Genomic DNA, 57,671 nt, shown 5'->3' on the forward strand with positions numbered 1-57,671 from the left:
AGAGAATTGTGCCTAACTCTCGGGTCACACATGCTGGTGCTGGGGGGAGTCAGCCGGGACACTGCCGGCGCCAGGGCGCGCCTGAAGGACTTGCTCAATCAAGGTAAGGCTTTGCAAAAATTTAAGCAGCTTATTGAAGCACAAGGTGGTAACGCTTCTGTTATTGACAGTCCGGAAAAACTGCCGGCGGCGAGGTATCAAAGCTCTGTTGCCGCCCCTGAAGGGGGCTATGTTGCCGACATTGATACAATGCAGGTGGGCAGGGCAGCCATGCTGCTGGGAGCCGGCCGGGCGTCCAAGGACGACCTTATTGATCATGCGGCCGGTCTGGTTTTAACAAAAAAGACGGGTGACTTTGTTAAAAAAGGTGAGGAACTGGCGGTTTTGCACACCAACCGGAAAGACGCGCTGGATGCGATAACCAAACTTACAGCATCTGCTTTTACAATTACTGTGAATAGTCCGGAAAAGGCTCAACTAATTTGGGAAACTATTGAGTAATATAAGCATCCGGCCAAATTTATGGCCGGAACTAAGGATAAAAGTATAAAAATCGCGCGCTAAGGGAACTGATTGAGCGCGATTTTTTATTTGCCGTATAACTTTCATTATCCTCCACATAATATTTTGAGCGATAAAAACAGGGAGGGATGTCTATGAAGCGCAGATACATCTTGTTAATTAATATTATGCTGTTGTTCCTTATTCTGGCTGTGGCGGGAACGGCGCTGGCAGCGACTGAGGAAAAGCCCTCCGGGGCCGGCCTGGAGACCACGGCGGAGGCTGCAGTGCTGATGGATGCCTACAGTGGCAAGATACTCTGGTCAAAAGAACCGGACAAGGAACTGCCAATGGCCAGTGTGACCAAATTAATGACCATGCTGCTGGCGTGTGAAGCCCTGGAGCAGGGAAAAATCAGCCTTGAAGACCGGGTTACCGTTTCGGAAAACGCGTGGAAAATGGGCGGTTCGCAAGTCTATCTCGAGCCGGGTGAGGAAATGAGCATGAAAGAAATGTTCATCTCAGTAGCAGTGGGGTCGGCCAATGACGCTAGCGTCGCTGTGGCCGAGCATATTGCCGGCTCGGTTGAAGCCTTTGTGGAAATGATGAACGCTAAAGCTAAAGAACTGGGCTGCAACCATACCAAGTTTGCTAATCCAACCGGCTTACCGGCTGAAGGACACTATACCTCCGCCGGCGATATGGCAGTAATACTGCGTGAAGCATTGAAGTATTCCGAATTTAGAAAAACCTCTTCCATATATCGCTATGACCTTCGGGGCGGCGATTTTGTCCTGTGGAATACCAACAAGCTTTTAAAATGGTATCGCGGGGTCGATGCAGGCAAAACCGGCTGGACCAACGAAGCCAAATATTGCCTGGCCACAACGGCAAAAAGGGACGGTTTAAGGTTAATTTCAGTTGTATTGGGTACACCGGAGCCCAGAAGCCATTTCAGAGAAACGATAAAAATCTTTAATTATGGCTTTGCCCGTTACGAATCCGTTAATTTCGCCGAAAAAGGTGATAAGCTGGATACCGTAAAAGTCGATAAAGGTGTTATGGAACAGGTCGGCGTTGTCGCAGCTGAAGAAATTGCCGTTGCTGTCCCTAAAGGACAAAAGAAAAATATCCGCAGCGAGAAAGTCATTAAAGACGGGCTCGAAGCCCCTGTGAAAAAGGGACAAAAAATTGGTGAGTTTGTAGTAAAGCTTGATGGCCGGGAGCTTCAAAGGTTCCCGCTGTTGGCCCAGTCCAACGTCGGTAAAGCATCTGTTTTCCAACAAATGTATAAAGTCATGAACAAGGTTTTTGGAGTTAAATGATTTGTGGTTAAAAGGGACAATGCACTTAGCGGTAAATTGTCCCTTTTTATATTTAGCAATTGTTTGCATCGAAATGGTTTGTATGGTAAAATCTAACAAATATATCAAGAGGTGAGACGCAAGTGAACTATGCTATTAAAAAAGAAAAAAACTGCCTGCTGGTAGCTGTTTTTGGAGAGATTGATATAAGCATAACGGATTCATTGCGTGAGGATGTAGACCGGGCACTGGATAATTACGGGTCGGGGCAACTTGTGATTGATCTAAGCGGAGTTGATTTTATCGATAGTTCAGGCCTTGGCGTTATTTTGGGAAGATATAAAAAAGTTGCCGGTAAAGGCGGAAAAGTTTTCCTGGCCGGAGCCAAACCCCAGGTTAAAAAGGTGCTGGAATTGTCCGGCTTGTTAAACCTGATGGAAGAATATAATACTGCTGCCGAGGTAATTGATAAGATATCTTAACTCGTTTTTTAATTATTTACGGTAAAATAATGTGTAACTAGTAAGGAGTCAGGAGGCAGAAGACAGGAGTCAGGAGTACTAAAGAAAGAACAGAAAAGTTTATTGTTTAGTATATTATTCTGACTGCTGAATTCTGACTCTTTGAGATTTAAGGGGGCGGACAGATATGAATAAGGCGGTAATTGAATTTTCAAGCCGGGCGGAGAACGTTGCCTTTGCCAGGGTGGCGGTGACGGCGTTTGTTTCCCAGCTGGATTTTACTTTATCTGAATTAGAGGAGTTAAAAGTGGCGGTATCTGAGGCGGTTTCCAACGCAATTGTACATGGTTACGCCAGTGATCCCGATCAAAACGTCAGGCTTGAAATCCGAGTAGCGGATAACTACCTGGAAATAGAGACAATCGATACAGGTAGAGGGATAGATGATATCGCCAAAGCGCTTGAGCCGGCCTATTCCACTGACCCCGAAAGAATGGGGCTGGGCTTTGCCTTTATGCAATCATTTATGGACAAGCTGGATGTAAAATCGGAACCGGGGCGGGGGACCAGAGTAAAAATGGTTAGGAAAGTGAGGGCTCCCGGCCGGGCAGCGGTGCGAGAGCACTAGGAGGGCGTCCATGAGCAGTAGATTAATTGAAATGAATTTGCCCCGTTTTCCATTGCTAAAAGATGAGGAAATGAAACAATTATTGGCCAGAGCCCAGGCGGGGGACGCCCAGGCCAGGGAGAGGCTGGTGAATTGCAACTTGAAGCTGGTATTCAACCTGGTCAAAAGGTTTCAGAACCGGGGCTATGAGCTGGAAGATCTTTTTCAAATCGGTTGTATTGGCTTAATGAAAGCAATTGATAAATTTGATTTATCATATAATGTGCGTTTTTCAACCTATGCCGTACCGATGATTGTCGGTGAAATCAGGCGATTTTTAAGGGACGATAATCCAATAAAGGTAAGCCGCTCGATTAAAGAAACAGCTTATAAAATTCAGCAGTCCCGGGAGTCGCTGGTATCCAAACTGGGTAGAGAGCCAACCATTTCTGAAATAGCCGACGAATTGGACGTATCTCGCGAAGAGGTTATAACTGCCCTGGAAGCAGTTCAGGCACCTGCTTCAATTTACGAAACTCTGCATCAGGATGACGGAGACCCGATTTATTTGCTGGACCAGTTGAGCGAAAGTGATGGTAATGACCTTAACTGGCTTGACAACATTGCTATAAAAGAAGTACTCAAGCAACTTCCGGACAGGGACAGATTAATTTTGCTTTGGCGGTTTTTTGGTGATAAAACGCAGGGGGAAATTGCAGATAAACTTGGGCTTTCGCAGGTACAGGTTTCACGCCTGGAACGCCAGGCGCTGAAAAAGCTGCACGAGATGATGGAAAATGTCAATTAGAATGGGGTTTAACCGATAACGAATAAAAAAACGTATATGACAAATAATACAATTGCCGTAAGAATCATAGTAACTAAAGGAGGAAATGATTATGCAGATTAGAGTTATGGAAATGGTCGGGGAATCCAAGGAAGGGTGGCGCAGTGCGGTGCAGTCAGCTGTTTCCGAGGCGTCAAGAAACGTTCATAATATAGTTGGTGTGGAAGTGGTAAACTTTACAGCCAATGTGGACAATGGAAGAGTTGTAGACTATAGAGCCAACGTAAAAATTGCCCATACCAGTTAAAGACACCGCGAGGTGTCTTTACTTTTCTAATCGACAAACGAACGACAAATAATAAAGAAGACTTGGTTCAGGTGGGGTTTTGACCCATACGTTGGGGACATACCTCGACCCAAAAGTTTGACCCATAAGTAGAGGTGTGTCCCCTTTCCTTATGCGAGGCGGGAGTCTTAGCGGCGGTTAACGAGATCAACTTAATCAATCCAAGGAGTCTTTGATGGTGAATAAGCCTGTAAATGTCATAGTCGTAACCGATGGTGATATGGTTGCCAAGAAAACCGTAGAAACTGCAGCTCGTAATATAGGAGCCAGGTGTATATCAGCCTCCGCCGGTAATCCTACTGTTTTAAACGGTGAAGAACTTGTTAAACTAATCAAAAAGGCGGCTCATGATCCGGTGGTGGTAATGCTGGATGACAAAGGCTACCACGGCCAGGGCCGTGGTGAATCGGCGCTGGCTTATATTGCCGGCCATCCCGATATTAACATTTTAGGCGCTCTGGCAGTTGCTTCCAACACGGTGGAGACTGAAGGCGCACATGTGGATATATCGGTGGATTGTAACGGAAATCTAATTGACGGTCCCGTGGACAAACTGGGCCGGGTGAACGATTTTAAGGAGCAAACCATTAATGGCGATACCGTTGAGGTTTTAGATGATCTAAAATTGCCGGTAGTCATCGGCATTGGTGATGTAGGCAAAATGGACGGGGCTGATGATTATGCTTTTGGTGCGCCCTTAACTACTAAAGCGCTGCGGGAAATTCTTAAAAGGAGTGGATATGATGGCGCCCGCTGCAATTGAAGATAAAACCAGTCTGAGTAAAGATCTTAAGGTTAACCAGGACCTGCTGGATGAAAAACTTGCTTTTGATAAAAATTTTGACCTAGTCAGGCGGGAAATGGAAATAGGCGGCAAAAAGGTGCTTATGGTTTTCGTGGACGCCTTCGCCAATGCCGACCTAATGGTGGAAATCCTGCAAAAATTAACGGCACTGGACCGGCAGGACCTGTCGGTGGATGCTTTTAAAAAGCTCTTTTACCAGCACATTAATTACGTTGAAGTTGATCAAACCGAGTATTTGGAAGACCTGATCGAAAAAATGTTATCCGGTCCCCTGGTGCTGCTGGTTGACGGCATTGACCATGGCATCATACTGGACGTGCGCACATACCCTGCACGCAGTCCCCAGGAGCCGGACCTGGAAAAGGTGGTGCGAGGTTCAAGAGACGGGTTTACGGAAACCCTTGTTTTCAACACAGCGCTGATCAGAAGGCGTATTCGCGATCCCAAACTGCGCATGGAGTATATCCAGGCAGGGAACCGTTCTAAAACGGATATTGTTATCTCCTATATTGAAGATGTCGCCAATGAAGACCTGGTGCAAACCATCAGGGAGAAAATATCAAGCATCAATATCGATGGCCTTCCCATGGCTGAGAAAGCTGTGGAAGAATTAATTTTGCCGGGCAGTTACTGGAACCCTTTGCCCCGTGTAAGGTACACGGAAAGACCCGATGTGGCGGCCATACACCTGCTGGAGGGGCATGTGCTGGTTATGGTTGATACTTCACCCAGTATAATGATAGCGCCGGTTACTTATTTCCATCATTTGCAGCATGCAGAAGAATACCGCCAGAGCCCTTCGATTGGAATATACTTGCGGTGGATCAGATTTATCGGAGTGGCTGCTTCCATTATTTTAACGCCCCTGTGGCTGCTGGCAGTTTTGCAGCCGCAAATATTACCCAATTGGCTGTCCTTCATCGGTCCGGATAAAGTCGGGAAAGTACCGATATTTCTCCAGTTTCTGATTGCAGAAATAGCAGTGGATATGGTTAGAATGGCAACAATCCACACACCGACGGCGCTGGCCACGGCAGTCGGTATCATTGCCGCCTTGTTGATAGGGGATATGGCCGTTGGCGTAGGGCTGTTTAACGCGGAAGTAATTATGTACACCGCCGCTGTGGTGGTAGGCAATTATCTTACTCCCAGTTATGAACTTAGCCTGGTGAACCGCCTGTTTCGCCTGTTCCTGCTGGTAATGGTGGGTTTGTTCAAATTACCCGGGATGATCATCGGCTTGGCCTTGATTATGGCGCTGTTGGTGTTCAGCAAATCCTTCGGTATCCCGTACTTCTGGCCGGTGATTCCATTTAACGCCAAAGCATTATTGAACATACTGATTCGCAAACCGGTCCCCACAAGCAATATCCGGCCCAAAATAGTACACCCGCGTGATTCCGACCGTCAGGGTGTGCCTGTCCCGGCCCGCAAGGTCGGCAAAGAACAGGGCAAGAATGGCAATAGCAACCCAAAAGATAAAAACGATAAACAGAAGTAATAAAAGGTTATTTAAGAAACCTAATAAATTTCCAAGTGCAGCCTACGGGCTGCTTTATCTCTTTATAAGATAACATCTATGCGCCAGTAACAAGTAGCGTGAGAATTTTTCAGGGTAGTATACGCAGCTAAATTTTAGTCCATAATAATCTAATGTATTGGTTACTATGCAGATTGTCACCAAGTACTACTTCGAATTTAGTAGTCAGCAGCCGGCAGTCAAATAATTATTCTGACTCCTGAATTCTGACTCCTGATTTAAGACTTTCCGGAGGTTAAAAATGTCAATAAAAGTTGGTATACCCAGGGCTCTGCTCTACTACTACTTCTATCCCCAGTGGCTGTCCTTTTTTCAGCACCTTGGCGTTGAACCGGTTGTTTCTCACAAGACCACCCGCGGGCTGCTGGAGAAGGGATTGCGCTCTACCGTCGACGAGGCCTGTCTGCCGGTTAAACTGGCTGTAGGACATGTTCTCGATCTAAAGGATCGGGTAGATTATCTATTTTTACCACGCATGGTCAGCATGGCCAGGCGCGAGTATATTTGTCCCAAGTTTTTGGGATTTCCCGACATGGTTCGCAACACAATTGATAATTTGCCGCCGGTTATTGATATTAACCTGGACTTATACCGCAGGGGAAGCAATACCTATACGTTCTATCAAGCACTGGGGAAAATCTTTACCAAAAATCCCGCCCGTATCTACCTGGCCTACCGGGCTTCGTGTCAGGCACTTGGAGAATATTGTAAACAGCTGGAGTCGGGATTGCTGCCGGGCGAGTTAAAAACATTGTGCAGCAATGGAAACAACGGGATGGCTGATGTAACTATAGCCGTAATCGGACACCCCTATAACATTTACGATCGTTTTATTAGTATGGATATGATTAAACGGCTGTCTGAAAGCGGTGTCAACGTGGTAACTGCTGATCACCTGGCCGAGAGCGTGATCAGGAGGGAGGCCGGCAAACTTCCCAAACAGTTGTTTTGGACATTAAATCAGCGCATGATCGGTGCCGCTTATCGCTATTTCAACGAACCGGAAATACACGGGCTGATTCACGTGGCCTCTTTCGGGTGCGGGCCGGATTCTATGACCGGCGAGCTGATAGAGAGATTTGCCCGCAGCAGGTCTACCAAACCCCTGCTGGTGCTGACCCTGGATGAACACACCGGGGAGGCTGGGATGGTTACCCGTTTAGAAGCATTTTTGGATATGGTGCGCTGGCGCCGCAACCTGGCGGATGTGGCCGTCACTTTATAACGTTGTAACAAGTCGGAGGCGAGGTGCAATAATTTGATAGTGACCTATCCCCACATGGGTTATATGTGGATATGTGTTAAAGCTATGCTTGAATACCTGGGAGTGGAAGTTGCCCTTCCGCCGCCCACCACTAAAAAAACACTTCTGCTGGGGGTTAAACACGGGCCCGAGTTTGCCTGTATGCCGTTAAAACTGAATTTGGGCAATTTTATGGAAGCAGCGGAATTGGGTGCCGATACCATGGTGATGGCCGGGGGCTGCGGTCCCTGCAGATTTGGCTATTACGCGCAGGTGGAGCACGCAATTTTGCAGGATCTGGGCTACCGGTATGATTTAGTGGTCCTTGAACCGCCTGAAAAGCACATTGGCGAACTGCTGGGCAAGATCAGGCATATTACCGGCAACAGCTCCTGGCGGCAAGTCGTTAAAGGAATCAATTTTGGTTATAAGAAAGCCCAGGCAGTGGATGAGTTGGAGCAAATGGCCCACTATGCCAGGCCGCGCGAAATCTTACGGGGCGCAACCGACCGTGCTTTTAAAACCGCACTGGCGGAAATTGTCGCGGTACGGCAGCCGGAAGAACTGCCGGTAGCCGCAGAGCGGGCTATGGCAATAATGCAAAGTATTAAGCTTGATGAACACAGACAGGTTGTCCGGATAGGCATTGTTGGTGAAATATATACTTTGCTGGAGCCGTTTGCCAATATGGATATAGAGAAAAAACTCGGGGAAATGGGTGTGGAGGTCGACCGGTCCATTTTTTTAAGCGAATGGATTAATGATCACCTGTTTATGGGCTTTGGCCGCAATGTTCGTTCCAGCAAGGAGGCCCTGCAAAAAGCGGTTGCTTATCTGGGCCATTTTGTCGGCGGGCACGGCCTGGAAACAGTGGGCAATACAATTTTATACGCTGAAAAAGGTTATGACGGGGTGTTGCAGGTGCTTCCGTTTACTTGTATGCCAGAAATTGTAGCTCAAAGCATCCTGCCCCGGATAAGTGATGATATGGGTATACCGGTGATGACGCTCATTGTTGATGAACAGTCCGGTGAGGCGGGATTGGTGACAAGATTGGAAGCATTTGTGGATTTGCTGACGAGAAAAAAACAACTTAGGGAGGGCCTGGCCTGATCATGTACGGATATCTTGGAATTGATGTCGGTTCGGTTAGCACAAATCTTGTGATGATGGGAGAAGACGGCACAGTCAAACACAGTATCTACCTGCGCACCAGGGGCAAGCCGATTGAAGCTGTGCAGACAGGTCTGAAAATGATGAAAATTGCCCTGCCGTCTAAAATTAAAGTGGCCGGAGTAGGCACGACCGGCAGCGGCAGGCACCTGGCCGGGGTAATAACCGGCGCGGATATTGTTAAAAATGAAATTACAACCCATGCCATCGCTGCCTCCAATGTAGTCCCGGGAGTTCAAACCATTCTGGAAATCGGGGGCCAGGATTCCAAAATCATTGTTTTACGCAATGGTGTTGTCGCCGATTTCGCCATGAATACCGTTTGTGCCGCGGGAACCGGATCTTTTCTGGACCAGCAGGCCTCCCGGTTGAATATCGACATAGAGGAGTTTGGCCCGCTGGCGCTGCAAGCCAAGGTGCCGGTGCGGATTGCCGGACGCTGCGCCGTCTTTGCCGAGAGCGATATGATCCATAAGCAGCAGATGGGTTATAATGTGGAGGATATACTGGCCGGGCTGTGTGAGGCGCTGGTGCGCAATTATCTAAATAATGTGGGTAAAGGCAAGGAAATCCTTGCCCCGGTAGTATTTCAAGGCGGAGTGGCGGCTAACTCCGGTATGAAGTGGGCCTTTGAAAAGTCGCTGGAAACGGAAGTCATTATCCCGCCGTATTTCAATGTTATGGGAGCCCTGGGGGCGGCGCTGCTGGCACGTGAGGCAACTTCCCGCAAAAATACTGATTTTTACGGGTTTGAAGTCGCCGATAAAGATTTTAAGGCTGGCGGCTTTGCCTGCGACGGTTGTCCCAATGTTTGTGAAGTCGTGGAAATAACCGAATCAGAAAAAGTTATTGCCCGCTGGGGTGACCGCTGCGGCCGGTGGAGTAATGTGCTGGAACAAAGTGAAAAAATTAGTTAGCGCGCTATTGCATAAAGATTTGACCTAGTCTACAATGGTTTTATATTTTTTAAACCTGAGTAGAGAGGAGTCTGAGTAAAGATGAGTAGTGATGTAAAAATTCTACTTTCTGAAAAAGAAATGCCCGAAAAATGGTATAATATCATGGCGGACATGCCTAATTTGCCGAAACCGCCGCTAAATCCTGCAACGAAGGAACCGGTGGGACCGGAGGATCTTTCGGCGATATTTCCCATGGAGTTGATTAAGCAGGAGGTCAGCCAGGAACGCTGGATTGAAATACCCGACGAAGTGCGCGAAATATACAAGCTGTGGCGTCCTTCACCCCTGTACAGGGCCAGGCGTCTGGAAAAAGCGCTGGATACTCCGGCTAAAATTTACTATAAATATGAGGGCGCCAGCCCTCCGGGCAGCCACAAGTTGAATACAGCTCTACCCCAAGCCTATTATAATAAGCAAGAAGGAATTACCAAGCTAACCACAGAAACCGGTGCAGGTCAGTGGGGCATGGCTTTAAGTCAGGCCTGTAATTTTTTCAATATGGAATGCAAGGTTTTCATGGTTAAGGTAAGTTACCAGCAAAAACCATATCGCCGTTCAGTAATGCAAATTTTTGGATCGTCTGTTTTCCCCAGTCCCAGTACTGAAACTGAATCAGGGCGTAAACTGCTGGCAGCCGATCCCGATTCACCGGGCAGCCTGGGTATTGCTATCAGTGAGGCAGTGGAGATTGCCGCTCAGCGTGACGATACCAACTATGCCCTGGGCAGCGTGTTAAACCATGTTTTGATTCACCAGTCTGTTATTGGTCTTGAAGCCAAGGAGCAAATGGCCAAGGCCGGGGATTATCCTGACATTGTAATTGCCTGCTGCGGCGGAGGCAGCAACTTTGGCGGCATGGCTTTCCCCTTCATTCATGATAAAATTGTAAATGGTGCCAAGACAAGGTTTATAGCGGTAGAGCCTTCGGCCTGTCCAACCCTGACCAGGGGCGTGCTTGGCTACGATTATGGCGATGTGGCCGGGCTGACGCCGCTTTTATACATGTATACTCTGGGAGCTGAGTTTATGCCTCCGGGAATCCACTCCGGCGGTTTGCGCTACCATGGTGATTCACCGCTGGTAAGCCAGCTGCTGAAAGACGGCATAATTGAAGCCACTTCACTGGGACAGACAGCTATTTTTGAAGGCGCGATTTTGTTTGCCAGGAATGAAGGGATTGTACCCGCACCGGAATCATCCCATGCCATTCAATGTGCCATAAATGAAGCGCTGGCAGCCCGGGAAGCCGGAGAAGCCAAAACCATACTGTTTAATTTAAGCGGGCACGGGCTGCTTGACCTTCCTTCTTACGATGCCTTTATGGCCGGAAAACTTGAGGATTATCCACTTCCCGAGGGTATTTTAAACAAGGCTTTAGGCAACTTGCCCAAGATTTAATTAAGGTATTCAGGAGTCGGGAGTCGGAATTCAGAATGTCCCGCACAGGTTCTCTAGTTCTTGCTACTGACTTCTAAGTTATACATATACTGGATAATAGCTTGCAGAGTAATACGCTTGCAGAAACTCCGGGGGTGGTATATTTACCACCCCCTCTTTATGTTATTGCGAGGAAGCGACGGTGGCCATTTCTTTTATAAATTGACTAATATAAATTGTTTATGTTAAAATGTGCAAAATATAATACCTCATCTCCAACAGGGGGTGAGTAGAGGTGCGGTTTGCATAAGTAATTACGGTGAGGACCGGGAATGCGATGATCCGTAATGAAAGGGTAAACTGCCGAAGTCCGGCTAAAACCCCGTAAATGCCGGGCTGGGCCGGCGTCAAACAGGCGTCGGACTGTCACCCGGGCTCTATTTCCGGGTGGAGGGCTATTCACCGAGGAGAGCAAGGATTGCGTTAAAGAACAGTGGCCTTTCGCTCTTATTGGGACGGAGGCTTTTTTGTTTGCTGGAGCATAAAATAGTGTAATTGAATGGGGGCATGAAACTGATGAAATTGCAGGGAACAATGAAAATTAATGATAAGGGACACCTGGAAATCGGAGGGTGCGATGCCGTAGATCTGGCCAAGCGTTTTGGCACACCCTTATATGTAATGGACGAACAGCAATTCCGTCAAAATTGCCGCAATTATTACCGGGCCTTTACTGACAAATACGACGGCACTGTTATCTATGCCGGTAAAACTCTGCTGACCATGGCTATCTGCCATATTATAGCGGAAGAAGGATTGAGCCTGGACGTGGTATCCGGCGGAGAGTTATACACGGCATGGAAGGCCCGGTTTCCCATGGAGCGAGTATTCTTTCACGGCAACAATAAAACCCGGGTTGAATTAAAAATGGCTCTGGATTTCAAAGTTGGGCGCATCATGGCTGACAATTTATATGAGTTGGAAACGTTGAACCACCTGGCGGGAGAAGCTGGAGTCAAGCCTCGCGTTTTACTGCGGCTGACGCCGGGAGTGGAGGCCCATACCCACGAGTATATTAAAACAGGACAGGTGGACAGTAAGTTCGGTATGGCCATTGAAACCGGCCAGGCCATGGAAGCGGTAAAAATAGCCCTGGGCCTGGAAAATATCAATCTTACCGGGTTCCACTGCCATATCGGCTCCCAGATTTTTGAGCTGGAGTCTTACGCTCATGCTGCCGATGTGATGATGTCTTTTGCCAGGGAGGTGAAAGCTGAGACCGGGTGGGCACCCTATGAAATGAATCTTGGGGGAGGGCTGGGGATTTATTATGCCCTGGGTGATGAACCTCAGTCAGTGGAAAAATATGCCGACACAGCTGTTCGGGCAGTGCAAGAACTGGCCGAAAAATACCACCTGCCCATGCCAAGGGTTATGGTGGAGCCGGGACGCTCCATCAGCGGTCCCGCCGGAACAACCCTATATACGGTGGGGGCAATTAAAGACATCCCGGGGGTGCGTAAGTATGTTGCGGTGGACGGAGGCATGGGTGACAACCCCAGACCGGCCATGTACCAGTCCAGGTACGAGGCCATCATCGCCAACCGGGCTGCCGAGCCAATCGAAGAAAAAGTATCTATTGCCGGCAAATGCTGCGAATCAGGTGATATGCTGATCTGGGATATCGAACTGCCCGCTCTGCAGCCAGGCGACATACTTGCCGTATCGGCCACAGGTGCTTATAACTACTCCATGTCCATGAATTATAACCGGTTGCCGCGCCCCGCCATGGTATTGGTGCGGGAAGGTGAAGCAGATGTAATCGTGGCCAGGGAAACCTACGATGATTTGCTTAGAAATGACCTGGTTCCCGACCGTTTAAAGAAAAAAGGAACGGTTAAGCTGGCCGAAGCCGGCACTGCCTAGTTGAGATTGCTTCGCTGCGCTTGCAAGATAGCTCCCATGCCCTGACGGTTACAAAATTAACCTGTCAGGGCATTTGCAATTATGGTATAATATAAAACTAATGTATCATTGTAACTACTCAGCATCTGGAAATAATCAGTAGTATGGAGTCGGAATGAGAGAACCGGCTTGGTACATTCTGATTACTGACTACCTAAATAGTATCGGAGGTTAATTGTGGACGTTATTACAACCCATACCAACACCGATATGGACGGGTTTGCATCCATGGTGGCGGCTCAAAGGCTTTACCCTGAAGCAGCTATGATTTTGCCGGGGAAACTTGCCAGGAATGTGGAGGAATTTCTCTCTCTGCATAAAGACGCCATAAGTTTTTACAATGCCAAGCAAATTGACTTGAAAAAAGTTAATCGGATCATCCTGGTGGATACAAAAAGTCCGCGCCGGATTGGCCCCATCGGGGAGATCGCAAAAACGAGCGGTGTCGACATACATATTTACGACCACCATCCACGGGCAGACGGTGACTTGCATGGATCATTGGAACAGACGGAAATTGTGGGGGCAACCGTAACTCTGCTGACAGAAAAGATCAGAGAAGCCGGCTTGCCCGTCTCACCACTGGAAGCCACCATATTTTGTCTCGGGATCTATGGTGATACCGGCTCGCTGATGTTTACCAACACCACACCCCGGGATGTCGAGGCGGTTGCCTATCTGTTAAAGGCAGGGGCCAACCTGGCGGTGGTTTCGGACTTTTTGGGGCGTCCCATGACAGAGGAGCAAAAAAGCTTATTTAAAGATCTTCTGATCAACGCGGACAGACACCAGATCAACGGTGTCAAAGTGTTAATGACCCGTGCTAAAACAGATGAGTTTATAGTCGGGTTGGCCATGATCACTCATACAATCTCTGAAATAGAGCGGCTGGATGTCGTTTTCGTGCTGGTTGAAATGGAAGACCGTGTTCATATCGTCGGCAGGAGCAGCATTCCCCAGGCCAACGTTGGTGAAATACTAAAACATTTCAAAGGTGGCGGCCATGCCGGGGCAGCTTCGGCAACAGTTAAAAACGGCGATCTTGATGAAGTAGCCTGGGAACTCCTTGATGTCATTTACAGCAGTATCAGGCCACCGCTTTGCGCGGCAGGCATAATGACTTCGCCTGTTAAAACAGTGGGTCCTGACATGAGTATAGCAGAGGCGGGCCAAATTATGCTGCGCTACGGCCATACCGGCTTACCCGTGGTCAAGGGCGAAAAGCTAATCGGTGTCATATCCCGCCGCGATGTGGAAAAAGCCAATCACCATGGACTGGGGCACGCGCCGGTAAAAGGCTTTATGAGTGCAAGAGTGGTCTCTGTTCCGAGCGACATGCCGGTTTCAGAGATTCAGGATCTGATGATCAATCGCGATATCGGCAGGGTGCCTGTTGTTGATGATGACGGCAGGCCGGTCGGTATTGTTTCCCGGACGGATCTGCTGCGCACGCTGCATGGAGAGATTCAGTCCCGGCACCGGATAGTGTATAACAATGGAAACCATATTTCCAGGCGCAATATCAGCTGGATTATGCGCCGCAATCTATCAGCTCATGTTTGGGGCATCCTGAAAGAGGCAGGAAAAATTGCATACGGCCTCGGTTTTAAATTATACGCTGCCGGCGGCATGATCCGGGATGTCATGCTTGGTCAAAACAGTATTGACATAGACCTGGTGGTGGAAGGGGACGGAATAAAGCTGGCCACGGCTATGAGCGAGGCTTTTCAGGTAAAAATAAGGAAATACCAGCAATTTGGCACGGCGCAAGTTATTTTTTCTGAGGACTTAACCATAGATATCGCTACGGCCCGGGTGGAGTTTTATGCCTATCCGGCCGCTCTGCCGCAGGTTGAAAGTTCCTCATTGCACCAGGACCTTTACCGACGTGATTTTACCATCAACGCCATGGCCGTTTGCTTGAATGATAAAAAGTTCGGCAGCATTGTTGATTTTTTTGACGGGCGTGATGATCTGGATCAAGGCTTGATCAGAATTTTACACAACCTGAGCTTTATTGAGGACCCCATTAGAATTCTTCGGGCAATCCGCTTCGAACAAAGGTATGGTTTTGAAATTGAAAAGCAAACACTTAATTTTTTAAAGGAAGCGGTAAGGCAGGAAGTGCTGGCAAAGGTTACTCCCGAAAGAATTTGGGAGGAGTTAAAGCATATACTTGTGGAAAAGGAAGCAAGCCGCATGCTGAGGCGGCTCGAGGAACTTAAAGTGTGGCCGTTTATTTTCCCCGGTGTCAATTACTGGGAGGTCGATCCAGTATTAAGGGATCTGGCTGGCTCTGTCGACCTGATTAAGGAATGGGGCTTCTGGGTGCCCACAGAAAAGTGGCTGCCATACTTAATTGCACTTTTGCACTGGTCCAATCCGGAAACAGCCAGGCAGATTTGTGAGCGCTATCATTTAAGCAAACGTCAGACGGAAAAAGCCCTTGCCGCACTGTACGGTTGGCGTGAAACAGTGGCCATGATCTGGAAGTCACCGGAAGACGTAAAGCTGAGCCAGCTGGCCAAACAGCTTATGACCATGCCCAGGGAGTCGTACCCCATGCTGCTGGCTATTCTGGAGGAAGACTGGATTAAGGATCGTTTTAGACAGTTGCTGAATACCATAATGGATAGCAAGCCGTCTATTAACGGAAAATATATTAAGAGCCTGGGTTACCGTCCGGGACCGGTTTTCAAGGAAACCCTGGAAGCCCTCTGGCAGGAGCGGTTGGACGGAAACATAGTTAATGAAGCTGAAGAAAAAGATTTTGTGCGTAAATACCTGGCCCGGCTTACCGAAGGAGCTGTGAAATGTTAAATTTCCCTAGCCTGCAGGATATTTTATTGTTATTGCCGGCTATATTGGTCGGCCTGACCGTTCACGAATATTCGCATGGTCTGGCTGCCGACCGGCTGGGTGACCATACGGCAAGATATCAGGGGCGCTTAACGTTAAACCCGCTGGCGCACATAGATCCGGTAGGCTTTTTGATGTTGATCCTGTTTAAATTTGGCTGGGCCAAACCCGTCCCCGTCAACCCCTATAACCTGCGGGGCGATCCGGCCCGGGGCATGCTGCTGGTAGCTCTGGCCGGTCCGGCCTCCAACCTGGTGCTGGCCTTTCTGTCGGCAATTCTCTTGGGAATAGGATTAACCAAATTTAATGTGTATTTTCATTACATGGTGCTTTATTCTCTGCAGATAAATGTTGTACTGGCAGTTTTTAATCTGATACCGATCCCCCCTCTGGACGGCTCGAAAATCCTTGCCGGCTTGCTGCCCGGCCAAAGTCGTTTGATTTACGGGATGGAAACCTATGGTACGATAATATTGCTTTTATTGATGTTTACAGGCGTACTGGGGAAAATCCTTTGGCCGCTGGTGAGTTTTATAATCCAAGCCTTTATGGCCATAGTAACAATATTTTAGCAAAGGAGAAACATGATGCGTATTCTGTCAGGTATTCAGCCTTCGGGCACGCTGCACCTGGGTAATTATTTCGGCATGATGCATAGAATGATCAATTATCAGGCCAATAACGAACTTTTCTGTTTTCTGGTCAATTACCATGCTCTGACTACTGTTTTCGACGCAGGGCTGTTACGGCAGCAGACTTTTAACGCTGCTTGTGATTTTCTGGCTCTTGGCCTTGATCCTGATAAATCGGTATTTTGGGTGCAGTCGGACGTACCGGAGGTTACCGAGCTAACCTGGCTGCTTTCCAATGTGGCAGGTATGGGTCTGCTGGAACGCAGCCATTCTTATAAGGACAAAATTGCTAAAGGCATTCCGGCCAGCCACGGTTTGTTTGCCTACCCTGTGTTGATGGCCGCGGACATCCTGCTTTTCGGCGGGGAAAAAGTCCCGGTGGGCAAAGACCAGAAGCAGCACCTGGAAATAGCCAGGGATATCGCTATCAGATTTAACGGCACATATGGGGAAACCTTTATCATTCCGGAACCCGATATAGAAGAAGACGTTGCTGTGGTGCCGGGCATTGACGGCCAGAAAATGTCCAAGTCCTATGGCAACACCCTCGAAATTTTTGCTGATGAGAAATCCCTGCGCAAGAAAGTCATGAGCATCAAGACCGATTCCACACCGGTGGATGAGCCGAAACCGGTGAAGGATAACCCGCTGTTTGATCTTTATGCACTCTTTTTAGATGAAAAGGGAAGGGCGGAACTTGAAGAACGTTTTCTCACCCCCGGTTTGCGCTACGGAGATGTAAAGAAAGAATTGTTCGGCGCCATCTGGGAACATTTTGCCCCCTACAGGAAAGAGAGGGAAAGGCTGGCAGCAGATAAGCAATTTGTATTGGCTGCTATGAAGAAAGGTGCCGCTAAAGCCAGAGCGGCAGCGGCGCCGTTTTTAGAAAAGGCCAGACGCAACGTTGGACTGGATTACCGGAACCAGGCGTAAGAAAACTGCTAAAGAAGCTAACCAATAATACTGCTGCAGATGTTGCAGCAGTATTATTAATTCCGGCTCCTGACTTCTGGCTCCTAAATAGCTACGCATATTTTAGCTGAATCAAAGGCAAAATACGGTAAGGGGCTTACGTATGTGGCTGCTGATTTTTTTTCTTACTATTGTTGGATTTTTGGCGTTGGCGTTAATTTCGCCTGTGCAAATTAATTTCAGATATGTTTTAGATAAAGGTAATATAGAAGCGCCGGACGGTGTAGTAGAACTTTCTTCTCCGGGGACCGGTGTTCAGATAAAACTACTATGGGGCTTGATCAAATTTCGCCTTCGACTGTCTTCCGCCAGTTTGGGCTACCGGGCCCTGAAACCGATACTAAAGCTGCGTGCTCGGATTACCGGTCGCCAAAAAACCATGGCCAGGAAAAAAGCCCGCATAACTCCCGAGCGAGCCCACCAGCTTTACAAACTGGCAGTTAAAATTTATAATGCGACATTACCTGCCAATAAATATTTTCTAGGGGGCGTTACTGTGCACAGGTTTTCCTGGCGCACCGGTATAAGCCTATTTGAAGCTGATCAAACAGGTTTGGCTGTGGGTGGTTTGTGGTTTGTAAAAAGCAACCTTTCAGCTCAAATATATCGCCTGATTAAAAAACCGGCTCCGCGTCCGGAACTGGAAGTGCAGCCGCTGTTCAAAGATCAATTAATATTATGGGTACGGTTGAATTTTGATTTTAGCATCAGAATGAGCCGAATGGTGGCGGCAGGATTACTGGCCGCATGGTTATACCTGACTCAACGCAGGTCTTGAAATGGGAATATAATTCTTGGGTCGCCACGTCGCTATCGCTTCACGCGATGACAGAGCAGTGTTTATGAAATCTGGTTTCCAAATTTTACTATATTTTAAAAGAATAATGATATGTTCTTGTATATTTGGCTATGCCCCCGGCAATATTACAGTAAAAAGCTTGGGGGTAAACTATAAATGGAACAGCATCCCATCGAAGGCTTAATGAAAACGGCCATGGAAAGCATAAAGGAAATGGTTGATGTAAATACGGTGGTTGGGGAGCCGGTGGAAACACCTGACGGTAATATTATTATTCCCATATCTAGAGTAACCTGCGGTTTTGGCGCCGGTGGCGGGGAATTTGAGATTAGCGTCGGGCAGAGCGAGGAGGACAAAGAAGGAGAAAGCCCGTTACCTGCATTCGGCGGCGGCAGTGGAGCAGGAATGTCGGTTAAGCCGGTTGGTTTTCTGGTGGCAGGCAACGGTCAGGTACGAATGCTTCCCGTTGACGGCAATGCATTATATGACCGCATGCTGGAAATGGCGCCGCAGTTAATAAACCAGGTGCAGGGCATCTTTGAGCGCAGGGCTGTCAGTAAAAAAGAGGATAAAGTGAATAAAGACCCTATTGATTATATTTAGCGGATAAAATAAATAAAAGGCTTGCATAGGCAGGCCTTTTTATTTATTGCTGAAACTTTTTCCGTGCCTTGGAATATAATAAAGAAGACTTGGTTCAGGTGGGATTTTTGACCCCATCTGAACCTTAGTCGCACTTATTTCGAGCTTACAGCCTGTTAATCCCCGACCGAAGAGGGCGGGGTTTTACAGGCTGTGCAAAGATGAACAACGGAATTATTTGACCTCCAAAGGAGGATGAAGTTTTGAAAGTAATTATAGTTGGCGGTGGCTGGGCCGGCTGCGCAGCTGCATTTGCCGCCAGAAAAGCGGGCGCGGAAGTGCTGTTAGTGGAAAAAACGGACATGCTCTTAGGAACCGGCCTGGTGGGCGGGATCATGTGCAACAATGGCCGGTTTACCGCTCTGGAAGAAGCCAGGGCGATGGGCGGGACGGAATTCATTGCTGTGATAGAATCTGTAGCAAGGCACCGGGCTATAGATTTTCCCGGACATAAGCATGCCATGCTTTATGATGTTACTAAAATTGAGCCGGCTATTAGAAATTTTTTAATTGGCTGTGGAATTAATATCAAGCTTCAAACCAGGCTGACGGAAGTTTTTGCCGAGGATGGGTTTATTAACGGTATTGTCACTGCCAACAATGAGATGCTGCGCGGCGATGTTTTTGTAGATACCACGGGTTCTGCCGGCCCGGCCAAATACTGCACCCGTTACGGTACCGGCTGCGCCATGTGCATACTCAGGTGCCCGACCTTTGGCCCCAGGGTGAGTTTGACCTCCAGGGCAGGTCTTCCAGAAATCAGAGCCGGGGAGGGCTTCCCTCAGTTTGAGGCGATGAGTGGCTCGTGCAAATTAGAAAAAAACTCACTGGAGCCCGGGATTGTAAAGGATTTGGAGCAGAACGGTTTTCTGGCGATTCCGCTGCCGCCCGGTTTATATAAGGATGAGCTGCTGGGTGGCAAGGCCTGTCAGCAATACGCACTTACTGAATACGCCAGAAACTTAATCATCCTGGATACCGGGCATGCCAAATTAATGACACCGTTTTTCCCGCTGGAAACCTTAAGGACTCTGCCCGGGTTTGCCAACGCCCGTTACGCTGATCCTTATTCCGGTGGGCGTGGTAATTCGGTTCGGTTTATGGCAATGGCCTATTGCAATGATGCGCTGCAGGTGGAGGGCAGCAATAATTTATTTTGCGCAGGTGAAAAGACGGGCCCGCTGGTGGGGCATACTGAAGCTATAGTGACAGGTTTTTTGGCCGGCCGCAATGCGGTTCTGCTGTTGTCCGGCAAGGGCCTGATGGTTTTGCCGGAAACAACAGCCGCCGGGGATATCATTGGCTTTATGCACCGGGAGATGAAGCAGCCTGAAGGACTGGCTAAAAAATACACCTTTTCAGGGTCTGTTTATTTTGAAAGGATGAAACAACAGAATCTTTATTCTACAGAGGTTAAAGAAATTCATCATAGGATACGGAAAGCTGATCTATATGGCATAATTAATGATAAGGTTAATTAAAATAGAAAAGGAGTGCTATAAAAGCGCATATATAAAGCCATTCCGGGTAACCCCCGGAATTTTTTTCATATTTTGGACAACCCGATCATACTCTTGTAATAATTATGTTGCGGGGGAACATAGAATGGTCAATTATATTTGGTTTGGCATGATTGCCATCGGCGTGCTGGTGGCAGCATTTAACGGGCACATTGAGGTTGTCACCAAGGCTGCTTTAGACGGAGCACAATTTGCGGTGCAAACATCTATTGACCTGGTGGCGATAATAACATTTTGGCTGGGGATTATGAAGCTTGCCGAGGCGGCCGGCTTAGTCAGGGCACTGGCTAGAGTGGTGCAGCCGATCACAAATTTCCTCTTCCCCAGCGTGCCCAGAGAGCACCCCGCAATGGGTGCTATTATCATGAATTTAAGCGCCAATATACTGGGATTGGGGAATGCGGCAACACCGATGGGTTTAATTGCCATGCAGGAACTGCAAAAATTAAACCATGACCGCAAGACCGCGTCTGATGCCATGTGCACATTTTTGGCACTGAACACCTCCTGTATCACCTTAATTCCAACCACCATCATTGGGATCAGGCTGATATATGGTTCCACCAATCCCACTGAAATTGTCGGGACTACAATATTTGCCACGGCTGCGGGCATGACCATGGCCGTGACGGTAGACCGGGTATTGCGCTCCATTTACAGGCAAAGGAGGTAGGGCGGATGTTTGGCCTCGTTTCTGATCTTTCCCGCTGGGCTATACCTGTTGTGTTGTTGATGGTCCCCCTAATCGCCATTATCAGAAAGGTGAATGTTTTTGAAACCTTTGTGGAAGGCGCTGAAGCCGGGTTTGAGACCGCAATTAAAACCATTCCCTATCTTGTTGCCATGCTGGTGGCCATCAGCGTGTTCCGGGCTTCAGGGGCGCTGGATATTTTAGTGGGGGCGTTTTCGCCGGTGTTGAACCTGATAGGTGTACCCGCCGAAGTGCTTCCCCATGCGGTAATGCGACCGCTTTCAGGCGGGGCGGCGCTGGGAATTGCCACAGATATAGTTAAAACCCACGGACCCGACAGCTTTATCGGCCGGCTTGTTTCGACCATGCAGGGGAGTTCAGATACCACTTTCTATGTACTCACTTTGTATTTCGGCTCGGTAGGCATTTCCCGCTATAGATACTCCATTATCTCCGGCCTGGCCGCGGACTTTACAACACTTGCCGCTTCAGTTTACGTATGCCACAAGGTTTTTAGTTAGCTAACAGATTATTCCAGGTGCCTGACACAGCTGGTATCTTTACCGGCTGTTTTTTATTTTGCCGCAAAAAGTGGTAAAATGTAACCGGGTGATGTTATGGAGCGCCTTCAAAAGTTTTTAGCCCGGACGGGTATGGCATCCCGCAGGCACAGCGAGGAAATCATTGCCCAGGGCAGGGTGAGGGTTAACGGCAAAACGGTTGCCGTACAGGGTCTGAAGATTGATCCTTTTAAAGACAGGATTGAGGTTGACGGCAAGCCTGTCGGCAGACCGGAAAAGAAGATTTATATTGTTCTAAACAAGCCGCCTGGTTATGTTACAACTGTTCAGGACCCCAGGGGGCGCAGGAAGGTTACAGATCTGCTTAAAAATATCAAACAGCGTGTCTATCCCGTGGGGCGACTGGATTATGACACCGAGGGATTACTTTTGCTTACCAATGACGGTGACCTGGCTTATGCTATGACCCATCCCAGTCACGAAATTCCCAAAACCTATCTTGCCCGCGTTCGTGGAGTTCCCGCCGGCTGCAAGTTAAAAGATTTAGCCGGGGGAGTGGTATTGGACGACGGGCCGACGGCTCCGGCCAAGGTGCGGCTGCTGGGTGAAAAAGGGGACGACGGGCTGCTGGAAATAACTATTCATGAAGGCAGGAACCGGCAGGTCAGGCGCATGTGCGAGCATATCGGGCATCCGGTTTTAGCATTGCGCAGGGTTAGCGTCGGCCCTTTAACCATAGGCGGATTAAAACCGGGTGAATACCGTATCCTTGGTTTTAAAGAAGTCAGCCGGTTAAAAAAGGCCGCTAAAGTAAGTGATTATCAAGACTAGGCAGGAAATATCCAGCCGGGGTAGAAATTAGTAGAAATTAATTGACAAAATGCGCCCCGGAGGTGTCATACAGCGATGGATATAAACGATTATGATGAGAGTAAGGGACTCAGGGTAAAAATCAGGCTTGACTTCAAGGGACAGGCCAAACCAGGCCGTTTTCTTTTTGGTGGAAAACAGGTGGACAAAGCAGCTGAAGAAGCCCGGGAACATCACGTGGCTTTATTAAGAAACGTTCCGGTTCAGGGCGTGTACATCGAAGATATCGACGTGAGCATAGAGGTTTATACGGTCTGGGACGATATTGCCAATGCGGAAGTTGCTTACGCGCCTGTAGTGTTAACTGTTAATGCAGAAAATATTGAAGACTTGCTCAGGTTTATAGCCCGTGAAGAATTCCGGAAAATAGATGTGCAGGAACCGGGCCGGATTGTTTTAAATCGTAATGAATTGGAAAGGTTATTGTTTAAAATAAATGGCGAAATAAAAAATTATGTTGGACAGCTGGAAAGAAAATATAACTTGCGTTAATAATCACTGCCTGCACGGCATATATCATCTAGAAAATGAAAGGATGATGTTTCCGTGCGAAAAGATTTTCTGTTTTGGGGCGCCAGGTTTGAGCGCTGGTTACTGCGAACGGTTGTCCTGTGTGCGGTAATGCTGGTTGCGGTCCAATGGTTTACCAAAGACCCGGTTTTGCAGGCTGTAAGCAGGGCCGGCATTGATACCAATGACTCCATTGAGTCGAGAGAACCAAGTTCGGCAGCACCAAGTGCTGCCGAACTTGAGCACCTGATTACTTTTCAATTATTAGAGTATTCAACTTTACCCATGGCAGAAGTGGTTGTTAACGGCCAAAAGGCGGCGGCTTTCGCAGAACGCTTTGTTACCGTACCGGTAGCGGACGGTGATGTTTTGGAAATTGATACAAAATTTTACCACCGGCCGGTATCAGTTAAAGTTTTGGATACATATGGGGGAGTTAAATGGCCCAAGGTCGACGACACCTTTAAGATAGAAGGAACAGTTAAAAAGCTCGGTACTGTTATTTTAGAAGATGCCGGCAAGGATTAACTATAAATTAGAATGTGCGGAGGTGGGGAAATGTCCCCCGTTGGTAGCAGGGATGTGGCCAGGGCAGCAATAAGGATGGCCTTAACCGAGAGCAGGGATCAGGAAAAGGAAATGAAAGCACGCTTTATGAAAGTAGCTATAAAAACCGCTGCTGTTGACCATGGCGGTGATTTTATCGCTTCGGTTAATAAAATTACGGAACGGGCGGTGGTGGCAGCCAAGCGGGAAGGTGTGATCAGGGAAGTTCATGCGGATGAAGGGGCGGTTGCCGGTGCTACCAGGGAAGCCCTAAGCCAGATTATGACTAAAGCACTTGGTTTGAATGTAGGGGGTAAAATAGGGATCGCCAGGTACCAGGATCATATCAGCGTGGCCGTATTTTTTGGGGTGGGCCTATTGCACCTGGATGAGGTTGCCATAGGTTTGGGGCACCGGGCGGTTTCATCTTAACGGGGGATAGCAATGCGTGGTATCAGGGGAGCGATATCGGTTGAAAAGAATACGCGGGAAGCCATGGGCAAGGCCACCAAAAAGCTGCTGCTGGCAGTGATGGATGAAAATAAGCTTAAAGCAGAAGATATTATCAGTGTTACTTTTACTCTGACCAAAGATTTAAATGCAGCCTTTCCTGCGGCATGCGCCAGGGAATTACCCGGGTGGAATTACATACCGATGCTTTGCGCTGTGGAAGTTGATGTTCCCGGCAGCCTGAGCAGTTGTTTGCGGGTGCTGGTGCATGCCGATATCGAAGCCGGGCAGCGCGAAGTCAAACACGTATATCTGGATGAGGCAGTTAGGTTAAGGCCGGACTTGAAAGAGTAAATTGAGGAGTCAGGAGCAACTATACATCTGGGGGGCGCAGCAATGTCAGGGACAGGCTACAGGCTTGCGGGCAGGGATATTAAAACTGAACATACCGTTGTAAAGTTGAAAAATTGCTCAATTGGTGGGGGGAACCTGTTTATTATAGCCGGGCCGTGTGCGGTTGAGGGAGAAGAAATGATCTATGAACTGGCCCGCTTGCTGAAAGATATGGGAGTGAATATGCTGCGGGGCGGCGTGTTTAAACCGCGTACATCCCCATATTCTTTTCAGGGTTTACAATGGGAAGGCCTAAAAATATTGTCCGGGGCGGCAGGTAGTGTCGGTCTGCCGGTAGTGACAGAGGTAACCAAAATTCAAGATGTTGAAAAGGTTTGCCGGTATGCGGATATGCTTCAGATCGGCAGCCGGAATATGCAAAATTTTGGTTTGCTGACTGAGGTTGGCCGTTCCGGCTTTCCGGTGTTGTTAAAAAGGGGCTTGTCGTCAACCATTGAGGAATGGCTGATGGCGGCGGAATACATCCTGCTGGAAGGCAATGGACAGGTTGTCCTCTGTGAGAGGGGCATCAGAACCTTTGAGCTCTACACCCGCAATACTTTTGATATTAATGCCATACCCGCGTTGAAGAGTCTCACCCACCTGCCGGTTATCGCCGACCCCAGCCATGGTACCGGACGGAGTGAACTGGTAGCCCCGGTGAGCCTTGCCGCAGTGGCGGCCGGCGCCGACGGTTTGATGGTAGAGGTGCACCCAAATCCGGGACAAGCCCTGTCTGACGGCGTTCAGTCGCTGACCCCGGAAGCAATGAAAAGTTTAGTTCAAAAAGCCCGTAATTTGCATAGTATGGTAAAGATAGCCCCCCATGCCATTAACGCGGCACCGGCAGAGGACGAATAATTAGTCAAGGATGGCAGGGGCGGACGACCCTGTCCGTACGCACAGCCCGGATAATACGATCTTGCGTGCACAGGCAAAGAGTGTTAATATCTTATTTTCGGAAGCCAAAAATAACCAAATAGTCCGCAAGCCATGTAATTACAAGGACTTGCGGACTTGTTATTTTGCGAAGAGTTGTAGTGTAATTTTAGTGTTTTTTGGTTTTCCCGAAATTTTTTTTGATTTCTTGAAGTGTCATGGCTTTTCTGCCAAAATCCGTACCGAAAACAGCATTGCACTCATCCGTGACCTCGTCGGCAAAATCAAACAACCATAAATTTTGATCCAGGTGACTGCATGCTACATTCTGTAGAGTTTCTGTTATTTTGGATATGGTATATTTGCCGCCGAGTCTCATTTCAACGATTCTTGCAATCAAAAGGGCGATAAAACAGATGAGGAAATGCGCATTGATATGTTCATTGGTACGAAGGTATACCGGCCTTGTACCGAGGACGCTCTTAGTTACTTTGAACGATTCTTCTATGCGCCATAGCCCCCTGTACATTTCAATGATATGTTTATCTGCATCGTCAAGCTCGCTGGTCACAATGGCATAATATCCGTCATATTTTTCCTCGTCCTCAATCTTCCTGGTGTCAAGCATAAGGGCGTCTTCTGTGTTCATTATTTCCCCGGTTTCTTTGTCGATTTTGAGGTTTTCAATATATCCGGCGGCACCGTAGTCAAATGTACGCCGGTATTTTGCAGGGTTTTCTATCATCTTGACTGCCTTGGCAATCGCTTCTTCCCGTTTATGCTTTGCCCTAGCGGCATATTTTTCACTGTAGAATACAATCCATTTCTGTTCTACGGTTTCTTTCTTTTTGATTTTTTTCTTCCCGATTTGCTTCACCGTCACATTGATTTCTGCATCAGGGACAAGCTTGGACTTTAACTTATAACTGTCCGTGAGTTGCCGGTACCCTGTTTCGTCAAGCACCCACTGCTTGAAATCTTCGCTTGCGCCCCTGACGCTTTTGCTGTAAATATACCCATCCCCAAGTACAGTGCTGTAAGCTATATTGTCCCCGCTGTTAAGCCCTTTGTCCGCGACTGTTATTATCCGCCGTACGCCGAATTTTTTCTTCATTTCTGTCAGGACTGGCATAAGCGTTTGTGAATCGTGCGTGTTTCCGGGGAACAGTTTATATGATATAGGCAGACCGAGCTTGTCAAGCAGCAGCCCCATTTGGACAATAGGGTCTTTCCTATGTTCCTTCGATGGCCCTTTCTTTCGCAGATCGTCCTGCCTGTCTATTTCGAAGTAATAGTTTGTGACATCATAGTAGACAATGTCAGTATCCCGCCCATAGTGCGCTGTAACCATTTCGTGAAGATGCTGCTGCAATGCGCCAGACATCTTGTCGAAGTGCGTAAGCGCGTCATAGACATCGTCAAGCGAGAACTTGAAATTGTCAAAGAAACGTTTTTTGTTTAGTACCGACGCCCTTTTTGAGCCGGGGTATAAAAGTCTTGTGTATACAAGCAGGCGCATAATTGCGTCTGTGTTGAAAATGAAGTTTTCGTGCCTGCGTGCATTTTTTAGGAATATATCTATTTCTAGCTCGTGATATATCTCGCTGAAAATGATATACCCGTAGTTTTTGCGGTTTGCGTCATTGCGGTCAATTTGGCCGGTCATGTCAATGGTGATGGTCACGCTCTTTGCTGCCTGGCGCTCCTTATCCATTGCCGCCGCGACTGCTGTGAAGTGGGCAACGGGGTCGTCATATTCCTTTTTTAATTCATCAAGATAACCAACCTTTTGAACTGTTTTTTGTTTTGACTTTCCTTCCTTGTTCCGGTACCCCTGCACTATGGACAAATATGTCCTGCCTGTCTGCTTCGAGTAGGTTTTTCGTAGATACATATGCGTAGCCCCTTTATTCTGCTATTCTATCTCATTACACATATTTACACAACACATATTCGCAAAAACTTGACAAAAAAATTAAGCCCGCAGGCCTTGGCTTCCTTTGCTTTTTGGTTCACCCTCTTTTTTCAATGCTTCCGAAAAGACGGATCTTGCGTGCACAGGCAAAGAGTGTTAATATTACCTTGTAGAATGGTTAATTGGTAGTATGGTTGGCGGTAGCATGGCAACCGGTGCAATTTTATATCGCACCGGCCAAAAGGAAAGGGGACACACCGCAGGAATGTCCCCAATGTAATCAATTAGTACGGTAGAACGGTAGGGGGCGGTATATATGTTTACATAATCACTCCCACGGGGAGTTTTTTGCTTTTTTAAGTTTAATTTTTAAGATAAATATGGGTATTTTAAGCTTAATGGAAAGGGGATAACACTGGGGGAATGTCCCCAACTAAGGAGGAAAAACAAAAATGATTGTGGTAATGAACCATAATGCTGCTCAAATTGATATAGATCGCATTTTGCAAAAACTTACTGATGCGGGTTTTCAAATTCACCTGTCCCAGGGGGTTGAAAGGACCATCATCGGGGCTATTGGAGATAAAACCCGGTTAAGTGATCATGCCCTGGAAGCAATGCCCGGTGTGGAAAAGGTCGTTCCCATCCTGCAGCCCTACAAACTGGCCAGTAGGGCATACAGGAACTCTCCCACCGTGGTCAAAGTGGGAGACCTGGAAATTGGCGGTGACACTATTCAGGTCATGGCCGGGCCGTGTGCGGTGGAAAGCAGGGATCAGCTGCTGAAATCGGCGATGCTGGTTCGTGAGGCCGGCGCCACAATGCTGCGGGGCGGCGCATTTAAGCCGCGCACTTCGCCCTACTCCTTTCAGGGCCTGGAGGAAAAGGGGCTTGAGCTGCTGGCCGAGGCGAGGGAACTTACGGGTTTGCGCATTGTAACCGAAGTGATGGATGCCAGTACCATTGAACTGGTAGCCAAATACGCAGATATATTGCAAATCGGCACCCGCAATATGCAAAACTTTTTCCTGCTGCGTGAAGTGGCCCGCTCCGGCAAACCGGTATTATTGAAAAGGGGCTCTTCTTCAACCATTGAAGAATGGCTGTTAGCGGCGGAATATATATTAGCCGAGGGCAACCATAACGTTATTTTGTGCGAGCGGGGAGTGCGCACCTTTGAAAGCTACACCCGCAATACCCTTGATTTAACGGCGGTGCCGGTGGTTAAATATTTAAGTCACCTGCCGGTAATTGTTGACCCGAGCCATGCTATCGGCAAATGGCGTTTTGTTGAACCCATGGCCCGGGCTGCCATTGCAGCAGGGGCGGACGGACTGCTGATAGAAGTGCATCCCAATCCTGCCGAAGCTCTTTGCGACGGCCCGCAGTCACTGACTCCGGAAAATTTCCAGGCATTAATGCAAAACATTGGTGCCATAGCTGAAGTTACCGGGCGTAGAATAGGAAAAATAAAATGATCAACCGCTGTGCTATCATCGGAGTTGGGCTGATGGGGGGCTCAATGGCCCTTGCCTTAAATGAGCGTAAACTGGCTCAAACAATTGTCGGCTGTGATATCAACAAAGAAAACATCAAGATGGCTCTGGCTGCCGGTGCCATCCATGAATCTGCCGGACTGGAAGCCGCAGTCCGCAATGCTGAACTGGTGCTCCTGGCGACACCGGTTGGCACAACCACAGCTATTCTCTGTGAAATAAAAGATTACCTGAATCCGGGAACTGTTGTTACCGATATGGGCAGCACCAAACAAACAGTGGTAGAGCAGGCTGAGGAGATTATCCAGGGTGGCTGGTTTGTTGGCGGGCACCCCATGGCGGGCGCTGAAACTTCAGGGTTCGACGGAGCTGACCCATACTTATTTGAAAATGCCTATTATTTGTTAACGCCGACTTGCGCAACCAACCCCAGTGCCCTAAATTTTGTCCGTCAGCTGGCTGAGGCCATAGGGGCACTGGTGGTGGAAATGCCCCCGTCGCGTCACGATCTTGTGGCTGCAACGATCAGCCATTTGCCGCACCTTGTTGCCGCGGCACTGGTGGATGCCGTGGCGTTGATGCCGGACAGTGAGGGTGCGCTGGCTTTTGCAGCCGGCGGCTTTCGTGATACCACCAGGATCGCCGCCGGCAGTCCGGAAATGTGGAGAGACATATTTTTATCCAATCACGTAAGGGTTCTGGATGCGCTTGGTTTTTACCGGCGGGCTATTACTGAAATGGAACTGGCAATTAAAAACCGGGATAGTGATAAAATATACGAAATATTATCCCATGCCAGCAATCTAAGAAAAGGATTGCCGGTGAAATCAAAGGGGTACCTGCCTAATATATATGAGGTTGTGGTTACCGTACCGGACCGGCCGGGTATCATCGCCATGCTGGCCGGCCTGCTGGGAGATGCCGGAATCAACATTTATGAAATAGAAATCTTACGGGCCCGGGAAGGTTACGGGGGAACCATCAGAATTGGCTTTGCCACACCGGAAGAGCAACAGCAGGCGATAGAATTGCTGCAGCAAAAAAATATCAGGTGCCGCCGGAAAGGTTAGTGATCAGCATGGATGAAAAAATTACTCCGGCTAAAAGGTTGCAGGGTGTTATTAATGTACCCGGTGATAAATCGATTTCACACCGTTCGATAATGCTGGGCGCCCTGTCCCGGGGAGAAACCGAAGTTGAAAATTTTTTAATGGGGGAAGACTGTTTATCAACCATACGAATTATCCGGGCACTGGGCGTGGAAGTACTGGTGGACAACAATCTGGTAGCTATTCGAAGTGACGGGCTGGAAGCGCTCAGGGAACCCGTAGATGTCCTGGACGCGGGAAATTCCGGCACCACTATGCGGCTGATGTCCGGCATTTTGGCCGGCAGCCCCTTTTATGCAGTAATTACCGGTGACGATTCGCTGCGCAGCCGCCCCATGGGGCGGGTGATCAGGCCTCTGCTGGAAATGGGAGCTGAGATTATGGCCAGGAATAATAATTTACTGGCTCCCATAGCAATTAAAGGCGGAAATTTGAGGCCGATCAATTACGAGTCGCCGGTGGCCAGCGCCCAGGTAAAATCCGCTGTACTTCTGGCCGGGCTATTTGCGCCGGGCTGTACTACGGTTATAGAACCGAACCAGTCCCGTGATCACACGGAAAGGATGCTCAGACATTTTGGCGCCAGGGTGGCGGTTGACGGCACGCAGGTAACGGTCTGGGGCAAGCCCGGCCTGACAGGCAAAAAAATAATCGTTCCCGGTGATATTTCATCAGCCATGTTTTTAATAGTGGCCGGTTTGATCGTCAAGGACTCTGAAATTGTCTTACCCAATGTTGGTGTCAACCCCACGCGAACCGGTGCGCTGCAGGTATTAAAAGCAATGGGCGGCGACATAACCCTGCACAACCTGCGTGAAATAAACGGCGAGCCCATCGGGGATATCAAAGTACGCAGCAGTGGTTTAAAAGGCACTGAAATAGGCGGGGCCATAATTCCCTACCTTATTGATGAGATACCGGTTCTGGCTGTTGCCGCGGCACTTGCGGAAGGAGATACTGTTATTTCGGATGCGGGTGAGCTGCGCCACAAGGAATCGGATCGAATTGCCACCGTGGTTAAAATGCTCAGGGCTTTCGGTGCAGGTGTTGAGGAATTTACCGACGGTTTCGTGGTACATGGTGCAAATAAAATAACCGGAGCCGTTAGTGAAACTTCTGCTGATCACCGGCTCGCCATGTCCGCCGCGGTGGCCGGACTGGCGGCGCAAGGGGACACCGTTGTCAGGGGAGCGGAATGCGTCCATATTTCTTATCCCGGGTTTTTTAACACATTAAAAAAACTTGCCGTGTAATAATAACCTGAAAGGCTTTAGCCTTTTCAGGTTTTTTTTATAAAATAAAGGATATTCACGTTACATGTCGAATATCTTTCCAGTATTCTTTGGTATTCATTACTTTTGGAGAGAACTTTATGACCCCCTCTGTATGTATTGCCATTGATGGCCCGGCAGGTGCGGGCAAAAGCACTGCGGCCAAAATGCTGGCCAGTAAACTGGGCTATGTATATGTAGATACAGGCGCCATGTACAGGGCTGTAACTTATCAGGCACTAATGGATAAAATAAATATGGATGACACTGGGGCGCTTACCCAAATCGCAGAGACGATAGATCTTGCGTTAAAGGTGGACGCAGGTGGCCGCACCAGGATCTTGATAGCCGGAACGGATGTGACGCAACAAATCAGGTGTCCGGAAGTGTCGAACAATGTTTCTTTGGTTTCACGTATTCCAGGTGTCAGAAATGTACTGACCCGGCTGCAAAGAGAACTGGCCGCGCAGGGCAGTGTAGTGATGGAAGGCAGGGACATAGGAACCAAGGTTCTACCTGCCGCAGATAAAAAATTTTTTTTAACCGCCTCTGTTGAGGAAAGGGCGCGACGCCGTTTCCTGGAGTTGCAGCAAATCGGATACCAGGTTAAATATGATGAAGTCATACAAGATATTATTTTACGTGATGAAATTGATTCCAATAGAGCTTTAGCGCCCCTGAAACCTGCACCCGATGCAGTTATTGTCGATTGTTCCGGGCTGACGGCAGAACAGGTGGTTGATACATTACTGTCCATTGTTTCAGGAGGCTAGTATTAGTGCTTTACGGGTTTGCAAAATTTGTCTGCAGAGCAATACTGCTGCTCCGCAGGTGGGAAATTACCGGAAACGGGCACCTGCCCCCCGGTCAGGGCATGATCGTTGTTGCCAATCATGTCAGTTACTGGGATCCTGTGGTAGTGGGCTGTGCCCTGAATAGAAGAATATACTTTATGGCCAAGGCAGAATTATTCGACATTCCCGTGCTTGCTGTTCTAATTAACAAGCTCGGCGCTTTTCCGGTCCAAAGAGACGGTGCCGACCGTTCATCAATCAGGAGGGCGTTGGAATTGTTGGATGCCGGCAAGGTAGTAGGGATTTTCCCTGAAGGCACCCGGAGTAAAACCGGTGAATTATTAAACCCCCACATGGGTGCTGCCATGTTAGCCATAAAGGGGGGGGTGCCATTATTGCCGGTGGCGGTCAGCGGCACCAGAGGTTTTTGGGGCAAGGTCCGGGTCAATTTGGGACAACCAATAAACACATCCGCGTCCAACCGTCGTAAGGTTTCAAGAACTGAGTTAGCTGAATTGAGCCATGATGTAATGGAAGAGATAAAACATTTATTGGTTGATATCGAGAAGTAACGGTAATAAAGCAGCGGTGAAAAAGATGGATCTGAGAATTGCTTCCACGGCAGGTTTTTGTTTTGGAGTCAAGAGGGCGGTGGAGATCGCCAGGAAAACCCGTCATAACAGGGATGGACCGGTCTACACACTGGGGCCGCTGATTCATAACGACAGGGTCACAGGTGAATTGGCCAGGGAAGGTATTACCATAGTCAATGAGCTTAGTGAAATAAAAGTACCTGGCACAGTCATCATCAGGTCTCATGGCGTGGCTCCGGAAATAATAACCGAAGCGGAGCGAAAAGGACTGGTAGTTGTAGACGCCACCTGTCCTTTTGTGCGAAAAGTTCAACAAACTGCCCGCGAGCTGGCTGAAAAAAACATACCTGTAATTATCGTCGGTGATCCGGAACACCCGGAGGTTAAAGGTATCGTCGGGTGGACCGGAAAACAGGGGGTTGTTGTCAGGGATGCCGGTCAGGCAGCAAAGCTGGATAAATATGATGAGGTGGGCGTAGTAGCCCAAACCACCCAGCGCCAGGATAACCTGGAGGCGGTGGTGAATGTTTTAAAGGGTACCGGATGCCGGGTACAAGTGTTTAACACAATTTGCCTGGCCACATCGGAGAGGCAAAAAGAAGCTTTAGAATTGTCAAAAAGCGTTGATTTAATGCTGGTTATTGGAGGAAGGAACAGCGCTAATACGGCTAAGCTGACCCAGATTTGCAATTCCGCCCAAGTTCCGGTATATCAGGTTGAATCAGCTGGTGAAGTTAAATTTGCATGGCTGAAAGATATTGAAAAAATTGGGATTACGGCGGGCGCATCAACACCCGGCTGGATTATAGAGGAGGTCTGTTGTCGAATGATGGATTTTGAGGAAATGAAAAGTAATGAGGAAACAGTGACTGAGGAGCAGGTTGAAGAAAACTCTGCAGGAGCCGAACAGCAAGAAGAGCAGCATAATATGGAAGACGCCATGGAAGTTAAAAACCTAAGGCACGGCGAAATTGTGAAAGGCGTCGTGGTTCAGGTTAATCAGGATGAGGTTTTGGTTGACGTTGGAGCCAAATCCGAAGGTGTTATTCCCATCAGAGAGCTTTCCTGTTATAATGTCGAATCCCCCACCGATGTTGTCAATGTGGGTGATGAAATAGATGTTTATGTTTTAAAATCAGAAGATAATGAAGGCAAAGTGGTGCTCTCAAAAGAAAAAGCCGACGCTGAAAAAGCCTGGTCCAATCTTGAAGCACAGATGGAACAAGGCGACGTGATTAAAGGCGTTGTGCGCGAAGTAGTTAAGGGCGGTCTGTTGGTTGACCTCGGCGTAAGAGCTTTCCTGCCGGCCTCACTGGTGGAAATGGGTTACGTTGAGGACCTCAGCAAGTACCTGAATACTGAAATTGATGCCCGGATTATCGAACTAAATCGTCCCCGGAGAAAAGTCATCCTTTCACGCAAGGCGGTACTGGAAGAAGAATATGCCCGCAAGCGTGAAGAACTGCTGGAAAATCTTACTGAAGATCAGGTTGTTAAAGGTGTGGTAAGAAGACTTACCAACTTTGGCGCTTTTGTGGATATCGGTGGAGTTGACGGTTTGCTGCATATCTCGGAAATGGCCTGGTACCGCATTAATCATCCTTCGGAAGTAGTTCAGGTTGGTGACGAGCTGGAAGTAATGGTACTTAGAGTAGACCGCGAAAGCGAAAAGATTTCGCTGGGTCTGAAACAAGTACTGCCCAACCCCTGGGATAACGTTGAACAGAATTACCCCGAGGGGGCTATAGTAAACGCCAAGGTTGTGCGCCTGGCCCCGTTCGGAGCGTTCGTGCAGCTTGAACCGGGTGTGGAGGGACTTGTCCATATATCCCATTTAGCCGACCGTCACGTGGAAACTCCTGATGAAGTTGTTCATGAAGGCGAAGAAATAAAGGTCAAGGTGCTTAGTGTGGATAAGGATGAAAAAAGAATCCGCTTATCCATCAGGGAAGTTGACCGGGAAAAGAGCAAGAGCAAACCCAGGGAACAAGCCCCTAAAAAACAACAGGAAAGCCCGGCTCCGGTTGTCAGTGATGGTGGAACGGTAACCATTGGCGAAATGGTTGGCGACATCTTTGATGAGAAGAAGTGAACTCGTTCAGCTAAAGCTGAACATCGGGGCTTCAGATGGGGATTCTACCCCACCTGAAGTAAAAATAGGAACTCCCACTTATAGAAGTGGGAGTCTTGGAATTTGATAAAAACTAAAACAAAAAAAAGAGGCTGATAAAGCCTCTTTTTTTGTTACATATTTCAAACCCTGCGGGGAACTATATTCATAATTATTTTTTTAAAGGAGGACACAGTATGACGGGCTTACCCATTGGCATCATTATTCTTATAGTGGTATCCGTTTTGATCTTTCTGGGATTGGCGCAGCGTGTTCTTGACCGGATGCGGTTGTCGGACAAATCCGCCCTTGCAATTATAGTGCTATTGATCGTGGGGAGCTTCATCAATATTCCACTGTCAACCGGACGTTATGATGTTTCAATTAATGTAGGCGGTGGTCTTATCCCCATAGGAGTTGCCATCTACCTGCTGACAAGAGCCGGAACCACCAAGGAATGGGCCAGAGCGTTGATCTCAGCTGTAATAACCGGCGCGGTAATCTTTGGGGCCGCCTTCCTGGGGCGTGGCGACGTGGAGCCAGGCGGCAGATTTTTGGGTTTTCTGGATTCTCTTTGGGTATATCCCATTATTGGCGGTTTAATTGCGTATATAACCGGGAGGTCCCGCCGTTCGGCTTTTATAGCAGCAACCCTGGGGCTGGTGCTGGTAGATATTGCCTACCTGATCTGGTATGCTGCAACAGGGGCTCCGGCCGCTACAGTGGCAATTGGCGGTGCGGGCGCCTTTGACGGAATTATCATAGCCGGGATATTTGCCGTTTTACTGGCCGAAATTATTGGTGAAACCCGTGAAAGATTACAGGGAGGACCGGCATCAGAAGGACGTCCCAAGGAATTAATGGAAGGCCTGCGTAAACCCGTACCGGCTGATTCCAACACTGATGCCGGTGAAAGTGATAATAATGAATTACGGGAGGAGGACCGGCAGTGAAAAAAAATCGCATAAAAATTGCGCTGGGTGCAGGATTGCTGGCGGTGGGGATTTCTTTGCTGGCCTATTATACCTTGACGCGCTCCATAAACCCGGCCTGGTCACCGGGCGGGCTTTGGAACAGTGTCATGGAATCCGAGCATGAAGACGGAGTAGTTTATAAAATTATGGACCGGGATAATCAGCTTTTAAGCATGATGTCACGTCAAGTGGTGGCGGGCGATGAGCTGATTTCAAGCGCTGGAAGGCGTTACAAAATAACAGAGGTAAAAGATTATGATGCCAGGGCTGAATTTACGGGCTTAGACCGGGAGCTGCTTTCTTATCAAGACGAGTTTGAACATATGACTGTGCCGGTCGCAGGACAGGCGGATTGGAAAAGCAGGCCCGTTGCCATTTACCATACCCATAGCGCTGAATCTTACGTCCCAACAGATGGAACGGAAAGCAAGCCTTACCATGGCGGCGTTTTTCAAGTGGGGGATGCATTAGCCGCCGAGCTGCAGAAACGGGGAGTTAAAGTAATAAATAACAAAACGCCCCACGAGCCCCGCGATAAAAATGCTTATTATCGGTCCAGACGTACCGCATCAGAGCTGATGAAAAACAACCCGGTTGCTATTATCGACGTTCACCGTGACGGAATTCCAGACCCTGATTATTACAACAAAAAGATAGCCGGCGAAGAAGTTACCCAAGTACGTTTAGTAGTAGGAAGACAGAACCCTAAAATGCAATCCAACATGGATTTTGCCAAAAAAATGATGGCTTACGCCAATAAAGTCCACCCCGGGATCGTAAAAGAAATATTTATAGCTCACGGCAACTACAATCAGGATCTAATGTCTACGGCAATGCTGATAGAAGTTGGCACGCATACAAATTCCCGCATAGCGGCTCAAAAAGGTGCGGCTTTATTTGCGGACGCACTGCCCGGCCTGCTGGATATCGGGGGAGCAGCCGGCGGACCGCCAAATGCGACGGGCAACTTTGGGCCTGCTGCTAAATCATCGGCAGGGTGGAAGACCCTGGCTTGGATCATCGGTATTAGCTTGCTTGGCAGCGCTGCTTTCTTACTGGTAAGCTCAGGCAGCTGGAAAAATGCCAGAAAACGTTTAAGCGGCTACTGGGGTAAGGAATTTGCAGGTTTTATGGGCCCGTTCAAGAAAAAGATGTATACTTCCAAGGGAGATGTTGAAACAGGCTATAGCGAAAAAGCAAACAATGCCGCCCGGGAGAACAGGGAAAAAATTAAAAATGATTAGTTTTTGCCGTAACAGCTAATTATAAATAGAACTGCAGGGCGTATCAAATTCCGTAAAAAGAATGATACGCCTAATTTATGCTAAACCAGGGGTGTGGTTTGGTTGAAGGACTATTTGGATATTATACTGGCTGGAAGCACTGCCGGGATATTGGCCCGGATTTTATTGATTAGATTGGATTATCGACAGTATCCGGGATATCCGCACGGCTATATTTCACATCTTTCACTTGGAGCCATTGCTTCGGCGCTGGGAGCCGTGGCAGTACCGGCGTTAATGGAAAAGGATTTTACTGCATTTACTTTTTTAGCCCTGGCAGCCCAGCAGTTTAGAGACATCAGAAATATTGAACGGGAAACCCTGGAAAACCTTGAACAAACCAGATTGGAAAAAAGAGGGCAGGATTATATTGAAGGAATAGCCAGAACTTTCGAAGCCCGCAATTATTTGGTTATGGCCACAGCTTTTGTTACCAGTATAGCTGCTGTGTTGGGCGGTATTCTGGCCGCAGCCATAATTGCCGCCATACTCATTTTTCTGAGCAAAACTCTAAGGGCCGGTAAAACCGTTGCTGACATTTGCGAGGTGGTGCCGGCGGAGATTAGTTTTAAAGGCTCGCTGCTTACAATAGAAGGAATTGACATCATGTCCGTTGGCTTGCCTGATATGCGCGAAAAAATTAAAAATTACGGACTTGCGGTTATGATTAAGCCCAAAGACGACAATGCCAGGGCAACCATTCACGATTTGGGTCAGCGCATGGCCATAGCACATACCGCGGCAGTCGTCCTGGGGAGCAAAAAAGATATTGACATTCCGGAGTATACTCCGCTGGTGCGCAAAAATCCCGATACAGGGGCGGCCGCGCTATACATTGTTCCCATGGAAAAAGACATGAAGTCACTGCTGCTTGCCGTAAAGCGTACACCCGTGCTCGAAAGCGCACGCACCAAACCGCTAAGAACCCAGGCGGGACGAATAGCTTCCGATTAAGGTTGCAGGTTTCGGGGTCGGACCCCGGCTCATCAAATCAAAAGAGGTGAGTATGTTGGGAAATGAGGCAGAAAAAAAGTCAATTCTTGCCGTTATAACAACAGATAAAGACAAGGTAACCGGAGCGGTGCCGATATTTATCGCAGCCAACGAGGCGGAGAAAGAGAAAATCGCTGTATTCCTGGCCAGGAGCTTAGACGCGATGGTTCATGACCTGGAAAATGGTTGTTATTTTATTGTAAATCAATGAAAAAGACAGGAGTCAGGAGTCAGAATTCAGGAGTCAGGAGATGAAGTTAGTAACTGGCTTCTGGCTTCTGACTTCGGAACAATTGGTACTGTTCGATCGGCCACGAAGCGCAGCAAAGGGCCGATCGAACTATCCCCGTGGCAAAGCGCCCGTGGCGAAGCGTCGCTGTAGTACTAATTACTAACTAATAGCTACTGTGTACTAATTCTGAATTCTGACTCCTGACTCCTGACTCCTGAATTCTAATCATTATAAGGGGGATACTTTTGAAAATAATTTACCATTGTTTTGGTGGAACCCATTCATCCGTGACGGCTGCAGCAGCTCATTTGGGGTTATTGCCTGACAATCGCCCTCCCCGGGCGGAGGAATTATTGAATTTGCCCTATTTTGATACTAAAGAAAACAATGATCATGGTGATATCACCATCATGGGCATGGACGAATGCGGTAATGAGATATGTTTTGTTGGCCAGCGTGGCAAGCCGAAAATATTGGAAAATCTGGCAGACAGTCTGGCTGATCATTTTGAGATACCAAAAAATCAATTTAAACTGGTAAATGTTATGTATAAGGTTAACTTAAGCATGAAAGTAGGTGGGACCTTTTCACGCCGGTTCAAGTGGATTAAATCCGGCAGGCCGATAGTTACCTGGGGTACCGCCAGAGCCTATGATCAGATTCTGCGGCTTGTTCATTTCGTTAAAGCAAGGGAGTTACGGTAATGTCCAAAATTATATTTTATAACGACACCGGTTTTCCGTATTCCGTGCTGGCCGCTGCCATCAGGAGCGGGCTGCTCCCGCGGGACCGTCTGCCGGAAAAGCAGGAGCTGTTTGGTGTTTTGCAGCGCTATGGTATGGGCAAAGGGGAGGCAACCGTATTTGATCTGGGTTGTGACCTGAATAATGAAAAATGTCTGGCCATGTGGTCACGGGGCGACGGCGATATGACCGGTAGAATAATAAAAAGTTTTTTGGGCCTGTTTCAAATACGAGATTACCGTCTGGTTAGGTTGGATTATCCCAAGACTTATTTATTAAGGGCCGGCGTAATACTCACTAAATTCCCCGGATTAAGGCCTTTAGGCCGGCAAATGATCCACCGGGCTGTGAAATCAGTTTACCGCAAGCTGTTGGAAACTGCTTCATAAAAAGGCTTTGGCAGAAGCGCCTTGACTAAATATGCCAGCTGTCGGATAATGTAACGAGAGTATTGGAGGTGGTGCTCCCCATGCGGGACCACGGGCTGGTTATACAAAATGTGGAACACGACAGCATTGCCGGTGAGCTCGGTGTGGAGCCCGGCGACAGTTTATTGCAGGTTAACGGCAAACCGGTTTTAGATATATTGGATTACCGCTATTTAACAGCCGAAGAAAATCTGGAAATATTATTACAAAAGGAAAACGGCGAGCAATGGCTGTTGGATATTGAAAAAGATTTGGACGAGCCTATGGGTATTGCCTTTATTGAAGGCGGCTGGGGGAATACCAGAAGCTGCGGCAACAATTGCATTTTCTGCTTTGTCGATCAAATGCCGCACCAAATGCGCCCCAGTCTATATGTCAAGGATGACGATTATCGCCTGTCCTTTGCCCAGGGCAATTTCATAACCCTGACCAACACCGGTCCTTCGGAACTGGAAAGAATAGCCCGGTTACGGCTGAGTCCCCTGTACATTTCCGTGCATACCACCGATCCCCGGCTGCGCCAACAAATGATGAGGCACCGCCGGGCCGGGGAAATCATGAGCCAACTGACTTTTTTAGCGGACAAGAGTATTGAGATGCATACCCAGGCGGTTTTGTGCCCGGGAATCAATGACGGCGAGCAACTGAACAGGACTATTGAAGATTTAGGCGGACTGTGGCCGGCGGTACGGTCACTGGCGGTGGTTCCGGTTGGCCTAACGGCCTGGCGACAGGGGCTATACGAACTCCGCCCATATAACCGGGACCGGGCCGGGGCCGTAATTGATCAGGTTCAGAGCTGGCAGAAAACCTTTAACAGTAAAAATGATTACCCGTTTGTTTTTGCTTCGGATGAGTTTTACTTGATTTCTGGCCAACCGATACCGGAGGCAGGCCGGTACGGGGGCTTTCCTCAAACAGAAAATGGGGTGGGTCTGGTACGTCTGTTTATGGATGAATGGGAAACAGCGTCCCGAAGCCTGCCCGGGCAGATAGAAAAGCCGCTGCGTGGCTCGGTAGCAACCGGAACACTTGCCGGTCCGGTATTGCGGCCGATTGTAGAAACAATCAACAGGGTCAAGGGCGTGCAGCTGACACTGCATGTTCTGGAAAACGAATTTTTCGGTAAAACTGTTAATGTGGCAGGTTTATTAACCGGTCGTGATTTACAAAGCGGCTTATCCGGCCGGGACCTCGGCGAGGTGCTGTTTATACCCGAAGTGATGCTGCGCCGGGATGATGATGTTTTCCTCGACGATATGACGGTTGCAGAACTGGGATCAAGTTTAGGAGTAGTTGTAACTGTGGTAGATGGCCCGAAAGATTTGGTGCAATATATTAGAACAGAGTTTTAGCCACAGTAAAATTGCAATTAGAATACGGGATTAAGAATTCAGTAGGGATTTATTAATTATTCTGACTCCTGACTCCTGAATTCTGAATACTGATAAATAACTTTTGAGAGATGGTGGAAAAATGGCTAGACCCATAGTGGCCATTGTTGGAAGACCAAATGTAGGTAAATCTACTTTATTTAACCGGATTGTCGGCGGCAGGGTTGCTATTGTCGAGGGGGTTCCCGGTGTTACCAGGGACAGGTTGTACCAGGATGCCGACTGGAACGGAAGAAAGTTCACCCTGGTGGACACTGGCGGGTTGGATTACCGGGAGGACGGGCAAATTATCAGCAACGTCAGAAAACAGGCCGAACTGGCCATATCCGAGGCGGACGTGGTCCTTTTTGTGGTGGATGCCCGGGAAGGTCCTACCGGCACCGACGGCGATGTGGCGGCAATACTGCGCCGTACCGACAAACCGGTGATTCTGGCGGCAAATAAAGTGGAAGAATTTCACAAGCCCAACGAGCTTTATGAATTTTATAGACTGGGTTTGGGAGATCCGCTGCCGGTATCTGCCGCTCAGGGCATGAATACCGGAGAATTGCTTGATGAAATCGTTCTTAATCTTCCGGCAGCGGAGGATGATGAAGAAGAGGAGGAAATTACCAAAATAGCTGTTATCGGCCGTCCCAATGTGGGCAAGTCCTCGTTGGTAAACGCCTTGCTGGGGGAAGAACGTGTTATCGTCAGTGATATACCGGGTACAACCAGGGACGCTATTGATACATTTATTAATAGAAACGATAAACAATATCTGATCATTGACACCGCGGGGATCAGAAGACGGAGCAAAATCGGGATAGCCACTGAAAAATACAGTGTGATTCGTTCACTGCGGGCCATTGACCGCAGCGACGTAGTTTTGATGCTGATAGACGCGGTTGAAAAATTAACCGAACAGGATAAAAAAATCGCCGGATACGCCCATGAAAAAGGCAGGGCATCAATAATAGTTGTAAATAAGTGGGATCTGGTAGAAAAGGATGACCGCACTTCCAACCGGTACATTGAAGATTTGCGTTCAGGCCTTGGCTTTATGCAGTACGCTCCGGTTATGTTTGTCAGCGCGCTGACCGGCCAGCGGGTACACCGGGTATTAGAACTGGTGGATTATGTCGCGGAACAGCAAAACATGCGTGTTTCCACCGGCAACCTTAATGACTTAATTAAGGAAGCAACCATGCACAACCCGACACCCCAGGATAAGGGCAGAAAACTTAAAATTTTTTATGGAACCCAAGGTGGAGTTAAACCACCCACATTTCTTTTATTTGTTAATGAACCGGAGCTGATGCATTTTTCTTACCTGCGCTATCTGGAAAATCAATTGCGGTCGGCGTACGGGTTTGAAGGCACCCCGATTAAGATTTACCTGCGCAAAAGATAACCGGAGGGATATAGTATGAGCATTTATGTTTTGTATGCCGCGGTGGCTAGCTACCTGATTGGTTCAATACCCTTTGGTTTTATTCTCGCCAGGTATGCTAAAGGAATCGATATCAGGCAATTTGGCAGCGGCAATATCGGGGCAACTAATGTGTGGCGCACATTGGGGCCGGTGCCGGGTATTATCGTGCTGCTGCTGGATATGAGCAAAGGCGTGGCATCTGTTTTCATTGGCCGGCATTTGGGTGGCGCGGGCACTGAGCTCATCGCGGCATTTTTTGCGCTTTGCGGTCACAGCTGGCCTGTCTTTATCAAGTTTAAGGGTGGGAAAATTGTGGCGACCGGTGGTGGGATAATACTGGCGATTTCTCCGCTGACAACCCTGATAGCGCTGATAGTCTTGCTCATAACCGTGGGAATTAGCAGGTATGTTTCCCTGGGGTCAATAATGGCGGCAATAACAGTGCCGGTGACAATGATTATATTAAGGATGAATATTTTGTACATATTATTTGGTGTAGTAATTGCAGCATTTGTGATCTACAAGCACAGGCCCAATATTAAGAGAATCCTTGACGGTACGGAATTTAAAGTTGGGAAGGGCAGGCGGTAGTTTTTATGGGTGAAAACGGAAAAGTTGCCGTGCTGGGAGCGGGGAGCTGGGGGACAGCCCTTGCGGCGCACCTGGCAGATAAAGGGTATCGGGTCGGATTATGGTCCAGAAGGCCGGACCAGGTGGAACAGCTGAACACCTGCAGGGAAAACAGCCGATACCTGCCCGGAATCAAGCTGCCGGAGAATATGCTGGCTACCGGTGACCTTGAGCATGTTCTGTCAGCAGCTGAATACGTTGTATTTAGTGTTCCTTCCCATAGTTTCAGACAAGTACTATCCGATGCTTTAGCTTATATTGATGAAAACGCGCTGGTGATCAATACTGCTAAAGGCATAGAAGAAAACAGCTTGCAAAGGCTGTCGGAGGTTTTTGGGGAGGTGGCCGGTAACGGCAGGGCTAAAAACTATGCAGTTTTATCCGGGCCCAGCCATGCTGAAGAAGTGGCTCTTAAAATGCCTGCCGCCGTGGTGGTTGCCGCTGCTTCAGACGAACCGGCGACCCGGGGGCAGGATTTGTTTATGACTGAAACCTTTAGAGTTTACACCAACCCGGACATTATCGGGGTTGAACTGGGCGGTGCCTTGAAAAATATCATCGCCCTGGGCACAGGTATAGTTGACGGTTTCATTGGCAGTGATAACACCAAAGCCGCCTTTATAACCAGGGGGCTGGCAGAGATCACCAGGCTGGGTATCGCCATGCATGCCAATCCTTTAACCTTTGCCGGGCTGGCAGGCCTGGGGGATTTGATTGTTACCTGTACCAGCAAGCACAGCCGCAACCGCCGGGCTGGTATAGAAATAGGTAGGGGTAACTCTCTGGAACAGGCTTTGGCAGGTGTGAACATGGTGGTGGAAGGAGTGCGAACTACCCGCGCGACCCATGGGCTGGCTAAAGCCTGGGGTGTAGAGATGCCCATAACCGAGCAAATGTATCAGGTATTATTTAAAGGCAAGAACCCCAAGACGGCGGTAGTAAACCTGATGAACAGAGATAAAACGAATGAAGTGGAGGAAGTGGCCCTGGCCAAAATAAAATGGTGGATAGAAAAAGATGATAAAAGCCCTGCTTTTTAAAGCAGGGCTTTTTGTTACACTTTAGGACAATATATCTTGCCATATATATGGCAAGCGCTAAGGATTAAAGTGTAAAAAAGCGTGCATTAAGGGAACTGATTTGAGCACGCTTTTTTTAACGGATTAACCGGGTGGCGCCTTGGTAATTTGCAACGTAATAGGAATTGTTGATCGAAGTCTCGACAACTTTCTTTTTTGAAGAAGATGCATGTATGAACATGCCATCGCCAACATATATTCCTACATGATCTATGCCCGACTGCCCGTAGTAACTAAAGAAAAGCAAATCACCGGGAGCAAGCTGATTGCGGCTTACTTTAACGCCGTAATTAAACTGGTCGGAGGCCAGGTGAGGCAAATCATACCCTGCTTTTTTATATACGTACCTGCTAAAGCCCGAACAGTCGAAGCTTGTGGGACCGCCGGCGCCATATGCGTAACTGCTGCCCAAAAGGTCATAGGCTGTTTTAACAACCAGGCGGGCAGCATTGTTTCCAGAGCGGGATACGGGGGTTGCGGCTTGGGGAGCAGCCGGGGCGGGCTTGGGAGCGGTTTTTACCACTGGTTGGGTATATGTATTGTTAAAACGAATATAATCACTAAAAATGACTTGATCATTACTATTTACAACCATTACCTGGTGTTGTGCGGGAACAGCCAGTGCGTTGTTTCCCGGGATACTGACTAAAGAGGCAACCAATGATGCAGAAACTAAAACAGATGCAAACAATTTGCGCATATATTGCTCCTTTCGACTTCCATTGATTTCCTTTGCGTAATCTTTCAACTCCTTGTGCCATTAGTCAATTATTCGACAATAAAAATATTTTCCCTGCCAAATGGTAATAAATAAAAAATTTAACTTTTTTATTTGTTAAATTCATTTAGTTGTAATAAACAAGTTCTAAATTCATATATATATATTGTTATTGTATGTAATTGGAAAAAAATTCTCGTGGGCCGGGCTCAACGAGTTGAAGGTTTAAACGCCTTTCCTGCCGGTGGGGGGGATGCTAAAGAATGCGCTAGCTTTTATATAGATAACTTTTCAAATTTTTTAAAGGAGGGAGTGCGTTCATGGAAAAGTTCGATATTTTCCGTGATATCGCGGAACGCACCGAAGGGGATATTTACCTTGGTGTAAGCGGCGGCGTCCGGACCGGTAAATCCACGTTTATTAAAAGGTTTATGGAGTTAATGGTTTTACCCAACATAGAAAATGAGCACGAGCGGGAAAGGGCCAAGGATGAGCTCCCCCAGAGCGGGAACGGCAAAACCATTATGACCACTGAGCCCAAGTTTGTACCAAATGAGGCTGTGGAAGTGGAAGTTAGCCCGAATCTCACAGTTAAAGTTCGTCTGGTTGATTGCGTCGGGTACAGGGTGGAGGGGGCGTTGGGTTACGAAGATGAGGAAGGAAACCCGCGCATGGTATCCACGCCCTGGTTTGATGACCCGATTCCCTTTGAGGAGGCAGCTGAAACCGGCACCAGAAAGGTTATCAGTGAACATTCCACAATTGGTATTGTGGTGACTACCGATGGCACCACTTCCGATATTCCGAGGGAGAATTTCATCGCTGCGGAAGAGCGGGTTGTAGAAGAGCTAAAAGAAATAAACAGGCCGTTCTTAATTATATTAAACAGCACAGCGCCGGAAGCAGAGGAAACAATCCAACTGGCTGACGAACTGTCGGAGAAATATGATGTTCCGGTAATTCCGATTAACTGTGCCGAAATGAGCCAACTGGATATATTACAAATCATGGAAAAAGCTCTCTTTGAATTTCCGGTCAATGAAGTATCTATTACAATGCCTCTCTGGGTGGAAGAATTAGATCTAAAACACTGGCTGAGAGATAAATTTGACTCTGCCGTACAAGAGACTGTACAGCAGGTAAGACGGTTGCGGGATATTGACGGGGCGGTTGAAAAATTAAGCCAATACGATATGGTGCGGCAGGTAGATTTAAGCAGCATGGATTTAGGCACTGGTACCGCCGCCATTGAAATCAGTTCCAACCCGGAGCTGTTTTACAAGGTCTTGTCAGAGGAAGCCGGGATCGAGTTGGAAGGGGATCACCACTTGTTCCGGTTATTTAAGGAATTTGCTGTGGCCAAGCGTGAGTACGACAAAATTGCTCCGGCAATTATGGAATTGCACGAAAGCGGCTACGGGGTAGTTAATCCTACCATTAACGATATGCAGTTGGAGGAACCCGAATTGATTCGGCAGGGAAGCCGTTTCGGTGTTAAGCTTAAAGCCAGCGCTCCAACAGTACACATGATTAAAGCCAATATTAATACTGAAATTACCCCTATCATCGGCACGGAAAAGCAGTGTGAAGAACTCGTTCGCTATATGCTGAACGAATTTGAAGAAAACCCACGCAAGATCTGGGAATCCGAAATATTCGGCAAATCAGTCAGTGACCTTGTACGTGAAGGAATCCAAAACAAACTGCAAAGAATGCCCGACAATGCCCAGATTAAATTACAGGAAACTGTTCAGCGAATTGTTAACGACGGCAGTGGCGGACTGATCTGCATCATTATATAAACCACGAAATTTATCTGTAGATTTAGCGCACCGGCTGGAAATAGCCGGTTTTTTTTTGGTTAAGCCTTATCTTATAGTATATTAGTCTTTTCTTCCTGTTTAGTTAACCTGTTATCCAATCTAATTATATCGTCCTTAACGTCCTTCTTAATGATGCTAACATCTTGCTGTAGTTTATGTTGGCCTTTCTCTAAACGAATTAACCGTTCATTAATTGGCAGAAGTTTATCATTTAGTTTTTCGTCCAATACTTCATCCAATACCCGGCGAAGTATGCTTTCCAACTCACTCATTAACTTTGTGCTCCTCGTTATCCGGCATTTATTCCAGTAACTAACTTTTGTTTAATTATAAAGAGATAAATTTAACAAGTCAAAGATTATTCCCTTGACCAGCTATGACAACGTTCCTGACTCCTAAATTCTGATTACTATGTTTTAAAGAAGTATTGTCAGTACATACTGTGCGGTGATATAATGTCTACCATGCATGGAATTTTATCCATGTTAAGTGGACTTAAAAGTGAGGTGCAAAAGGGTGGCTGGTAGGGAACCGCGGTTTTTTTTGGTTCGGGAGGATGTACTTCCCGAGGCAATTAATAAAACGGTTCAGGCCAAGGAGCTTCTAATGCGCGGTGACGCGACTAACGTTGCCGAGGCGGTGGAAAAAGTTTGCCTGAGCCGTAGCGCCTTTTATAAATATAGGGACAAAGTTTACCCTTTTCACCGCTGGCAGCAGGATCAAACAGTAACCATGGAGTTAACCCTGGAGCATCGTTCGGGAGTATTATCGGCTTTACTTAGCAACATTGCCGCAGTAGGCGGCAATGTTGTAACTATTAACCAGAACCTGCCGCAGCAAGGGGTGGCCAGCGCCTCAATAACCATTGAAACAAATAACCTGGAATGCGACGTGGAGCAAATGCTGAACCTTCTCCGTAATACGCTTGGGGTAAAAAAAGCCAGATTTTTAGGTTCATGAATTAATGAAAGGAGACAAAGTATGTCCGTTGAAAATATAAAGATCGGTATGCTGGGTCTGGGTACGGTGGGCCGCGGAGTATACCGGATAATTACCGGCAACGGTGAAAACATAAAACGAAAAATCGGCGCCGGTCTGGAAATCAAAAAAATATTGGTACGCGACTTAAACAGAGACCGGGGAGTAGAATTGGATCAGCAACTGTTAACCGGTGAAATTAATGATATTATGGAAGACCCGGAAATAAAAATAGTAATTGAAGTGATGGGGGGAATAGAGCCTACCCTGGATTTTGTTCAGCAGGCTTTGCAAAATGGTAAAAGTGTAGTTACTGCCAATAAAGATATGATTGCTGTTTACGGCAAACAGCTTTTCGAGCTGGCCGAGGCCAACCGGGCCGACCTTCTGTTTGAGGCCAGCGTGGCCGGCGGTATTCCCATTATCAGGCCGTTAAAACAGTGCCTTGCCGCCAATCGCATTAACCAGGTGATTGGAATTATTAACGGTACCACCAATTATATGCTGACCAAAATGACCAAAGAAGGGTCTGATTTTGCAGAGGTGCTCAGAGAAGCACAGGACAAGGGCTATGCCGAGGCGAACCCGGCTTCCGATATAGAAGGCTATGATGCCGCCCGCAAGCTGGCCATACTTGCTTCTATTGCTTTTAACTCCAGAGTGGTGCTGGATGATGTTTATACGGAAGGTATTACCAAGATTACCGCTACCGATATATCTTACGCCGGTGAATTGAATTATACGGTTAAACTTTTGGGTATTGCCAAAGAAACTGAAGAAGGTGTGGAGGTAAGGGTTCATCCCACATTAATACCTGTTGATCACCCGCTTGCGGCCGTAAATGACGTTTTTAACGCTATCTTTGTATCCGGTGACGCAGTTGGCGATACCATGTTTTACGGCCGTGGGGCCGGTGAACTGCCCACCGCTAGCGCCGTTGTTTCAGATGCTATGGATGCGGCCCGTGATCTGCTGCGCAATGTGCCCGGAATAATCTCCTGTACCTGTTACGATGAAAAACCGGTTAAAGATATGGGACTGGTTGAAAGCAGATATTATATTCGCATCCAGGTTTCCGACAAGCCCGGGGTGCTGGCGTCTATTGCTTACGCCTTTAGTGATAAAGAAGTCAGCCTGGCCACGGTGCTCCAAAAACAAACCGATGCGGTAACAGCGGAAATCGTTTTAGTTACACACAAGGTCAGGGAGAAAAACATGCAAGAAGCTTTAGAAATTATCAAGCATTTATCTTCAGTTAAGGCAATTTCCAATGTGATTCGCGTGGAGGGTGATTAATTCCGTGATAAGAGTTCAGGTTCCGGCTACTACTGCTAACCTGGGACCGGGGTTCGATTGCCTGGGCATGGCCCTTGAGCTTTATAACGTGGTGGAGTTCAGCAAAATTCACCATGGCCTGGTTATAGAAATTGAGGGTGAAGGTTCCGGGGAATTACCCAGGGATCAAAAAAATTTAGTCTACCGCGCGGCCAGGCGGGTATTTGAAAAGACAGGATACGATCCCGGAGGGCTGAGGATCAAGCTTTCCAATAATATCCCCCTGGGCAGAGGTCTCGGCAGCAGCGCTTCCGCGGTTGTAGGTGGTATTATTGCTGCCGGCATGATGTCCGGAGCGTCTTTGAGCCGGCGCGAGATCCTGGGGCTGGCCTGCTCCATGGAAGGACATCCGGACAATGTTGCCCCGGCGATACTGGGCGGATTGGTTATTTACACCTCTGTTGACGGTGAAATCAACTGGCTGAAAATAGATTTGCCCGCCGGGTTAAAAGTTGTGGCAGCTGTTCCCGATTTTCCCGTCAATACCAGGGAAGCCAGGGAGAACCTGCCGCATATGGTTACGCTGCGTGATGCTGTTTTTAATATCAGCAGGGCCGCACTTTTGGTGGCGGCGTTGCAAAAAGGTGATTTTAACCTGCTGGGTACGGCTATGGACGATAGAATTCACCAGCCATATCGTTCCGGTCTGATCCCCGGGTATAAAAAAGTTGTTTCCGCGGCTAGGCTGGCAGGCGCCCGGGGCGTTGCCGTAAGCGGCGCCGGACCGACCATAATTGCGATGGCGGATGGCAACTATAAACTGATAGCGGAAGTTATGAAAGAAACTTTTAGGGAAAGCGGCGTTAGCGCCCGCTCGATTATACTGGATCCCAACCCGGTGGGGGCAAGGGCACTGGAAGTAATTTAAGGAGTGAAATATATGCTAATTGTACAAAAGTTTGGCGGCACATCGGTGGGAAACGCCGACAGAATTAAAAATGTGGCCAGACGGGTAGTCAATAAACAAAAAGAGGGCAATCAGATGGTAGTGGTTGTCTCGGCGATGGGAGACTCCACTGATGATTTGATTGAACTCTCCCGGCAAATTACGAGCAACCCCTCACCCAGGGAAATGGATATGCTGCTTTCCACGGGGGAACAGGTTTCCATAGCACTTCTGGCCATGGCCATTAAAAGCCTTGGGGTAGATGTAATTTCACTGACAGGGCCCCAGGCGGGCATAAAAACTGATCCGATTTACTCTAAAGCACGTATCATCGATGTTAACAATTCCCGCATGCTAAAAGAGCTTGAGGCTGGAAAAATAATTATCGTTGCCGGTTTTCAGGGACTCAATGAGTTTAATGATATTACCACCCTGGGGCGCGGGGGCTCCGACACCACAGCAGTTGTTCTGGCGGCCGCATTAAAGGCGGACCTTTGTGAAATTTTCACCGATGTTGACGGGGTTTATACCACCGACCCGAGGCTGGTTCCCGAAGCCAGTAAACTGGATTCCATCACCTATGATGAAATGCTTGAATTGGCGCATCTGGGGGCCGCTGTGCTGCATCCCCGGGCTGTTGAGTGCGCTAAGCTTTATAGTATACCACTGCACGTTAGAAGTAGTTTTAATAACAACCCCGGCACAATAGTCAAGGAGGAAAGTGACATGGAAAAAAGCATGTTCGTAACCGGAGTAACCTATAACAAAAATGTGGCCAAACTTGGTATTTTTGGTGTGCCTGACCAACCCGGCATTGCCTATATGATTTTTAAGATGCTGGCTGATAAAAATGTTAATGTGGATATGATTGTGCAAAGCTCCATGCGTGAAGGAATCAATGACATATCGTTTACCGTGGCCCAGGATGACCTGCGTAAAGCCCTGGAAACCATTGAGGAAATTATCAAAGTGGTCGGCGCCAAGGGTTATACCCACGACCCGCACGTGGCTATGGTTTCCGTGGTGGGGGCCGGTATGACCAGTAACCCGGGTGTTGCCGCCATGATGTTTGGCGCGCTGGCTGACGAAGGTATTAACATAGACATGATTGCCACTTCGGATATTAAGATTTCCTGCATTGTAACCAACAACAAAGCCGAAACCGCAATAAAAGTGCTGCACAAAAAGTTTGACCTGGAAAAAGCCTGCTGTAGCAAAAACTGCTGCGCGTAGGAGGAAAAGATGAAATATATAGTGGTGGTCGGAGACGGGATGGCTGATTATCCCCGTCCCGAACTGGATAACAAAACTCCGCTGCAGTATGCTGTAACGCCTAATATGGACCTTTTGGCGGCGCAGGGAAAAACGGGTATGGTTAAAACCGTGCCGAACGGTTTTCCGCCTGGCAGCGATGTGGCCAACCTTTCTGTTATGGGCTACGCGCCGGAAAAATATTATACCGGTCGTTCCCCTCTGGAGGCAGTCAGCATGGGAGTAGAATTGGCAGAGCAGGATGTGGCCTTTCGCTGCAACCTGATTACTCTTTCAGACGATGCCGGTTATGAGCAGAAAACAATGGTTGATTATAGCGCCGGTGAGATTACCAGTGAAGAGGCCGCTGAACTGATCGCAGCGGTTAATCAGGAATTGGGTGGCAGTGAAAGGCGCTTTTATCCCGGTATCAGCTATCGTCATCTGATGGTCTGGCAGGGAGGGCCGGTAAAAGTTGAACTGACCCCTCCGCATGACATTTCGGACCGGAGCGTGACTGATTATTTACCAAAGGGTGAGGGACAGGATATATTATTGGAGATAATGCGGAACAGCTACCTGCTATTGAAGGACCATCCGGTAAACCGTTCGCGTATTCAAAGGGGCCTGCGCCCGGCCAATTCGGTTTGGCTATGGGGACAGGGCAAAAAGCCATCGTTACCGCTGTTTAAGGAATTGTACGGGCTGCAAGGGGCAGTTATTTCCGCAGTCGATTTGATCATGGGTATAGGCATATGCGCTGGTCTTGAAATAATTAAAGTGCCAGGTGCCACCGGGAACATACATACTAATTTCCTGGGTAAAGCTGAAGTAGCATTAACCGCCCTTCGTGATGGAGCCGATTTTATCTACCTGCACGTTGAGGCGCCTGATGAAGCCGGGCACCAGGGTGAAACAGAGACCAAGGTAAAGGCTATAGAAGAAATTGATCGTTTGGTGCTGGCCACGCTGTTGAAAAGTCTGCCCGAATTTGGTGATTATAAAATTATGCTGCTTCCCGACCACCCGACGCCGCTTAGTATCAAAACCCACACAGCAGAGCCGGTTCCCTTTGCCTTAATGGACAGCAGGGGTAAAGGAGCTTCCGGTAGGACGTATGACGAGCAGACGGCGGCCGCGTCAGGCATTATGGTCGCAAACGGCCCCGCACTGATGAAATCATTTATCGCTTAGTAAGTAAACGGGGCAGACCCCGTAAGCCAGCATCTTTTGTAGGGGGATGCCCCCCTGCCCGCCCGATATGCTAGTCAAAAGGATAAAAAGATCGCAGCTGATTTCACGAAAGGGAGGAGCAACGTGGAAGAAAGTTTTAGCCGCAAACGCCCGAGTTTTGACACTTTCCGGGGATGGTTTATTGCGGAAGTTGAAAGACAGGCTCAAACCAAAATCGAAAATCCATTTATGAATTGGTATGATGTGGGCAGCGAAAAATTACGGGAGAATATTATTGACAGTTTTATGGAAATGTTGGAATCCCGTTTTGGATTTCAACCTGTTTTCCAAATCAAGCTAAGTATGCTGGATAGTTCCTTGGAAAGCGTAATTATTCAGATATTCCATGTTTTTTCAACTATGTTCCTGGTGGAACATATTAACGAAAAAACATACAAACAGAGGGAAAAACTAAAACATTAATTTTTTGCCCAAAATTTACTGCTTGGCCAGTTTAACGGAAGGCTTGTATAATAAAGCCGACAACTTGTGGTCAAGGAGGGAATGGCAAGAAAATTATGTTAAAGAGCTTAAAAGAGAAAATAATGGTTTTCCTATTGCTATCGTCCATGCTGGCTGTTTATCCGGCGGCGGCCGTGGCACAGGTCCATACCGTAAACAAAGGAGATACAGTTTATCTAATCAGCCAGTATTACGGTATTGACCAGTACGCGCTGCGTTACACTAACGGCCTGTGGTCCGATTATATTGAAGTAGGTCGGAAACTGAACATTCCAGCGAAGTACAGTGTTCAAAAAGGCGATACTTTATCGGCAATTGCAGCGAAATTCGGCACCAATTACACGAAGATCAAGGAAATCAACAAACTTAACAATACCAACATGATTTACCCGGGGCAACAATTATACATACCAGTGGCCGGGGGGAGTACAGTCCCTACAAATTTGCAACTACAAAACAGCGGCAGCATACAGGTCAGCAGGGGGGGAAGAGTAAGCATGGCTGATTTCGACGCCCTGGCCCGCATTATCACAGCCGAAGCCGATTCGGAATCCTATCAGACCCAGGTAGCGGTAGGCGCGGTGGTATTGAACCGGGTGGATAGCCCTGCTTTTCCGAATACCATCCGGGGTGTCATCTACCAGGTGGACGAAACCGGCAGATACCAGTTTGAACCGGTACTAAACGGCTGGATCAACAATCCGCCCAGCGATACTGCCAAAAAGGCCGCGATAGAAGCCCTAAACGGCTCTGATCCATCAAATGGCTCGCTGTATTTCTTTGAATCCTGGGTGACCAATAAATATTTAAAATCCCGCCCGGTAAACAAAATTATGGATTCTTTTACTTTCACCTATTAAATAAAAGTTCATAAAACTAAAACAAAAACCGCCCTCAGACAAACGCTCAGGGCGGTTTTTGTTATTTGTACTGAAAAAGAATACTCATCTATGATAATCCTGTTGCTAATGCCTTAATAATGTGATAAAATTTATAAGTGCCAAAACAAGGGGGGCTATAGCTCAGCGGGAGAGCGCTTGACTCACATTCAAGAGGCCACTGGTTCGAAACCAGTTAGCCCCACCACACAAAAAACCAGCGCGGATAAAGTTTCCAGCTGGTTTTTTATTATTTGGTTGGTTTAGTACAGCGTATGGACACACTAGATCAAGGTCAGGTTGATATTGGCAATCGTCTGGTTTCCTTGGAGAAAGGCCAGCGCAAGCTGCAGAAATATGTCAGCACCATTAAGAAAGATGTTAAAGCCGTGTGGGGCGATATAACCAGGTTGGATAACAACCGGTTAACTAAGCAAGAAGAAAAAACTAATATAAGATAAGAAATAGAAAGATATATCGAACTAATGCTTTAAAGACATACATATCCGTTATTTACTGCAGGCGCAATCTCAAACCGGTTTAACTGGGCGCACCACTCCAGATCCATATCCCTGCCCAGACCAATCAGTTTTTTACCGTGCCTGCCCTCATCTAACCCCTTCAGCGGGGCATTTATATAATAGCTGGCCAAATTGCACGCGGCAACAGAAAGATCATCCATCTGCGGCAAACTGTCCGCGATACCAATCAACTCCAATAAAACAAAACCCGCACCCAACAAATCTTCCAATGAGAATTTTCCCTCCGTGCCGGCACAAACCAAACAAATATCCCAACCGGTTTGCAGCGCCGCCCGGGCTACCGCCCCGGCATTCAGCAGAGAGCCAATGAATGTCTTGGCAGCATGCGTTGAGGCAATGCGAATTGCCTTCGTGCCATTTGAAGTAGTCAGTACAAGGCTGTCGTTGTCCCTGTTATTCCCGGGCCAAAATTCCAGCGGTGAATTGCCATGGGGAAACTCCGGGATCTTTTCTCCACCACGCTCGCCGGCCAGTGCAGCTTCAATGCGTCGGGCAAACTCTATTGCCTCTTCCGCCTCAACAACCGGATATACCTTTTGATAACCTGCCGCCAGCGCTGTTGTAATGGTGCTGGTAGCCCTTAAAACGTCAAACACAATAGCTGCGAAACCTTCGATTTCTCCGGGGTTGGCCTCTACGGCAACGGGTACCAGATTAACCAGCAAAGTTTTTCATTCCTTTCTGTACCGTATAAAATTTTTATTAAAGATAATATTAAATAATACCTATTGAATATCCGGCAATGACAGCATAAAAAACCATTTAAGCGTGGTGAGATAAAAATGCATAAAATAAATTGTTTTATGGAAGAGTGCCGGTTTAATTATAACATGAAATGCAATGCGCCAAAGGTGGCAATGAAGTTGGGCTGCAACCGGGACGCCGCAGAAAAGGCGATCTGCGAACAATTTCGGCCGGTGCCTTATTCTAATAGCATTTTAATGTAATACTACCTTTTCTTAATTGGACAGAGTATTAAAGTTGATAGATTTATAAAACATATATGTAAAAAGATGGCTACAACATAAGCTAAAGTAAAGCCCTATAATAACCGAATCTAGATATAGAGTGTTATTTAAATATTAATCAACATTTAAACTTTTACCGGACTGAAGGATATTAAAACTATATGTAGAAAAAAATAGTATTTTAGTGGTATTTTGATTGTAAAAATATTACGGGGTGATATTTTGAATAATGATAACACAACCCTGGTTATTACAGAAGACAAGCTAAAGGCATTATTAACAATAAGAGAAAAAGGAGACTTTGACCCGGAAGTAATTAAACATTTACTTAATGAAAAAGGGATTAAGCACGGTATTGATCAGGCTATGTTGCAACAAATCGCCCAAAACCCCAAACCCGGATCATATCTTATTGCCAGCGGCACCCCTCCCAAAGAAGGCCGGGACGGGTATATGCAATACCTTTTCAGCAGCGGAGCGTCTAAAGAATCAAAGGCGTCTTTGGCAGGCGAAAAAAAGATGGACGAAAAGAACATTGATTTCAGGGAAATTTTCAATGTACCTTCGGTAAGCGCAAAAACAGAACTGGCGATATATCATCCAATGGTAAAGGGTGAAGACGGGGTAACCGTAACAGGTCAGGCCATACCTGCCCGCAAGGTTTTTGAATTGGCGCTGCGAGCCGGTAAAAATGCCAAAATTTCTGATGATGATAAAAATATAATTGTCAGTACCGCCAGTGGGCGGCCATGGGTAAAAAAGGCGGGCAGGAACGTAACTGTTGGTATTGAAGCAGTTTACCAGCATGAAGGGGATGTCGATATCAAATCCGGCAACCTGCGGTTTAATGGTGATGTTATTATTAACGGCAATGTCAATGATAATATGATTGTAGATGTAGCCGGTAATTTAAGAATCTGGGGCTTTGTGTCAAGATCAAACATTAACGTCAGCGGCAAGCTGGAAGTAATGAAGGTTATAACAGCCAGCAAGGTAAATGTCGGCGGCGTTTCGGCCAATTTAGACGAAGTAGATAAAAGACTGCAGGAAATCAAAGAAACCATACTTAAACTCGAAAAAACAGCCAGGCAGTTTTTAACTACATTAAGAGAGAATAAAAAAACAGTCCAATATGGCCAAATAATCATGGCGTTGAGCGACAAAAAATTTCCGCACATGAAAAAACAGTTGGATGGGCTAATGGAACTGGTTAATAAAAATAAACAAAGCCTGCCTGAAGAAGTTAAAAACGCCGCTGCCGCCCTTAACCAATTGTGCGGTATTAAAGCGCTTGAAGTAACCGGTCTGGATAACATTAAGGAAAGCCTGGAAACGGCGATTAAATTTCTTAATGTGACGGACAATGGCCCCAGCGACATAATTGCCAACAGCATCTGGAATTCGGAAATAGCCGCGACGGGGAGCGTTAAATTATTAGGCCAGGGTACGTTTAATTCCAGGCTGGTCGCTTTAAATTCGGTGGAAATAAAAGGGGTAGCCAGAGGCGGCGAGATTATTTCCCGGGGTAATGTGATTATTAATGAAATTGGCGCGCCGATGGGTGTAAAAACACTGGTAAGAACTGATAAAGAAGGCATTATCAAGGCTAAGCTGTTATATAACGGTTCAGTGCTGCAAATCGGGAAAAGAATCCTTACCGCCAGGGAAGATTACAGCATGGTGGTTGCGCGGCTTACTGACGATAACGAGATTTCTTTATATTAATCAGTCAACTAATGCAGGCATAACCGGAGGAAATATATATGCAGAGACGGAGGAGCAGGCAAAGTAAGAACAATCATGAACGCTGGCTGATAACTTATTCGGACATGATCACCTTATTGTTAATTTTTTTTATCGTTATGTATTCTTTAAGCAAAGTTGATGTAGCCAGATTTAAAACCCTGGCGGAGTCACTGGCCGCGGTTTTCGGAGCGGGCGGCATGGTCATGGACAGCCCCGGGCCGGCGATTATACCGGGCAATGTGTCTAGCCAGGTTCAGGATGAGATAGAGAAAACCCAGCTAAACCAATTAAAAAACAAATTGGAGAACTATATTCAAGAAAACGGATTAACTGCCAAAGTTTCGGTTACCACGGAGGAGAGGGGTATTGTCCTTAGCTTCCAGGATGACGTGTTGTTTGAACTGGGCTCCGAGCAGCTTACTCCGCAGGCGGAGACAATATTGGACAAGGTTGCGCCTATTTTAATTGATACGCCCAATTATATTCGCGTTGAGGGTCATACAGATAATTTACCCATAAGAACCTCCAAGTTTCCCTCCAACTGGGAACTGTCATCTGCCAGGGCTACAAATGTCGTGCGCGAATTAATCACGACCCATAACTTTTCACCCCAAAAGTTGTCTGTGGCGGCGTATGGTGAATACAGACCGCGCGTTCCCAATACCAGTGACGAAAATCGCCAGCTGAACAGGCGGGTTAATCTGGTGATTTTAAGAAGCAAGTTTGCCGGCGCCGAACCTCAATCCACCGGTAAAGTCAGCGTACCAGGCGCGGAAAGCACTGCGCCAAATACTCAGGAGCCAGAAGTCAGGAGTCAGAATAATAACCCCTGATAAATTAAATTCTAAATTCTGACTCCTGACTCCTGAGTACTGAACATAAACTATACATAAAAAGGATGGTCATTAAATGGATTTTGCAACCATATTAGGGTTTGTTGTCGGTTTGGGGTCGTTGCTGGCGGGCTTTATCTGGGAAGGGGGCGAAGCCAGCGCGCTATTGGTGCCCAGTGCGGCATTAATTGTGCTTGGCGGCACCATA

General features: G+C 47.7%; 59 protein-coding genes, 1 tRNA gene and 1 riboswitch (2 of these 61 cut by a window edge). Of the genes, 56 read left to right on the forward strand and 4 right to left on the reverse strand.

Going from position 1 to position 57,671, the window contains the following annotated elements; translation table 11 throughout:
* The 27 genes from BM056_RS00560 to aroF (BM056_RS00690) all read left to right on the forward strand — a co-directional run.
* A protein-coding gene (locus BM056_RS00560) for a pyrimidine-nucleoside phosphorylase (protein ID WP_165613311.1) crosses the window boundary here: on the forward strand, positions 1-501 show its 3' end. 804 nt of this gene lie to the left of the window's left edge; only the last 501 of its 1,305 coding nucleotides appear in the window; its start codon lies beyond the left edge, outside the window; it ends in the stop codon at positions 499-501.
* A 155-nt stretch (positions 502-656) separates the two neighbouring features.
* Positions 657-1,826, forward strand: coding sequence for a D-alanyl-D-alanine carboxypeptidase family protein (locus BM056_RS00565; RefSeq protein ID WP_092467662.1), 1,170 nt, complete (start codon positions 657-659; stop codon positions 1,824-1,826).
* A gap of 122 nt (positions 1,827-1,948) precedes the next feature.
* A complete protein-coding gene (locus BM056_RS00570; RefSeq protein ID WP_092467664.1) occupies positions 1,949-2,287 on the forward strand; it encodes an STAS domain-containing protein in 339 nt (112 codons plus the stop codon).
* Positions 2,288-2,453: 166 nt separating this feature from the next.
* Positions 2,454-2,894: an anti-sigma F factor gene (spoIIAB, locus tag BM056_RS00575; RefSeq protein ID WP_092467666.1), complete on the forward strand. Its 441-nt coding sequence runs from the start codon at positions 2,454-2,456 to the stop codon at positions 2,892-2,894.
* A gap of 10 nt (positions 2,895-2,904) precedes the next feature.
* Entirely contained in the window at positions 2,905-3,681 is a 777-nt protein-coding gene (gene sigF, locus BM056_RS00580) for an RNA polymerase sporulation sigma factor SigF (protein ID WP_092467668.1), read from the forward strand.
* Between the two features lie 91 nt (positions 3,682-3,772).
* Entirely contained in the window at positions 3,773-3,967 is a 195-nt protein-coding gene (locus tag BM056_RS00585) for a dodecin family protein (protein ID WP_092467670.1), read from the forward strand.
* A 214-nt stretch (positions 3,968-4,181) separates the two neighbouring features.
* Positions 4,182-4,769, forward strand: coding sequence for a stage V sporulation protein SpoVABEA (spoVAEA, locus tag BM056_RS00590; protein ID WP_165613329.1), 588 nt, complete (start codon positions 4,182-4,184; stop codon positions 4,767-4,769).
* The gene (locus tag BM056_RS00595; RefSeq protein ID WP_092467672.1) at positions 4,750-6,312 is read left to right on the forward strand and encodes a spore germination protein; all 1,563 of its coding nucleotides are present in this window, start codon (positions 4,750-4,752) and stop codon (positions 6,310-6,312) included. The genes spoVAEA and BM056_RS00595 overlap by 20 nt, the downstream gene beginning before the upstream one ends.
* A gap of 280 nt (positions 6,313-6,592) precedes the next feature.
* The gene (locus BM056_RS00600) at positions 6,593-7,576 is read left to right on the forward strand and encodes an acyl-CoA dehydratase activase-related protein (RefSeq protein WP_092467674.1); all 984 of its coding nucleotides are present in this window, start codon (positions 6,593-6,595) and stop codon (positions 7,574-7,576) included.
* Positions 7,577-7,609: 33 nt separating this feature from the next.
* Positions 7,610-8,707: a CoA protein activase gene (locus BM056_RS00605; protein ID WP_092467675.1), complete on the forward strand. Its 1,098-nt coding sequence runs from the start codon at positions 7,610-7,612 to the stop codon at positions 8,705-8,707.
* Between the two features lie 2 nt (positions 8,708-8,709).
* Complete coding sequence (locus BM056_RS00610) at positions 8,710-9,684, forward strand: acyl-CoA dehydratase activase (protein ID WP_092467677.1); 975 nt, start codon at positions 8,710-8,712, stop codon at positions 9,682-9,684.
* A gap of 81 nt (positions 9,685-9,765) precedes the next feature.
* A complete protein-coding gene (locus tag BM056_RS00615; protein WP_092467679.1) occupies positions 9,766-11,124 on the forward strand; it encodes a TrpB-like pyridoxal phosphate-dependent enzyme in 1,359 nt (452 codons plus the stop codon).
* 261 nt (positions 11,125-11,385) lie between these two features.
* A riboswitch (Lysine riboswitch) is annotated at positions 11,386-11,569 on the forward strand.
* Positions 11,570-11,679: 110 nt separating this feature from the next.
* On the forward strand, positions 11,680-13,029 hold the full coding sequence (lysA, locus tag BM056_RS00620) for a diaminopimelate decarboxylase (protein ID WP_092467681.1): 1,350 nt from the start codon (positions 11,680-11,682) through the stop codon (positions 13,027-13,029).
* Positions 13,030-13,245: 216 nt separating this feature from the next.
* Positions 13,246-15,888, forward strand: a complete 2,643-nt coding sequence (locus BM056_RS00625; RefSeq protein WP_092467682.1) for a CBS domain-containing protein — start codon at positions 13,246-13,248, stop codon at positions 15,886-15,888.
* A complete protein-coding gene (locus BM056_RS00630; protein ID WP_092467684.1) occupies positions 15,882-16,499 on the forward strand; it encodes a site-2 protease family protein in 618 nt (205 codons plus the stop codon). Before BM056_RS00625 ends, BM056_RS00630 begins: the two co-directional genes overlap by 7 nt.
* Positions 16,500-16,514: 15 nt before the next feature.
* On the forward strand, positions 16,515-17,492 hold the full coding sequence (gene trpS, locus BM056_RS00635) for a tryptophan--tRNA ligase (protein WP_092467686.1): 978 nt from the start codon (positions 16,515-16,517) through the stop codon (positions 17,490-17,492).
* A 142-nt stretch (positions 17,493-17,634) separates the two neighbouring features.
* The gene (locus BM056_RS00640) at positions 17,635-18,309 is read left to right on the forward strand and encodes a DUF2953 domain-containing protein (RefSeq protein ID WP_092467687.1); all 675 of its coding nucleotides are present in this window, start codon (positions 17,635-17,637) and stop codon (positions 18,307-18,309) included.
* Between the two features lie 177 nt (positions 18,310-18,486).
* The gene (ytfJ, locus tag BM056_RS00645; protein ID WP_092467689.1) at positions 18,487-18,933 is read left to right on the forward strand and encodes a GerW family sporulation protein; all 447 of its coding nucleotides are present in this window, start codon (positions 18,487-18,489) and stop codon (positions 18,931-18,933) included.
* A 242-nt stretch (positions 18,934-19,175) separates the two neighbouring features.
* Complete coding sequence (locus tag BM056_RS00650) at positions 19,176-20,453, forward strand: FAD-dependent oxidoreductase (protein WP_092467691.1); 1,278 nt, start codon at positions 19,176-19,178, stop codon at positions 20,451-20,453.
* 124 nt (positions 20,454-20,577) lie between these two features.
* Positions 20,578-21,165, forward strand: coding sequence for a nucleoside recognition domain-containing protein (locus BM056_RS00655; RefSeq protein WP_092467694.1), 588 nt, complete (start codon positions 20,578-20,580; stop codon positions 21,163-21,165).
* Positions 21,166-21,170: 5 nt separating this feature from the next.
* On the forward strand, positions 21,171-21,704 hold the full coding sequence (locus tag BM056_RS00660) for a spore maturation protein (RefSeq protein WP_092467696.1): 534 nt from the start codon (positions 21,171-21,173) through the stop codon (positions 21,702-21,704).
* 96 nt (positions 21,705-21,800) lie between these two features.
* Positions 21,801-22,535, forward strand: a complete 735-nt coding sequence (locus BM056_RS00665; RefSeq protein ID WP_092467698.1) for a pseudouridine synthase — start codon at positions 21,801-21,803, stop codon at positions 22,533-22,535.
* A 75-nt stretch (positions 22,536-22,610) separates the two neighbouring features.
* The gene (locus tag BM056_RS00670) at positions 22,611-23,066 is read left to right on the forward strand and encodes a hypothetical protein (RefSeq protein WP_092467700.1); all 456 of its coding nucleotides are present in this window, start codon (positions 22,611-22,613) and stop codon (positions 23,064-23,066) included.
* Between the two features lie 54 nt (positions 23,067-23,120).
* Complete coding sequence (locus tag BM056_RS00675; protein ID WP_092467702.1) at positions 23,121-23,612, forward strand: hypothetical protein; 492 nt, start codon at positions 23,121-23,123, stop codon at positions 23,610-23,612.
* Positions 23,613-23,642: 30 nt separating this feature from the next.
* Complete coding sequence (locus tag BM056_RS00680; RefSeq protein ID WP_092467704.1) at positions 23,643-24,062, forward strand: HutP family protein; 420 nt, start codon at positions 23,643-23,645, stop codon at positions 24,060-24,062.
* Between the two features lie 12 nt (positions 24,063-24,074).
* Complete coding sequence (aroH, locus tag BM056_RS00685) at positions 24,075-24,434, forward strand: chorismate mutase (protein WP_092467706.1); 360 nt, start codon at positions 24,075-24,077, stop codon at positions 24,432-24,434.
* Between the two features lie 42 nt (positions 24,435-24,476).
* Positions 24,477-25,334, forward strand: a complete 858-nt coding sequence (aroF, locus tag BM056_RS00690) for a 3-deoxy-7-phosphoheptulonate synthase (protein WP_092467708.1) — start codon at positions 24,477-24,479, stop codon at positions 25,332-25,334.
* A 187-nt stretch (positions 25,335-25,521) separates the two neighbouring features.
* On the opposite strand, the gene BM056_RS00695 is transcribed toward aroF (BM056_RS00690), so the two are convergent.
* Entirely contained in the window at positions 25,522-27,246 is a 1,725-nt protein-coding gene (locus BM056_RS00695) for an IS1634 family transposase (protein ID WP_092467710.1), read from the reverse strand.
* Positions 27,247-27,719: 473 nt separating this feature from the next.
* On the opposite strand from BM056_RS00695, the gene aroF (BM056_RS00700) reads away from it, so the two are divergent.
* The 16 genes from aroF (BM056_RS00700) (at position 27,720) to BM056_RS00775 (ending at position 43,771) form a co-directional block, all read left to right on the forward strand.
* Positions 27,720-28,745, forward strand: a complete 1,026-nt coding sequence (gene aroF, locus BM056_RS00700; RefSeq protein ID WP_092467712.1) for a 3-deoxy-7-phosphoheptulonate synthase — start codon at positions 27,720-27,722, stop codon at positions 28,743-28,745.
* Positions 28,742-29,833, forward strand: coding sequence for a prephenate dehydrogenase (locus tag BM056_RS00705; RefSeq protein ID WP_092467715.1), 1,092 nt, complete (start codon positions 28,742-28,744; stop codon positions 29,831-29,833). Before aroF (BM056_RS00700) ends, BM056_RS00705 begins: the two co-directional genes overlap by 4 nt.
* 8 nt (positions 29,834-29,841) lie before the next feature.
* On the forward strand, positions 29,842-31,125 hold the full coding sequence (gene aroA, locus BM056_RS00710) for a 3-phosphoshikimate 1-carboxyvinyltransferase (protein ID WP_092468392.1): 1,284 nt from the start codon (positions 29,842-29,844) through the stop codon (positions 31,123-31,125).
* Between the two features lie 119 nt (positions 31,126-31,244).
* Positions 31,245-31,916: a (d)CMP kinase gene (cmk, locus tag BM056_RS00715; RefSeq protein ID WP_092467717.1), complete on the forward strand. Its 672-nt coding sequence runs from the start codon at positions 31,245-31,247 to the stop codon at positions 31,914-31,916.
* A gap of 5 nt (positions 31,917-31,921) precedes the next feature.
* Positions 31,922-32,509: a lysophospholipid acyltransferase family protein gene (locus BM056_RS00720; protein WP_092467719.1), complete on the forward strand. Its 588-nt coding sequence runs from the start codon at positions 31,922-31,924 to the stop codon at positions 32,507-32,509.
* A 25-nt stretch (positions 32,510-32,534) separates the two neighbouring features.
* Positions 32,535-34,622, forward strand: a complete 2,088-nt coding sequence (locus BM056_RS00725) for a bifunctional 4-hydroxy-3-methylbut-2-enyl diphosphate reductase/30S ribosomal protein S1 (RefSeq protein WP_174549923.1) — start codon at positions 32,535-32,537, stop codon at positions 34,620-34,622.
* Between the two features lie 215 nt (positions 34,623-34,837).
* A complete protein-coding gene (locus BM056_RS00730) occupies positions 34,838-35,593 on the forward strand; it encodes a DUF1614 domain-containing protein (RefSeq protein WP_092467721.1) in 756 nt (251 codons plus the stop codon).
* Positions 35,590-36,858, forward strand: a complete 1,269-nt coding sequence (spoIIP, locus tag BM056_RS00735; protein ID WP_092467723.1) for a stage II sporulation protein P — start codon at positions 35,590-35,592, stop codon at positions 36,856-36,858. The genes BM056_RS00730 and spoIIP overlap by 4 nt, the downstream gene beginning before the upstream one ends.
* Positions 36,859-36,960: 102 nt before the next feature.
* Positions 36,961-37,851, forward strand: coding sequence for a YIEGIA family protein (locus BM056_RS00740; protein ID WP_092467725.1), 891 nt, complete (start codon positions 36,961-36,963; stop codon positions 37,849-37,851).
* A 52-nt stretch (positions 37,852-37,903) separates the two neighbouring features.
* Complete coding sequence (locus BM056_RS00745; RefSeq protein WP_092467727.1) at positions 37,904-38,101, forward strand: capping complex subunit for YIEGIA; 198 nt, start codon at positions 37,904-37,906, stop codon at positions 38,099-38,101.
* 266 nt (positions 38,102-38,367) lie between these two features.
* Positions 38,368-38,826: a DUF3189 family protein gene (locus BM056_RS00750; RefSeq protein ID WP_092467729.1), complete on the forward strand. Its 459-nt coding sequence runs from the start codon at positions 38,368-38,370 to the stop codon at positions 38,824-38,826.
* Entirely contained in the window at positions 38,826-39,254 is a 429-nt protein-coding gene (locus BM056_RS00755; protein ID WP_092467731.1) for a DUF3189 family protein, read from the forward strand. Before BM056_RS00750 ends, BM056_RS00755 begins: the two co-directional genes overlap by 1 nt.
* Positions 39,255-39,334: 80 nt before the next feature.
* A complete protein-coding gene (locus BM056_RS00760) occupies positions 39,335-40,648 on the forward strand; it encodes a DUF512 domain-containing protein (RefSeq protein ID WP_092467733.1) in 1,314 nt (437 codons plus the stop codon).
* 121 nt (positions 40,649-40,769) lie between these two features.
* Complete coding sequence (der, locus tag BM056_RS00765) at positions 40,770-42,080, forward strand: ribosome biogenesis GTPase Der (protein ID WP_092467735.1); 1,311 nt, start codon at positions 40,770-40,772, stop codon at positions 42,078-42,080.
* Positions 42,081-42,095: 15 nt separating this feature from the next.
* Positions 42,096-42,692 (forward strand): glycerol-3-phosphate 1-O-acyltransferase PlsY, encoded by a 597-nt coding sequence (gene plsY / locus BM056_RS00770; protein WP_092467737.1) that lies wholly within the window; start codon positions 42,096-42,098, stop codon positions 42,690-42,692.
* A 5-nt stretch (positions 42,693-42,697) separates the two neighbouring features.
* Positions 42,698-43,771, forward strand: a complete 1,074-nt coding sequence (locus BM056_RS00775; protein WP_092467739.1) for an NAD(P)H-dependent glycerol-3-phosphate dehydrogenase — start codon at positions 42,698-42,700, stop codon at positions 43,769-43,771.
* Positions 43,772-43,886: 115 nt separating this feature from the next.
* Here BM056_RS00775 and BM056_RS00780 read toward each other — a convergent pair whose 3' ends face one another.
* Entirely contained in the window at positions 43,887-44,510 is a 624-nt protein-coding gene (locus BM056_RS00780; RefSeq protein WP_092467741.1) for a C40 family peptidase, read from the reverse strand.
* A 338-nt stretch (positions 44,511-44,848) separates the two neighbouring features.
* On the opposite strand from BM056_RS00780, the gene spoIVA reads away from it, so the two are divergent.
* Complete coding sequence (spoIVA, locus tag BM056_RS00785; RefSeq protein WP_092467743.1) at positions 44,849-46,330, forward strand: stage IV sporulation protein A; 1,482 nt, start codon at positions 44,849-44,851, stop codon at positions 46,328-46,330.
* Positions 46,331-46,401: 71 nt separating this feature from the next.
* On the opposite strand, the gene BM056_RS00790 is transcribed toward spoIVA, so the two are convergent.
* A complete protein-coding gene (locus BM056_RS00790; protein WP_092467745.1) occupies positions 46,402-46,623 on the reverse strand; it encodes a hypothetical protein in 222 nt (73 codons plus the stop codon).
* A gap of 244 nt (positions 46,624-46,867) precedes the next feature.
* Here BM056_RS00790 and BM056_RS00795 point away from each other — a divergent pair, with 244 nt between their 5' ends.
* The 9 genes from BM056_RS00795 (at position 46,868) to BM056_RS00835 (ending at position 53,835) form a co-directional block, all read left to right on the forward strand.
* A complete protein-coding gene (locus BM056_RS00795; RefSeq protein ID WP_092468396.1) occupies positions 46,868-47,311 on the forward strand; it encodes an ACT domain-containing protein in 444 nt (147 codons plus the stop codon).
* A gap of 21 nt (positions 47,312-47,332) precedes the next feature.
* On the forward strand, positions 47,333-48,625 hold the full coding sequence (locus tag BM056_RS00800) for a homoserine dehydrogenase (RefSeq protein ID WP_092467747.1): 1,293 nt from the start codon (positions 47,333-47,335) through the stop codon (positions 48,623-48,625).
* Positions 48,626-48,629: 4 nt separating this feature from the next.
* Positions 48,630-49,532, forward strand: coding sequence for a homoserine kinase (thrB, locus tag BM056_RS00805; protein WP_092467749.1), 903 nt, complete (start codon positions 48,630-48,632; stop codon positions 49,530-49,532).
* 12 nt (positions 49,533-49,544) lie between these two features.
* On the forward strand, positions 49,545-50,783 hold the full coding sequence (locus BM056_RS00810; RefSeq protein ID WP_092467751.1) for an aspartate kinase: 1,239 nt from the start codon (positions 49,545-49,547) through the stop codon (positions 50,781-50,783).
* 9 nt (positions 50,784-50,792) lie between these two features.
* Positions 50,793-51,995, forward strand: a complete 1,203-nt coding sequence (locus BM056_RS00815; RefSeq protein ID WP_092467753.1) for a cofactor-independent phosphoglycerate mutase — start codon at positions 50,793-50,795, stop codon at positions 51,993-51,995.
* A gap of 123 nt (positions 51,996-52,118) precedes the next feature.
* On the forward strand, positions 52,119-52,457 hold the full coding sequence (locus BM056_RS00820; protein WP_092467755.1) for a hypothetical protein: 339 nt from the start codon (positions 52,119-52,121) through the stop codon (positions 52,455-52,457).
* Positions 52,458-52,579: 122 nt separating this feature from the next.
* On the forward strand, positions 52,580-53,356 hold the full coding sequence (locus BM056_RS00825; protein WP_238456257.1) for a LysM peptidoglycan-binding domain-containing protein: 777 nt from the start codon (positions 52,580-52,582) through the stop codon (positions 53,354-53,356).
* Positions 53,357-53,507: 151 nt separating this feature from the next.
* Positions 53,508-53,582, forward strand: a tRNA-Val gene (locus tag BM056_RS00830).
* Between the two features lie 67 nt (positions 53,583-53,649).
* Complete coding sequence (locus BM056_RS00835; protein WP_131820697.1) at positions 53,650-53,835, forward strand: hypothetical protein; 186 nt, start codon at positions 53,650-53,652, stop codon at positions 53,833-53,835.
* 29 nt (positions 53,836-53,864) lie between these two features.
* Here the strand turns inward: BM056_RS00835 and BM056_RS00840 are convergent, their stop codons facing one another.
* Positions 53,865-54,581 (reverse strand): 2-phosphosulfolactate phosphatase, encoded by a 717-nt coding sequence (locus BM056_RS00840; protein WP_092467761.1) that lies wholly within the window; start codon positions 54,579-54,581, stop codon positions 53,865-53,867.
* A gap of 525 nt (positions 54,582-55,106) precedes the next feature.
* Here BM056_RS00840 and BM056_RS00845 point away from each other — a divergent pair.
* From BM056_RS00845 to BM056_RS00855, 3 genes are all read left to right on the forward strand, one after another.
* A complete protein-coding gene (locus tag BM056_RS00845) occupies positions 55,107-56,609 on the forward strand; it encodes a flagellar assembly protein A (RefSeq protein WP_165613312.1) in 1,503 nt (500 codons plus the stop codon).
* A gap of 38 nt (positions 56,610-56,647) precedes the next feature.
* The gene (locus BM056_RS00850) at positions 56,648-57,463 is read left to right on the forward strand and encodes a flagellar motor protein MotB (RefSeq protein WP_092467765.1); all 816 of its coding nucleotides are present in this window, start codon (positions 56,648-56,650) and stop codon (positions 57,461-57,463) included.
* Between the two features lie 76 nt (positions 57,464-57,539).
* A protein-coding gene (locus BM056_RS00855; protein WP_092467767.1) for a flagellar motor protein crosses the window boundary here: on the forward strand, positions 57,540-57,671 show its 5' end (the start). Its footprint extends 651 nt past the window's final position; the window shows 132 of its 783 coding nt (coding positions 1-132); its start codon is at positions 57,540-57,542; the stop codon falls past the right edge of the window.

This window comes from Desulfotruncus arcticus DSM 17038 (assembly GCF_900113335.1).
GTDB classification, from domain to species: Bacteria; Bacillota; Desulfotomaculia; order Desulfotomaculales; family Desulfallaceae; genus Desulfotruncus; species Desulfotruncus arcticus.

Bases quoted from the DNA above. Each gene is read 5' to 3' on its own strand.
- BM056_RS00565 (WP_092467662.1), top strand. From the start codon at position 657: ATGAAGCGCAGATACATCTTGTTAATTAATATTATGCTGTTGTTCCTT.
- spoIIAB (WP_092467666.1), top strand. From the start codon at position 2,454: ATGAATAAGGCGGTAATTGAATTTTCAAGCCGGGCGGAGAACGTTGCC.
- sigF (WP_092467668.1), top strand. From the start codon at position 2,905: ATGAGCAGTAGATTAATTGAAATGAATTTGCCCCGTTTTCCATTGCTA.
- BM056_RS00585 (WP_092467670.1), top strand. From the start codon at position 3,773: ATGCAGATTAGAGTTATGGAAATGGTCGGGGAATCCAAGGAAGGGTGG.
- spoVAEA (WP_165613329.1), top strand. From the start codon at position 4,182: ATGGTGAATAAGCCTGTAAATGTCATAGTCGTAACCGATGGTGATATG.
- BM056_RS00595 (WP_092467672.1), top strand. From the start codon at position 4,750: ATGGCGCCCGCTGCAATTGAAGATAAAACCAGTCTGAGTAAAGATCTT.
- BM056_RS00600 (WP_092467674.1), top strand. From the start codon at position 6,593: ATGTCAATAAAAGTTGGTATACCCAGGGCTCTGCTCTACTACTACTTC.
- BM056_RS00610 (WP_092467677.1), top strand. From the start codon at position 8,710: ATGTACGGATATCTTGGAATTGATGTCGGTTCGGTTAGCACAAATCTT.
- BM056_RS00615 (WP_092467679.1), top strand. From the start codon at position 9,766: ATGAGTAGTGATGTAAAAATTCTACTTTCTGAAAAAGAAATGCCCGAA.
- lysA (WP_092467681.1), top strand. From the start codon at position 11,680: ATGAAATTGCAGGGAACAATGAAAATTAATGATAAGGGACACCTGGAA.
- BM056_RS00630 (WP_092467684.1), top strand. From the start codon at position 15,882: ATGTTAAATTTCCCTAGCCTGCAGGATATTTTATTGTTATTGCCGGCT.
- trpS (WP_092467686.1), top strand. From the start codon at position 16,515: ATGCGTATTCTGTCAGGTATTCAGCCTTCGGGCACGCTGCACCTGGGT.
- BM056_RS00640 (WP_092467687.1), top strand. From the start codon at position 17,635: ATGTGGCTGCTGATTTTTTTTCTTACTATTGTTGGATTTTTGGCGTTG.
- ytfJ (WP_092467689.1), top strand. From the start codon at position 18,487: ATGGAACAGCATCCCATCGAAGGCTTAATGAAAACGGCCATGGAAAGC.
- BM056_RS00655 (WP_092467694.1), top strand. From the start codon at position 20,578: ATGGTCAATTATATTTGGTTTGGCATGATTGCCATCGGCGTGCTGGTG.
- BM056_RS00660 (WP_092467696.1), top strand. From the start codon at position 21,171: ATGTTTGGCCTCGTTTCTGATCTTTCCCGCTGGGCTATACCTGTTGTG.
- BM056_RS00665 (WP_092467698.1), top strand. From the start codon at position 21,801: ATGGAGCGCCTTCAAAAGTTTTTAGCCCGGACGGGTATGGCATCCCGC.
- BM056_RS00670 (WP_092467700.1), top strand. From the start codon at position 22,611: ATGGATATAAACGATTATGATGAGAGTAAGGGACTCAGGGTAAAAATC.
- BM056_RS00680 (WP_092467704.1), top strand. From the start codon at position 23,643: ATGTCCCCCGTTGGTAGCAGGGATGTGGCCAGGGCAGCAATAAGGATG.
- aroH (WP_092467706.1), top strand. From the start codon at position 24,075: ATGCGTGGTATCAGGGGAGCGATATCGGTTGAAAAGAATACGCGGGAA.
- aroF (WP_092467708.1), top strand. From the start codon at position 24,477: ATGTCAGGGACAGGCTACAGGCTTGCGGGCAGGGATATTAAAACTGAA.
- BM056_RS00695 (WP_092467710.1), bottom strand. From the start codon at position 27,246: ATGTATCTACGAAAAACCTACTCGAAGCAGACAGGCAGGACATATTTG.
- aroF (WP_092467712.1), top strand. From the start codon at position 27,720: ATGATTGTGGTAATGAACCATAATGCTGCTCAAATTGATATAGATCGC.
- BM056_RS00705 (WP_092467715.1), top strand. From the start codon at position 28,742: ATGATCAACCGCTGTGCTATCATCGGAGTTGGGCTGATGGGGGGCTCA.
- aroA (WP_092468392.1), top strand. From the start codon at position 29,842: ATGGATGAAAAAATTACTCCGGCTAAAAGGTTGCAGGGTGTTATTAAT.
- cmk (WP_092467717.1), top strand. From the start codon at position 31,245: ATGACCCCCTCTGTATGTATTGCCATTGATGGCCCGGCAGGTGCGGGC.
- BM056_RS00725 (WP_174549923.1), top strand. From the start codon at position 32,535: ATGGATCTGAGAATTGCTTCCACGGCAGGTTTTTGTTTTGGAGTCAAG.
- BM056_RS00730 (WP_092467721.1), top strand. From the start codon at position 34,838: ATGACGGGCTTACCCATTGGCATCATTATTCTTATAGTGGTATCCGTT.
- BM056_RS00745 (WP_092467727.1), top strand. From the start codon at position 37,904: ATGTTGGGAAATGAGGCAGAAAAAAAGTCAATTCTTGCCGTTATAACA.
- BM056_RS00755 (WP_092467731.1), top strand. From the start codon at position 38,826: ATGTCCAAAATTATATTTTATAACGACACCGGTTTTCCGTATTCCGTG.
- BM056_RS00760 (WP_092467733.1), top strand. From the start codon at position 39,335: ATGCGGGACCACGGGCTGGTTATACAAAATGTGGAACACGACAGCATT.
- der (WP_092467735.1), top strand. From the start codon at position 40,770: ATGGCTAGACCCATAGTGGCCATTGTTGGAAGACCAAATGTAGGTAAA.
- plsY (WP_092467737.1), top strand. From the start codon at position 42,096: ATGAGCATTTATGTTTTGTATGCCGCGGTGGCTAGCTACCTGATTGGT.
- BM056_RS00775 (WP_092467739.1), top strand. From the start codon at position 42,698: ATGGGTGAAAACGGAAAAGTTGCCGTGCTGGGAGCGGGGAGCTGGGGG.
- BM056_RS00780 (WP_092467741.1), bottom strand. From the start codon at position 44,510: ATGCGCAAATTGTTTGCATCTGTTTTAGTTTCTGCATCATTGGTTGCC.
- spoIVA (WP_092467743.1), top strand. From the start codon at position 44,849: ATGGAAAAGTTCGATATTTTCCGTGATATCGCGGAACGCACCGAAGGG.
- BM056_RS00790 (WP_092467745.1), bottom strand. From the start codon at position 46,623: ATGAGTGAGTTGGAAAGCATACTTCGCCGGGTATTGGATGAAGTATTG.
- BM056_RS00800 (WP_092467747.1), top strand. From the start codon at position 47,333: ATGTCCGTTGAAAATATAAAGATCGGTATGCTGGGTCTGGGTACGGTG.
- BM056_RS00810 (WP_092467751.1), top strand. From the start codon at position 49,545: ATGCTAATTGTACAAAAGTTTGGCGGCACATCGGTGGGAAACGCCGAC.
- BM056_RS00815 (WP_092467753.1), top strand. From the start codon at position 50,793: ATGAAATATATAGTGGTGGTCGGAGACGGGATGGCTGATTATCCCCGT.
- BM056_RS00825 (WP_238456257.1), top strand. From the start codon at position 52,580: ATGGTTTTCCTATTGCTATCGTCCATGCTGGCTGTTTATCCGGCGGCG.
- BM056_RS00835 (WP_131820697.1), top strand. From the start codon at position 53,650: ATGGACACACTAGATCAAGGTCAGGTTGATATTGGCAATCGTCTGGTT.
- BM056_RS00850 (WP_092467765.1), top strand. From the start codon at position 56,648: ATGCAGAGACGGAGGAGCAGGCAAAGTAAGAACAATCATGAACGCTGG.